The 51,060-nt window shown below is 66.2% G+C and carries 48 protein-coding genes and 1 pseudogene; 19 read left to right on the top strand and 30 right to left on the bottom strand.

Annotated elements, in window-relative coordinates; all coding sequences use genetic code 11:
- Window positions 1-40: 40 nt before the first annotated feature.
- Genes QOH60_RS18160 through QOH60_RS18140 form a run of 5 tightly spaced genes read right to left on the bottom strand, consistent with a single transcriptional unit; the run spans window position 41 to window position 5,458 of the window.
- Window positions 41-1,285 carry a cysteine desulfurase gene (locus QOH60_RS18160; protein ID WP_526422890.1) on the bottom strand — a complete coding sequence of 415 codons (1,245 nt, stop codon included), beginning with the start codon at window positions 1,283-1,285 and terminating at the stop codon, window positions 41-43.
- A gap of 2 nt (window positions 1,286-1,287) precedes the next feature.
- On the bottom strand, window positions 1,288-2,058 hold the full coding sequence (sufC, locus tag QOH60_RS18155) for a Fe-S cluster assembly ATPase SufC (protein WP_526422888.1): 771 nt from the start codon (window positions 2,056-2,058) through the stop codon (window positions 1,288-1,290).
- Window positions 2,055-3,245, bottom strand: coding sequence for a Fe-S cluster assembly protein SufD (gene sufD / locus QOH60_RS18150; RefSeq protein WP_526422886.1), 1,191 nt, complete (start codon window positions 3,243-3,245; stop codon window positions 2,055-2,057). The genes sufC and sufD overlap by 4 nt, the downstream gene beginning before the upstream one ends.
- On the bottom strand, window positions 3,246-4,697 hold the full coding sequence (gene sufB / locus QOH60_RS18145) for a Fe-S cluster assembly protein SufB (protein WP_526422884.1): 1,452 nt from the start codon (window positions 4,695-4,697) through the stop codon (window positions 3,246-3,248). It lies immediately after the preceding gene.
- Window positions 4,694-5,458 carry a helix-turn-helix transcriptional regulator gene (locus tag QOH60_RS18140; RefSeq protein ID WP_526422882.1) on the bottom strand — a complete coding sequence of 255 codons (765 nt, stop codon included), beginning with the start codon at window positions 5,456-5,458 and terminating at the stop codon, window positions 4,694-4,696. The genes sufB and QOH60_RS18140 overlap by 4 nt, the downstream gene beginning before the upstream one ends.
- A 50-nt stretch (window positions 5,459-5,508) precedes the next feature.
- Between QOH60_RS18140 and mptB the strand changes: the two genes are divergently transcribed.
- Genes mptB through QOH60_RS18125 form a run of 3 tightly spaced genes read left to right on the top strand, consistent with a single transcriptional unit; the run spans window position 5,509 to window position 8,983 of the window.
- Window positions 5,509-7,284, top strand: a complete 1,776-nt coding sequence (gene mptB, locus QOH60_RS18135; protein ID WP_526422880.1) for a polyprenol phosphomannose-dependent alpha 1,6 mannosyltransferase MptB — start codon at window positions 5,509-5,511, stop codon at window positions 7,282-7,284.
- 20 nt (window positions 7,285-7,304) lie between these two features.
- Complete coding sequence (locus tag QOH60_RS18130) at window positions 7,305-8,210, top strand: ABC transporter ATP-binding protein (RefSeq protein ID WP_526422898.1); 906 nt, start codon at window positions 7,305-7,307, stop codon at window positions 8,208-8,210.
- Window positions 8,207-8,983 carry an ABC transporter permease gene (locus QOH60_RS18125; protein ID WP_526422878.1) on the top strand — a complete coding sequence of 259 codons (777 nt, stop codon included), beginning with the start codon at window positions 8,207-8,209 and terminating at the stop codon, window positions 8,981-8,983. The genes QOH60_RS18130 and QOH60_RS18125 overlap by 4 nt, the downstream gene beginning before the upstream one ends.
- Window positions 8,984-8,992: 9 nt before the next feature.
- On the opposite strand, the gene QOH60_RS18120 is transcribed toward QOH60_RS18125, so the two are convergent.
- Together QOH60_RS18120 and QOH60_RS18115 are read right to left on the bottom strand one after the other, a co-directional pair.
- Entirely contained in the window at window positions 8,993-9,436 is a 444-nt protein-coding gene (locus tag QOH60_RS18120) for an NUDIX domain-containing protein (protein ID WP_526422876.1), read from the bottom strand.
- Window positions 9,437-9,439: 3 nt separating this feature from the next.
- Window positions 9,440-9,847: a hypothetical protein gene (locus QOH60_RS18115; RefSeq protein WP_526422874.1), complete on the bottom strand. Its 408-nt coding sequence runs from the start codon at window positions 9,845-9,847 to the stop codon at window positions 9,440-9,442.
- Window positions 9,848-9,968: 121 nt separating this feature from the next.
- Here QOH60_RS18115 and QOH60_RS18110 point away from each other — a divergent pair, with 121 nt between their 5' ends.
- Window positions 9,969-10,904 carry a COX15/CtaA family protein gene (locus tag QOH60_RS18110; protein ID WP_526422896.1) on the top strand — a complete coding sequence of 312 codons (936 nt, stop codon included), beginning with the start codon at window positions 9,969-9,971 and terminating at the stop codon, window positions 10,902-10,904.
- Here QOH60_RS18110 and QOH60_RS18105 read toward each other — a convergent pair.
- A complete protein-coding gene (locus tag QOH60_RS18105) occupies window positions 10,854-11,798 on the bottom strand; it encodes an ATP-grasp domain-containing protein (RefSeq protein ID WP_526422872.1) in 945 nt (314 codons plus the stop codon). The genes QOH60_RS18110 and QOH60_RS18105 overlap by 51 nt on opposite strands.
- Window positions 11,799-11,817: 19 nt before the next feature.
- Here QOH60_RS18105 and QOH60_RS18100 point away from each other — a divergent pair, with 19 nt between their 5' ends.
- Window positions 11,818-12,792 (top strand): quinone oxidoreductase family protein, encoded by a 975-nt coding sequence (locus tag QOH60_RS18100; RefSeq protein ID WP_526422870.1) that lies wholly within the window; start codon window positions 11,818-11,820, stop codon window positions 12,790-12,792.
- A 211-nt stretch (window positions 12,793-13,003) separates the two neighbouring features.
- On the opposite strand, the gene QOH60_RS18095 is transcribed toward QOH60_RS18100, so the two are convergent.
- Window positions 13,004-13,933, bottom strand: coding sequence for a heme o synthase (locus tag QOH60_RS18095; RefSeq protein WP_526422868.1), 930 nt, complete (start codon window positions 13,931-13,933; stop codon window positions 13,004-13,006).
- Between the two features lie 262 nt (window positions 13,934-14,195).
- Between QOH60_RS18095 and tkt the strand changes: the two genes are divergently transcribed.
- Genes tkt through QOH60_RS18060 form a run of 7 tightly spaced genes read left to right on the top strand, consistent with a single transcriptional unit; the run spans window position 14,196 to window position 22,361 of the window.
- Complete coding sequence (gene tkt, locus QOH60_RS18090) at window positions 14,196-16,286, top strand: transketolase (protein WP_526422866.1); 2,091 nt, start codon at window positions 14,196-14,198, stop codon at window positions 16,284-16,286.
- 15 nt (window positions 16,287-16,301) lie between these two features.
- Complete coding sequence (tal, locus tag QOH60_RS18085; protein WP_526422864.1) at window positions 16,302-17,420, top strand: transaldolase; 1,119 nt, start codon at window positions 16,302-16,304, stop codon at window positions 17,418-17,420.
- 5 nt (window positions 17,421-17,425) lie between these two features.
- A complete protein-coding gene (gene zwf, locus QOH60_RS18080; protein WP_526422862.1) occupies window positions 17,426-18,973 on the top strand; it encodes a glucose-6-phosphate dehydrogenase in 1,548 nt (515 codons plus the stop codon).
- 28 nt (window positions 18,974-19,001) lie between these two features.
- A complete protein-coding gene (opcA, locus tag QOH60_RS18075; RefSeq protein ID WP_526422860.1) occupies window positions 19,002-19,913 on the top strand; it encodes a glucose-6-phosphate dehydrogenase assembly protein OpcA in 912 nt (303 codons plus the stop codon).
- Complete coding sequence (gene pgl / locus QOH60_RS18070; RefSeq protein WP_526422858.1) at window positions 19,910-20,650, top strand: 6-phosphogluconolactonase; 741 nt, start codon at window positions 19,910-19,912, stop codon at window positions 20,648-20,650. Before opcA ends, pgl begins: the two co-directional genes overlap by 4 nt.
- Window positions 20,651-20,709: 59 nt before the next feature.
- Window positions 20,710-21,054: an ATPase gene (locus QOH60_RS18065; RefSeq protein WP_526422856.1), complete on the top strand. Its 345-nt coding sequence runs from the start codon at window positions 20,710-20,712 to the stop codon at window positions 21,052-21,054.
- 2 nt (window positions 21,055-21,056) lie between these two features.
- Window positions 21,057-22,361 (top strand): cytochrome P450 family protein, encoded by a 1,305-nt coding sequence (locus QOH60_RS18060; protein ID WP_526422854.1) that lies wholly within the window; start codon window positions 21,057-21,059, stop codon window positions 22,359-22,361.
- Here QOH60_RS18060 and QOH60_RS18055 read toward each other — a convergent pair.
- The 12 genes from QOH60_RS18055 to uvrC form a co-directional block, all read right to left on the bottom strand.
- Complete coding sequence (locus tag QOH60_RS18055; protein WP_526422852.1) at window positions 22,348-23,313, bottom strand: WXG100 family type VII secretion target; 966 nt, start codon at window positions 23,311-23,313, stop codon at window positions 22,348-22,350. The genes QOH60_RS18060 and QOH60_RS18055 overlap by 14 nt on opposite strands.
- On the bottom strand, window positions 23,298-23,621 hold the full coding sequence (locus tag QOH60_RS18050; protein WP_526422850.1) for a hypothetical protein: 324 nt from the start codon (window positions 23,619-23,621) through the stop codon (window positions 23,298-23,300). Before QOH60_RS18050 ends, QOH60_RS18055 begins: the two co-directional genes overlap by 16 nt.
- Before the next feature lie 37 nt (window positions 23,622-23,658).
- Window positions 23,659-26,478: a phosphoenolpyruvate carboxylase gene (gene ppc / locus QOH60_RS18045; protein WP_526422848.1), complete on the bottom strand. Its 2,820-nt coding sequence runs from the start codon at window positions 26,476-26,478 to the stop codon at window positions 23,659-23,661.
- A 645-nt stretch (window positions 26,479-27,123) separates the two neighbouring features.
- Window positions 27,124-27,357, bottom strand: coding sequence for a preprotein translocase subunit SecG (secG, locus tag QOH60_RS18040; protein WP_526422846.1), 234 nt, complete (start codon window positions 27,355-27,357; stop codon window positions 27,124-27,126).
- Window positions 27,358-27,487: 130 nt separating this feature from the next.
- Window positions 27,488-28,273 (bottom strand): triose-phosphate isomerase, encoded by a 786-nt coding sequence (gene tpiA / locus QOH60_RS18035; RefSeq protein ID WP_526422844.1) that lies wholly within the window; start codon window positions 28,271-28,273, stop codon window positions 27,488-27,490.
- A gap of 10 nt (window positions 28,274-28,283) precedes the next feature.
- The gene (locus QOH60_RS18030) at window positions 28,284-29,519 is read right to left on the bottom strand and encodes a phosphoglycerate kinase (protein WP_526422842.1); all 1,236 of its coding nucleotides are present in this window, start codon (window positions 29,517-29,519) and stop codon (window positions 28,284-28,286) included.
- Window positions 29,520-29,523: 4 nt separating this feature from the next.
- Window positions 29,524-30,546 (bottom strand): type I glyceraldehyde-3-phosphate dehydrogenase, encoded by a 1,023-nt coding sequence (gap, locus tag QOH60_RS18025; RefSeq protein WP_526422840.1) that lies wholly within the window; start codon window positions 30,544-30,546, stop codon window positions 29,524-29,526.
- Between the two features lie 124 nt (window positions 30,547-30,670).
- Window positions 30,671-31,513 carry an alpha/beta fold hydrolase gene (locus QOH60_RS18020; protein WP_526422838.1) on the bottom strand — a complete coding sequence of 281 codons (843 nt, stop codon included), beginning with the start codon at window positions 31,511-31,513 and terminating at the stop codon, window positions 30,671-30,673.
- A 1-nt stretch (window position 31,514) separates the two neighbouring features.
- Window positions 31,515-32,498, bottom strand: a complete 984-nt coding sequence (whiA, locus tag QOH60_RS18015; protein ID WP_526422836.1) for a DNA-binding protein WhiA — start codon at window positions 32,496-32,498, stop codon at window positions 31,515-31,517.
- Window positions 32,489-33,529 (bottom strand): gluconeogenesis factor YvcK family protein, encoded by a 1,041-nt coding sequence (locus tag QOH60_RS18010; protein ID WP_526422834.1) that lies wholly within the window; start codon window positions 33,527-33,529, stop codon window positions 32,489-32,491. Before QOH60_RS18010 ends, whiA begins: the two co-directional genes overlap by 10 nt.
- Window positions 33,526-34,452 carry an RNase adapter RapZ gene (gene rapZ / locus QOH60_RS18005; RefSeq protein WP_526422832.1) on the bottom strand — a complete coding sequence of 309 codons (927 nt, stop codon included), beginning with the start codon at window positions 34,450-34,452 and terminating at the stop codon, window positions 33,526-33,528. Before rapZ ends, QOH60_RS18010 begins: the two co-directional genes overlap by 4 nt.
- Window positions 34,449-36,431, bottom strand: coding sequence for an excinuclease ABC subunit UvrC (gene uvrC / locus QOH60_RS18000; RefSeq protein WP_526422830.1), 1,983 nt, complete (start codon window positions 36,429-36,431; stop codon window positions 34,449-34,451). The genes rapZ and uvrC overlap by 4 nt, the downstream gene beginning before the upstream one ends.
- Before the next feature lie 75 nt (window positions 36,432-36,506).
- Between uvrC and QOH60_RS17995 the strand changes: the two genes are divergently transcribed.
- On the top strand, window positions 36,507-38,399 hold the full coding sequence (locus tag QOH60_RS17995; protein WP_526422894.1) for a gamma-glutamyltransferase family protein: 1,893 nt from the start codon (window positions 36,507-36,509) through the stop codon (window positions 38,397-38,399).
- 15 nt (window positions 38,400-38,414) lie between these two features.
- Here QOH60_RS17995 and QOH60_RS17990 read toward each other — a convergent pair.
- The 4 genes and pseudogenes from QOH60_RS17990 to QOH60_RS17975 all read right to left on the bottom strand — a co-directional run.
- Window positions 38,415-38,870: pseudogene (locus QOH60_RS17990) on the bottom strand (PH domain-containing protein); the annotation flags it as partial.
- A gap of 12 nt (window positions 38,871-38,882) precedes the next feature.
- Window positions 38,883-39,368: a 6,7-dimethyl-8-ribityllumazine synthase gene (ribH, locus tag QOH60_RS17985; protein ID WP_526422828.1), complete on the bottom strand. Its 486-nt coding sequence runs from the start codon at window positions 39,366-39,368 to the stop codon at window positions 38,883-38,885.
- A 19-nt stretch (window positions 39,369-39,387) separates the two neighbouring features.
- Window positions 39,388-40,647, bottom strand: a complete 1,260-nt coding sequence (locus QOH60_RS17980; RefSeq protein ID WP_526422826.1) for a bifunctional 3,4-dihydroxy-2-butanone-4-phosphate synthase/GTP cyclohydrolase II — start codon at window positions 40,645-40,647, stop codon at window positions 39,388-39,390.
- 145 nt (window positions 40,648-40,792) lie between these two features.
- Window positions 40,793-41,017, bottom strand: a complete 225-nt coding sequence (locus tag QOH60_RS17975; RefSeq protein WP_526422824.1) for a hypothetical protein — start codon at window positions 41,015-41,017, stop codon at window positions 40,793-40,795.
- 232 nt (window positions 41,018-41,249) lie between these two features.
- Between QOH60_RS17975 and QOH60_RS17970 the strand changes: the two genes are divergently transcribed.
- A complete protein-coding gene (locus tag QOH60_RS17970; protein ID WP_526422822.1) occupies window positions 41,250-41,543 on the top strand; it encodes a hypothetical protein in 294 nt (97 codons plus the stop codon).
- Here the strand turns inward: QOH60_RS17970 and QOH60_RS17965 are convergent, their stop codons facing one another.
- Window positions 41,544-42,149, bottom strand: coding sequence for a riboflavin synthase (locus tag QOH60_RS17965; RefSeq protein WP_526422820.1), 606 nt, complete (start codon window positions 42,147-42,149; stop codon window positions 41,544-41,546).
- Window positions 42,150-42,205: 56 nt separating this feature from the next.
- Between QOH60_RS17965 and QOH60_RS17960 the strand changes: the two genes are divergently transcribed.
- The 5 genes from QOH60_RS17960 to QOH60_RS17940 all read left to right on the top strand — a co-directional run bounded on the left by QOH60_RS17960 (window position 42,206) and on the right by QOH60_RS17940 (window position 47,153).
- Window positions 42,206-42,925 carry an LppX_LprAFG lipoprotein gene (locus QOH60_RS17960; protein ID WP_526422818.1) on the top strand — a complete coding sequence of 240 codons (720 nt, stop codon included), beginning with the start codon at window positions 42,206-42,208 and terminating at the stop codon, window positions 42,923-42,925.
- Window positions 42,925-44,448 (top strand): MFS transporter, encoded by a 1,524-nt coding sequence (locus QOH60_RS17955; RefSeq protein ID WP_526422816.1) that lies wholly within the window; start codon window positions 42,925-42,927, stop codon window positions 44,446-44,448. The genes QOH60_RS17960 and QOH60_RS17955 overlap by 1 nt, the downstream gene beginning before the upstream one ends.
- Window positions 44,449-44,510: 62 nt before the next feature.
- Window positions 44,511-45,062, top strand: coding sequence for a type 1 glutamine amidotransferase domain-containing protein (locus tag QOH60_RS17950; protein ID WP_526422814.1), 552 nt, complete (start codon window positions 44,511-44,513; stop codon window positions 45,060-45,062).
- A 46-nt stretch (window positions 45,063-45,108) separates the two neighbouring features.
- Window positions 45,109-46,158 (top strand): ABC transporter permease, encoded by a 1,050-nt coding sequence (locus QOH60_RS17945; RefSeq protein WP_526422812.1) that lies wholly within the window; start codon window positions 45,109-45,111, stop codon window positions 46,156-46,158.
- A gap of 2 nt (window positions 46,159-46,160) precedes the next feature.
- The gene (locus QOH60_RS17940; RefSeq protein ID WP_526422810.1) at window positions 46,161-47,153 is read left to right on the top strand and encodes an ABC transporter ATP-binding protein; all 993 of its coding nucleotides are present in this window, start codon (window positions 46,161-46,163) and stop codon (window positions 47,151-47,153) included.
- An 83-nt stretch (window positions 47,154-47,236) separates the two neighbouring features.
- On the opposite strand, the gene ribD is transcribed toward QOH60_RS17940, so the two are convergent.
- The 4 genes from ribD to QOH60_RS17920 form a co-directional block, all read right to left on the bottom strand.
- Entirely contained in the window at window positions 47,237-48,220 is a 984-nt protein-coding gene (gene ribD, locus QOH60_RS17935; RefSeq protein WP_526422892.1) for a bifunctional diaminohydroxyphosphoribosylaminopyrimidine deaminase/5-amino-6-(5-phosphoribosylamino)uracil reductase RibD, read from the bottom strand.
- A gap of 17 nt (window positions 48,221-48,237) precedes the next feature.
- Complete coding sequence (gene rpe, locus QOH60_RS17930) at window positions 48,238-48,915, bottom strand: ribulose-phosphate 3-epimerase (RefSeq protein ID WP_526422808.1); 678 nt, start codon at window positions 48,913-48,915, stop codon at window positions 48,238-48,240.
- A 20-nt stretch (window positions 48,916-48,935) separates the two neighbouring features.
- The gene (locus QOH60_RS17925; protein ID WP_526422806.1) at window positions 48,936-50,300 is read right to left on the bottom strand and encodes a transcription antitermination factor NusB; all 1,365 of its coding nucleotides are present in this window, start codon (window positions 50,298-50,300) and stop codon (window positions 48,936-48,938) included.
- On the bottom strand, window positions 50,297-51,060 hold a 764-nt coding region (locus QOH60_RS17920), incomplete at its 5' end, for a methionyl-tRNA formyltransferase (protein ID WP_526422804.1). The genes QOH60_RS17920 and QOH60_RS17925, both read right to left, overlap by 4 nt.

The following is a 51,060-nucleotide window of genomic DNA, read 5'->3' as shown; positions in this document are numbered from 1 at the left end:
TAGTGATCGAGGATCACTTCCTGGTAGATCTGTTCTAGCCTCACGCAAAGAACTCCACTGCCCGGCGCACTCCGCCCACGAGCCGGTCCACCTCGTCGAACGTGTTGTACACCGCGAACGACGCCCGCGCGGTCGCGGCGATGCCGAAGCGCCGATGCAGAGGCCACGCGCAGTGATGTCCGACGCGCACGGCCACGCCGTCGTCGTCGAGCACCTGGCCCACGTCGTGCGCATGAATCCCGTCAACCACAAACGACACCGGCGAACCGCGGTCGGCCAGGCTGGTCGGACCGATGATGCGAACGCCGTCCACACCGGCAAGTCCCTCGAGCGCCGCAGCCACCAACTCGCGCTCATGCGCCTCGACTGCGCTCATCCCGATCGCCCCGAGATACCGTGCTGCCGCGGCCAAGCCGACGACCTGCGACGTCATCGGTGTGCCCGCCTCGAAGCGTTGGGGTGCTGGCGCGTAGGTGGTGGCCTCCATCGTCACCGTCTCGATCATCGATCCGCCAGTGATAAACGGCGGCATCTCGTTCAGCAACTCGTTGCGGCCGTACAGCACGCCGATCCCGTTGGGGCCCAGCATCTTATGGCCCGAGAAGGCAGCGTAGTCGACGTCGAGTGCGTGGAGGTCAACCGGCTGATGCGGCACCGACTGGCACGCGTCCAGCACGGTCAGGGCACCGACGGCACGGGCACGTGCCACGAGTTCATCCACCGGCGCCAACGCCCCGGTGACATTCGAATGGTGACTGAAGGCAACAACTTTCACGCGTTCATCGAGTTGTAGTGAGTCCAGATCGATGCGCCCGTCGTCGGTGACTCCATACCAGCGCAGCGTCGCCCCGGTGCGACGTGCCAACTCCTGCCAGGGGATCAGGTTCGCGTGGTGTTCCAGCTCGGTGGTGACGATGACGTCGTCGGGCCCGACGGCCCGGTTGAAGCGGCCGTCGCCCAACGCATACGAAACCAGGTTCAGCGACTCGGTGGCGTTCTTGGTGAAGACCAGCTCATCGGCGTCGGCGCCGACGAACGCCGCGATGTCGGCACGGCCCTGCTCGTAGGCATCGGTGGCCTCCTCCATCAGCTGATGCGCGCCCCGGTGCACGCCGCCGTTCGACGTCGTCAGGAACTCACGTTCGGCGTCGAGAACCTGCAGCGGTCGTTGCGACGTCGCGCCGGAATCCAAATACGCTAACTGGTTTCCGCCACGCATCACCCGCGTGAGGATCGGGAAGTCCGCCCTGATCGCCGTGATGTCGAGTGGAGTTACCGCCGTCATCGCTACGCCTCCGCGGGGGCCTTCTCGGCGAACCGCTCATATCCGTTCGCGTCGAGCTCGTCGGCCAGCTCTGGGCCGCCCGACTCGATGATCCGGCCGCCGACGAACACATGCACGAATTGCGCCTGGATGTAGCGCAGGATGCGGGTGTAGTGCGTGATCAGCAGGATTCCGCCGTGCGTCTCCTCGGCGTACCGGTTGACTCCCTCGCTGACCACTCGCAGCGCGTCTACGTCCAGACCGGAGTCGGTTTCGTCGAGAATCGCGATCTTCGGCTTCAGCAGATCGAGCTGCAAGATCTCGTGGCGCTTCTTCTCGCCGCCCGAGAACCCTTCGTTGACACTGCGTTCGGAGAATGCGGGGTCGATCTCGAGGTCTGCCATCGCGGACTTGACTTCCTTGACCCAGTGCCGCAGCTTCGGTGCCTCGCCGCGGACCGCGGTGGCCGCCGTGCGTAGAAAATTCGACGTCGACACGCCGGGCACCTCGACGGGGTACTGCATCGCGAGGAAAAGGCCTGCGCGGGCGCGTTCGTCGACGCTCATCGCGAGCACGTCCTGGCCGTCGAGCGTGATCGAACCAGATGTGACGTTGTACTTGGGGTGTCCCGCGATCGCGTAGGACAGCGTCGACTTGCCGGAGCCGTTGGGCCCCATCAGCGCGTGCGTTTCGCCCGAATTGATCGTCAGGTCGACGCCTTTGAGGATGGGCACCTCGGCCTCTTCGGGCGAGGTGACCGAGACATGAAGGTCTTTGACTTCCAGTGTGGTCATGGTGTGGATGTTCTCGATTCGGTGATTTCTAGTTCTCGTTCAATGGCTTCGGTGAGGCGCTCACGCACCGCACGCACCGCGATCTTCGCGATGATCTCACCGAAAAAGGCGCGCACCAGCAACCGACGGGCCTGACCCTCCGGGATGCCGCGTGCCTGCAAATAAAACAATTGTTCGTCGTCGAAACGTCCTGTCGCACTAGCGTGCCCGGCGCGAACGATCTCACCCGTCTCGATCTCGAGGTTCGGCACGGAATCGGCACGGGCGCCGTCGGTGAGGACAAGGTTGCGGTTCACCTCGAACGTGTCTGTACCGGTCGCGTCGGCGCGAATCAGCACGTCGCCGACCCACACCGTGTGCGCGTCCGGTCTGTCGGACTCTGGATCACCTTGCAGTGCACCCTTGTACAGCACGTCGGACCGGCAGTTTGGGTAGGCGTGGTCGACCAGCAGCCGCGACTCGAAGTGCTGGCCGTCATCGGCGAAGTATGTGCCGAGCAGTTTGGCGTCGCCCCCGGGACCGGTGAAACGAAGGATCGTCGAGGTCCGGACGACGTCACCGCCCAGCGTGACATTGACATGCCCAAGCACGGCATCCTTGCCCAGCCGCGCATGGTGCGCGCTGACGTGCACCGCATCGTCGGCCCAGTCCGCGACCCAGATCACGCCGAGCACGGCCGAGTCACCGACGATGATTTCGACGTTGTCGGCGTAGGTTCCGCTGCCGCGCAGGTCGACGACGATGATCGCCCTGGCAAGTTCCTCGACTCGGATCTGCAGGTGCCCGTAGGCCACCGCGCCCTCGCCGGGACCCGTGATGGCGATTAGGATCGGCGTACCAACCTCGGTGTCGCGTTCGACGGTCACCACCGTCGCCGAGTTGAACGACGAGAAGGCCTGTGCGGCAACTCGGTCGGCTGGTGCGCCGCCCTGGCCGAGCCGCGCATCACCGCGTCGGGCAGTCTCCACCGTCACTCCAGGTTGCTCATCGACCTCGATGCGCGCCGTGCCAGTGGCCGGCGCGGACCCATCGTGCAGGCCGCGCAACCGCTTCAGCGGGGTGAAGCGCCAGATCTCGTCGCGCCCGTGCGGCACCTCGAAGGCGTCGACGTCGAAGGACGTGAAAACCTCGCCCTTATTGGCGACAGCCAGGGCTGAACCCTCAACTGCCTGACTGACATTCGTCACTTAACCGACCGCGCCTTCCATCTGCAGCTCGATCAGGCGATTGAGCTCCAGCGCGTACTCCATCGGCAGTTCCTTGGCGATCGGCTCGACGAAGCCGCGCACCACCATGGCCATCGCCTCGTCCTCGGTGAGGCCGCGGCTCATCAGGTAGAACAGCTGATCGGCGCTGACCTTCGACACCGTGGCCTCGTGGCCCATCGTGACGTCGTCCTCGCGGATGTCAACATAGGGGTACGTGTCGCTGCGGCTTACCGTATCGACCAGCAGCGCATCACATTTGACGCTGGACCTGCTGCCGTGCGCGCCCTTGTTGATCTGGACCAGGCCGCGGTACGACGTACGGCCGCCGCCGCGCGCTACCGACTTGGACACGATGTTGCTCGACGTATTCGGCGCCAGGTGAAGCATTTTCGCGCCGGTGTCCTGGTGCTGGCCCTCGCCGGCGAACGCCACTGACAGCACCTCGCCCTTGGCGTGCTCGCCGGTCATCCACACGGCCGGGTACTTCATCGTGACCTTCGACCCGATGTTGCCGTCGATCCACTCCATGGTGGCACCGGCCTCGGCGCGAGCACGCTTGGTGACGAGGTTGTAGACATTGTTAGACCAGTTCTGAATGGTGGTGTAACGGCAACGGCCACCGGGCTTTACGATGATCTCGACGACAGCAGAGTGCAGTGAGTCCGACTTGTAAATCGGAGCAGTACAGCCCTCCACGTAGTGCACATAAGCGCCCTCGTCGACAATGATCAGCGTCCGCTCGAACTGGCCCATGTTCTCGGTGTTGATCCGGAAGTAGGCCTGCAGCGGGATGTCGACGTGCACGCCCGGCGGCACGTAGATGAATGAGCCGCCCGACCAGACAGCGGTGTTCAGCGCCGAGAACTTATTATCCCCAGCCGGAATGACGGTGCCGAAGTACTTCTTGAAGATCTCAGGCTGCTCTCGCAACGCGGTATCGGTATCCAGGAAGAGCACGCCCAGCTTCTCCAGATCCTCCCGGATCGAGTGGTAGACCACCTCTGACTCGTATTGGGCGGCCACACCGGACACCAGACGCTGCTTCTCCGCTTCGGGGATGCCGAGCCTGTCGTAGGTGTTCTTGATGTCGGCGGGCAGGTCATCCCAGGTCGCCGCCTGCTTCTCGCTGGAGCGCACGAAGTACTTGATGTTGTCGAAGTCGATGCCCTCGAGATTTGAACCCCAGTTCGGCATCGGCTTGCGATCAAAGATCTTCAGTGCCTTCAACCGCTGCTGCAACATCCACTCCGGCTCGTTCTTCTTGCCTGAGATGTCGCGCACGACAGCGTCGGACAGCCCGCGCTTCGCGCTGGCGCCCGCGACGTCGGAGTCGGCCCAGCCGTAGCCGTAATTACCCATGGAGGCAATGGCCTCCTCCTGGGAGAGCGGCGCGCCAATCTTGTGTGTCGATGTCTCCGGCGTGGCCGTCATATCGAGGCTCCTTCGAGTTTCGTCGTGCTGCGCCGCGGGCTGGGCGGCGCAGAGAGAGTCAGTGGTACGTGTGTGGTGCAGGCGCAGTCGCCGTTGACGATGGTCGCGAGCCGCTGCACGTGTGTGCCCAGCACCTCCGCGAACGCGTCGCGCTCGGTCTGGCAGAGTTCCGGGAACTCCTCGGCGACGTGGGACACCGGGCAGTGGTGCTGACAGATCTCGATGCCGTCAACCTGCCCCTTCACCGGCGTCGTAGTGGTCGCATAGCCCGCTTCCGTCAGCGCCGCGGCAACGCGGTCCGCAGTCGCTTCAACATCGTCGGGGCCTTCGGTTACTCCCGCGAGGATCGTGTCGATTCGGCGCCGCGCAAACGTGCGAACGGCCTCGTCACCGCCGATCTCGCGGAGTTGGCGCATTGCGGCGGCCGCCAGGTCGTCGTAGCGGTGGCCGAGCTTGGCCCGGCCAGCGGGCGTCAGGCGGTAGCGCTTGGCAGGCCGGCCGCGGCCGTGTTGTTGCCAGGACGCTGCCGGAGCGGCCAGGGCATCCCCGGCCTCGAGCAACGCGTCCAGATGCCTGCGCACCCCCGCAGCGGAGATGCCCAGACGCTCGCCAATGTCACCTGCGGTGATCGGTCCGGATTCCAGCAGCAGGCGCACGATCTCGCCGCGGGTATGGCGCTCGCCACCCCGGCGGTCGACGTCCTGGCTGATTTTCACAACACCATTGTGACGGAATTCGCCCACACGGTCCAGGAAGGGCACCCTATCCCGCCGCGAGATTGATCACCTTCATTGCCCGCTACGCTGCTCAGATGGCAGCCCGCCGGCTGCGCTCCGTGAGCGCGTCGATCGCCCGTTGGCACGGGGATGAGCGGACCGTGGGCTCGCCGCTGAACGAGGCCGAGGTAGCGCGGCTGCGGCGGACCCGGCTGTTCGGCGGCACCGGAACCACGCTGATGGCAATCGGTTCGCTCGGAGCCGGGGCGCGCCCGGTGGTTCAAGACCCGTTGCTGGGCGTGCGGTTGCTGAGCCTGCCGTCGCGACTCCCGACCGTCTCGCTGACGATGACGACCGTTGGTGCCGTGATGATGGCCCTGGCCTGGCTGATGCTCGGCCGCTTCGCTATCGGGGACCGTCGGATGTCGCGCAGCCAGCTCGACCGGACGTTATTGCTCTGGATCCTTCCCCTGCTCATCGCTCCGCCGATGTACAGCAAAGACATCTACTCCTACCTCGCGCAGAGCGAGATTTCGCGACGCGGCCTCGACCCGTATCTGGTTGGGCCGGTTCAGGGTTTGGGGCTCGACAGCATCTTCACCGCGTCGGTGCCGACGCTGTGGCGCGATACTCCCGCCCCCTACGGGCCCCTCTTCCTGTGGATCGGCCGCGGCATCGCCGAACTGACGGGCCAGAACATCGTGGCCGCCGTCCTGTGCCACCGCGTCGTGGTGCTGATCGGCGTCGCACTCATCGTCTGGGCGACACCGCGGCTCGCCCATCGTTGCGGGGTCGCCGAGGTCAGCGCCATGTGGCTGGGCGCCCTCAACCCACTGCTCATCCTTCATCTGGTTGCGGGCATCCACAACGAGGCGCTGATGCTGGGGCTGATGCTTACCGGCACCGAGTTCGCGTTGCGGGGAATCGACTCGGCACGGCCGCTGCTGCCAAGACCGCTGCATTGGCCGCGGCACCGAGGGGACTGGCGAGCCTGGTCACCGCTCGGCGCGCTGATATTCGGTGCGGTGCTCATCGCGCTGTCATCGCAGGTCAAGCTGCCGTCGTTGTTGGCGCTGGGGTTCGTGACGATGGCCCTGGCCCGACGCTGGGGCGGACGCCTGAAGGGACTCATCGCTGCGTCCGGGTTGCTGATTCCGATCGGTGCGGCCGTGATCGTGACGATCGGCTGGGCCAGCGGGCTTGGCCTGGGCTGGATCCACACACTGGGAACGGCCAACGTCGTGCGCAGCTGGATATCGCCGTCGACTCTGCTGGCGCTTGCCACCGGCCAAGTCGGCATCCTGCTGGGCCTGGGCGATCACACCACGGCGGTGCTGTCCCTGACACGTGCGATAGGCATTGCGACCATCGCGATCGTGGTGTCCTGGTTGCTCATTGCGGTCCTGCGAGGACGGTTGCACCCCGTCGGGGGTCTGGGAGTGGCGCTCGGCGCGACCGTCCTGCTGTTCCCTGTGGTGCAACCCTGGTACCTGCTCTGGGCCATCATTCCGCTGGCGGCGTGGGCCACCAGGCCCCGCTTCCGCACCGCGACGATCGTCGTGTCACTGGTCATTGGCATCTGCGGGCCGACCGCCAACGGCGACAGGTTCGCCCTGTTTCAGATCATCGACGCGACGGTGGCCAGCGTGGTCACGGTGGGGATTCTGGCCCTGATCACCTCGTCGATGCTGCCATGGCGCAGCGTTCCGCATCCCGTCGCGATTGACGAGGACGAACCTCCGGACGATGACGCGCCGCCGGGAGACGCAGAGGACCGGGAGGCCGGTCAGCAGCCGTCGCTGGAGACGAAGGAGTCGCAGCCGGGGCCGACAACGACTCCGCGGCCCGGCGCATACGCTGAGTCTCCGTGAGTTCGGCCAGACCCGCCCCCGTGCGACTGCGCGGGGTGTCGAAGATCTATGGGCCTGTCACCGCCGTCTCTGGCCTCGATCTGGAAGTTCACGACGCCGAGGTGTTCGCGCTGTTGGGACCGAACGGTGCCGGCAAGACCACCACGGTGGAAATGTGCGAAGGATTCGTCCGACCCGACCAGGGCACCATCGAAGTGCTCGGTATGAACCCGGTCACCGACAACGCGCGGCTGCGTGAGCGCATCGGCGTGATGTTGCAGGGCGGCGGCGGATACCCGGCGGCCCGGGCGGGTGAGATGCTTCACCTCGTCGCGGCGTACGCAGCGAACCCGCTCGACCCCGCGTGGCTGATGGAAACGCTGGGGCTCACCGACGTCGCGCGCACCACGTACCGACGGTTATCCGGCGGCCAGCAGCAGCGACTTGCCCTGGCATGCGCGCTCGTGGGCCGTCCCGAATTGGTGTTCCTCGACGAGCCGACGGCTGGGCTGGACGCCCATGCGCGCCTGCTGGTGTGGGAGCTCATCGATGGCCTACGGCGCGACGGGGTGACAGTCGTGTTGACGACACATCAACTCGCAGAGGCCGAAGAACTTGCCGACAGGCTGGTGATCATCGACCGCGGGGTCGCGGTTGCCGCGGGCACTCCGGCCGAGATCATGCGCAACGGTGCGGAGAACCAGCTGCGATTCTCGGCACCCCGCATGCTTGACCTCTCGCTGCTGTCGGCGGCGCTGCCCGAGGGCTACAAGACCACAGAGATACTGCCCGGGCAGTATCTCGTTGAAGGAGCGATCAATCCGCAAGTGCTGGCGACGGTGACGGCCTGGTGCGCCCGGCTTGATGTGCTCGCCACCGACATGCGCGTCGAGCAGCGAAGCCTCGAAGATGTGTTCCTTGAACTGACCGGCAGAGACGTCCGATGACCGAAACCCGTTTTGCCCCAGGCACATTCACCCCAGACCCGCGACCGAACACCGTGGCCCGGATGCTCGCCGCGCAGTACAGCCTCGAACTCAAGCTGCTGCTGCGCAACGGTGAGCAATTACTGCTGACGCTGTTCATCCCGGTCACGCTGCTGATCGGGCTGACCGTTTTGCAACTCGGCTCATTCGGCCCCCACCGCGCAGAAGTGTTCGTCCCCGCGATCATGGCGCTCGCAGTGATATCGACCGCGTTCACCGGCCAGGCGATCGCGGTGGCGTTCGACCGACGGTATGGCGCCCTCAAACGGCTAGGCGCTACCCCGCTGCCTGTGTGGGGCATCATCGCGGGCAAATCGCTTGCGGTTGTCACGGTGGTGTTCCTGCAAGCAATCATCCTGGGCGGCATCGGGTTCGGCCTCGGCTGGCGACCGTCTCTGCTCGGCTTGCTGCTGGGCGCTGTGGTGATTGCCCTAGGCACAGTAACTTTCGCCGCACTCGGCCTGCTTCTCGGCGGGACGCTCAAGGCCGAGGTCGTACTGGCGGTGGCCAACCTGATGTGGTTCGTCTTCGCCGGCTTGGGCGCCCTGACATTGGGTGGCGGGTTGGTGCCTCGGGGCACCGAGTTGGTGGCCCGAATGACGCCGTCGGGCGCGCTCACCGAGGCGCTGTCGCAGGCGATGACGCTGTCCGTCGACGGGTTCGGGCTGTGCGTGCTCGCGCTCTGGGGTGTGCTGGCGGCGCTAGCCGCGTTGCGCTGGTTCAGGTTCACCTGACGTGACGACTCACAACGTCACGAGCACGGATAGCGGGTAGACGGGTGCGCCGTCGAGAAGATCGCGCGCGAGCGTGCAGGCCTCGTCGGCCCGAAGCGGCAGTTCTGCCATCTCCTCGGCCGTGAACCATTTCGCCTCCAGCGAATGCTCATTCGGCTCCGCGCGCGGTGCAGTTGCGTCCGCAGGCCGCGCGACGAACACGACGCGCATCCGGGCGAAGTCCGGCGCGCACTGATGTTCGATGTGCAGGATCCCTTCCAGAACGACGTCGATCCCGGTTTCCTCGCGCGTCTCTCGTCGCGCGGCGTCGAAGAACGACTCCCCTAGTTCGACTCGTCCCGCCGGCAGATACCACGTCTCGCCGTGCTTGCGCTCATGCACGAGAAGGAAACGCTGGCCGAGCTGGACAACGACAAGCGCGAAATTCCAAGTGGGAGTGGGTGTTCTGGCCACCAATCAGATCGCTATGTCGCTGAGCACCATGTTGAACGCCCACTCGAAACGGTCGAACTGCGTGGACGGCGTTGTCGCCGTGGCTGTGTAGCCACGGCCGTTTTCGACGTAATAGACCTGCATCTGCGTCACCGGCACGCCGTCGGGCGGCTGCCACTCGAACACCCGCATCCACCCCTGCCGCCCGAAGGCAGGGAACGGTTCGAAGCTGTGTTCGCGGTAGGACGGGAACTCGCGCCGAAGCAGATCCCCTTGAACGTCGGCGTACTGCTGTGTGTCGATGTTGGGGTCCAATGGCTCGCTGGAAGCGATGACGTTCGCCTGACCGTCGGGGGCAAGGATCGTCAGGCTCTCCTTTGCAAACCATTCGTGCGGCACCGGCATCGAAATTCGCGCCATAAAGCGATCCACGTGTCCTCCTTCGACGCCTCGACCGTATTCGTGATGCAGGCACAAGGTGGCGGAATTGGCCTACTACAGCCTGTAGTGCATCATCCTCTACGATCGGGCGATGCCTGCCGGACACCTCGTGATGCGAGTGATCGACCGGCTTCCACTGCCCAGCATGCGCACTCAGCGGCTCATCGCGGCCGCGGTGATCCTCACCCAGGGTGGCATCGCGGTTACGGGCGCCATCGTGCGCGTCACCGCGTCCGGGCTTGGCTGCCCGACATGGCCGCAGTGCTTTCCCGGCAGTTTCACGCCGGTCGCGGTGTCGGAGGTGCCGCGCATCCACCAGGCCGTCGAATTCGGCAACCGGATGATCACGTTCCTCGTCGTGCTCACCGCGGCCTTGGTGGTGCTCGCCGTTGTGCGTGCCCGGCGCCGGGCAGAGGTTCAGATCTACGCGTGGCTGATGCCTGCATCGACGGTGGTGCAGGCGGTGCTCGGAGGCATCACCGTGCTCACGGGCCTGCTCTGGTGGACGGTTGCCTTGCACCTGCTCGCGTCGATGACGATGGTGTGGCTGGCGGTGCTGCTGTACGTCAAGATCGGCGAACCCGACAATGGTGTTCCCCACCTTGTCGCGCCGAAACCGTTGCGCTGGTTGGCGTTTCTTTGCGCAGTCGCGCTGGCCGCCGTGCTTGTCACGGGGACATTGGTCACAGCAGCCGGACCGCATGCCGGCGACACCAGCCCCACTCGCACGGTGCCGAGGCTGCAGGTCCAGATCACCACGCTGGTGCATACACACTCGACGCTGTTGATCGGGTATCTGGCTTTGGTGGTCGGCTTGGGCTTCGGGCTGCTCGCGGTGTCGGCGCCGCGGGCGGTGCTGAAACGCCTTGCCGTGCTGGTGATTCTGGTCTGTGCGCAGGGTGCGGTGGGCACGATCCAGTACTTCACCGGCGTGCCCGCTGCGCTGGTCGCCGTCCACGTCGCGGGCGCGGCTGCCGTCACGGCGGCCACCGCGGCGCTATGGGCGTCGATGCGAGAACGGACCGAGCCCGAGTCCGTCCAGCGCTGACTCCAGGGCGAGCGTGAATTGCCGCTGCTGAAGGTCGCGCGTGCGCTCGTCGAGTTGCATCCACCCCAGGGACGGTTCGATGAGCTCGAGCTCGAGCAACCGAGGATCGTCAATGCCACCGATGACGTCGACTCGGGCGTACAGGAAGTCGCGCGCAGAGACGTTCAGTTGTGCCCCGGCCGCGTCGAGGGCCGCGAATCCGACATCCCATATTTCGAAGTCGGGCTCGGCCGGTGCGAGTTTCTCTGGCGCATACGCGCCAGTCGTGTCCAACGCGACCTGTCGGCCGCCGGGTGGCAATATCGCCGCCTTCGTGAACGCGTGCGACGCCTTTCCGCCGAGAAACACCATCGCGGTCTCCCCCGTCTCGTCGACACGCGCGTCATATGGCTGCACCAGCACGCTGCGCCCTTGTCCTTGAAGCTCCGCCGCATGGTCGCGCGCGGCGGCGCGGTCTCCGAAGCGTCTCGCGCCGACGGATCCCGCACCTATCGCGGGCTTGACGACGATTTCGGTGGCCTTCGGGAGCCGCACCCGCTCGCGCGGCCCGAATACCGCGCTGTCGATCGTCGGCACTCCCCGGCGGGCGAGGTCGAGCAGGTAGCGCTTGTCCGAGTTCCACGCGACCACCTCAGGAGCGTTCAGCAGATGGGGCACTCTGGTCGTCCACTCCAGGAACTCGTCGATCCGCTCGGTGTAGTCCCACGTCGCCCGGAGAATCACCAAGTCCGCGCGCAGCGTGTCGGGGTCGTCCCAGGACATCCACCGGGCATGCAGCCCACGGTTACGCAGCGCCGCCACCAGGCCGGCGTCGTCTCCGTCGCCCGACACCATCTGTGGGCAGCCGGCGAAGACGATGCGGGGATGAAAGATGTCAGGCCGCGCGAGCTTCATTGCCGGGGATGATAGTCAGATGCACGCAATTGAAGTGGCCGAACACGGCGGTCCCGAGGTCATGCGCTATGTCGAGCAACCCGATCTTGCCCCCGGGCCCGGCGAGGTGCTCATCAAGGCCGAGGCGATCGGCGTCAACTTCATCGACACGTACTTCCGGTCAGGAACCTATCCGCGCGAGGTCCCGTTCGTTCTCGGCACCGAGGTTGCCGGCACGGTAGCCGCGGTGGGTGACGGTGTCGCGGCATTGAACGTCGGCGACCACGTGGTGACCGCTGCGGCCACGGGCGCGTATGCCGAATATTGCCTCGCGCCAGCCGATTTCGTCGCGTTTGTGCCTGATGGCGTGCAACCCGGCGTGGTTGCTTCAGCGTTGCTGAAAGGGATGACGGCCCACTACCTCCTCAAGTCCGTCTATCCGGTCCAGCAGGGCGACGCGGTGCTGGTGCACGCGGGAGCGGGCGGCGTGGGGCTGATCCTCACCCAGTGGGCCACCAGCATGGCGGTCGGTGTGATCACGACGGTGTCGACGCCCGAAAAGGCTGCCCTGTCCCGAGAGGCAGGCGCGGTCGAGGTACTCGACTACCCCGACGACCCGGAGGAGTTCGGCAACCGGATTCGGGAATTGACCGACGGCATTGGCGTCGCCGCTGTCTACGACGGTGTCGGCAAGACCACGTTCGACGCCAGTCTCGCCAGCCTGGCCGTCCGCGGCACACTCGCGCTGTTCGGAGCGGCCAGCGGTCCCGTGCCACCCGTGGACCCTCAACGGCTCAATAAGGCTGGATCGGTGTTCCTCACCCGCCCCACTTTGATGCACTACACTCGCACGCCTGACGAGTTCGCTTGGCGCGCAGGGGAATTACTGGATGCGATCGCCGCAGGAACGATTACCGTCACTGTCAGCGAGACCTACCCGCTCGCCGACGCCGCGCGTGCGCACAAAGACCTCGAGGGACGCAAGACCACCGGGTCGATCGTCTTATTGCCCTAGCAGGGTCGGCAGCCTCACCATCGCCGCGAGCGTGCGTGTCTGCTGGCGACACGCCGCGCGATTTGGCGATTTCACGCACTCTCGTCAGCGCCGGCAACAACCTCTGACTAGCGCGCCACGGCATGCTCGGTCTGGTTGCGAGCGTGCGGATTCTCCCGTCATTTATCGGCGTGTCGGCCGCAGACACGCACGCTCGCGGAAAGGCGCGAGGTTAGTGCCCTAGCAGGGTCGGCAGCGCGAGGGCGGAGTCGACGGCCAGCGCGCAGAAGACGACCGCCAGATAGTTGTTGGACTGCAGGAAAAGTCGCAGCGGCTTGACCGGCTCTCCCCGGCGCACACCCGCGTACAGCTGATGCGCCATCGTCAGGAACCACACGCCGGCCAGCACCGCCACCGCGACGTACAGCCAGCCCGCCACCAAACCCAGCACCAGCGTCGCCGCGACGGTCAACCAGGTGTAGACGAGGATCTGGCGGGTCACCTGACGTTCTGTGGCCACGGCTGGCAGCATCGGCACACCCGCGGCCTGGTAGTCCTCCTTGTAGCGCCACGCCAGTGCCCAGGTATGCGGTGGTGTCCAGAAGAAGATGATCGCGAACATCGCCAACGCGGGCCACGCGATGGTCCCCGTGACCGCCGACCAGCCGATCATCACCGGCATGCATCCGGCCGCGCCGCCCCAGACCACGTTTTGCGACGTGCGCCGTTTCAGCAGCAGGGTGTACACGAACAGGTAGAACACGATCGTGGCGACCGCGAGAAGCCCCGAGAGCAGGTTGGCTGTCCACCACAGCCAGAAGAACGACGCCACCGACAGCGCCACGCCGAATATCAGCGCGTGACGGGTCGGCACCACGTCGCGGGCCAAGGGCCGACGGGCCGTGCGCTTCATCACTTTGTCGATGTCGGCGTCGGCGACGCAGTTCAGCGTGTTGGCTCCCGCGGCGGCGAGCATGCCCCCGATCAGGGTGTTCACGATCAGCAGCGGATCCACCCGACCCCGATCGGCCAGCAGCATCGCCGGGATGGCAGTGACCAGCAAGAGCTCGATCACCCGCGGTTTGGTCAATCCGAGATAGCCCAGAAGAGCGGTACGGAAGCGGCCCGACTCAGACAGGCGGACCCGCTCGCGAATGCTCACGCGGGACTCCTCGGCGATAGCGGGCGACATCTACTACAGAGGATGGTAGACCGCACAGCCCGTAACCCAACCAGTCAGGTGCGCATTCACAGGCCCGATGAGCACTTGCGCGAAGAGCAATAGTCGGGATGCCGGTTGCCGAAGGCGATATCCGGCAATGCTTACCGATGACAAATGTTCAATCGACCATCTGCAGCGTCGCGGATTAGGGTTGACGTTGTAGTTGTGGCCGGGCTCGTATGCCGACGTGAGGAGCACGTTTGTGACCGCGGTTGAAGACATCTCCACCCTCACCCGCCCGAACCATCCCGACGACTGGACGGATCTGGATTCCGCGGCGGTCGATACGGTCAGGGTGCTCGCAGCGGATGCCGTCCAAAAGGTGGGCAACGGCCACCCAGGCACCGCCATGAGCCTGGCTCCGTTGGCGTACACGCTGTTCCAGCACGCGATGCGCCACGATCCCAGCGATATCCACTGGCTGGGTCGGGACCGCTTCGTGCTGTCGTGCGGTCACAGCAGCCTGACGCTGTACTTGCAGCTCTACCTCGGCGGCTTCGGGCTCGAGCTGTCCGACATCGAGTCGCTGAGGACGTGGGGCTCCAAGACCCCGGGCCATCCCGAGTTCCGGCACACCGACGGCGTCGAGATCACCACCGGGCCGCTCGGCCAGGGATTGGCCTCGGCGGTGGGTATGGCGATGGCCGCTCGATACGAACGCGGCCTGTTCGACCCCGACGCTGCGCCAGGCACCAGCCCGTTCGACCACTACATCTATTCGATCGCCTCCGACGGCGACATGGAAGAGGGCGTGACCAGCGAGGCGTCGTCGCTGGCGGGCACGCAGCAGCTCGGGAACCTGATCGTCTTCTACGACAACAACCACATCTCGATCGAGGACGACACCAAGATCGCGCTGTCGGAGGACACGCCCGCCCGCTATGAGGCGTACGGCTGGCACGTGCAGATCGTCGAGGGCGGCGAGAACGTCGTCGGGATCCGGGAGGCGATTGAGGCCGCGAAGGCCGTCACCGACAAGCCGTCGTTCATCGCGATCCGGACGATCATCGGCTACCCGGCTCCAGATCTGATGAACACCGGCAAGGCACACGGTTCGGCCCTGGGCGACGAAGAAGTCGCCAAGGTCAAGGAGATCCTCGGATTCGACCCGAAGAAGAACTTCGAGGTCCGCGACGACGTGATCGCCCACACGCGCAAGCTGGTGGACCGCGGCCGGGAGGCGCACGAGAAGTGGCAGCCCGAGTTCGACGCGTGGGCGCAGCGCGAGCCGGAACGCAAGGCCCTGCTGGACCGGTTGCTCGCACAGGAACTGCCCGACGGCTGGGACGCCGAGCTGCCGAGCTGGGACCCCGGAGACAAGCCGCTGGCCACCCGCGCCGCGTCCGGAGAGGTGCTCTCGGCGCTGGGACAGACGCTGCCTGAACTCTGGGGGGGTTCCGCGGATCTGGCGGGCAGCAACAACACGACGATGAAGGGCGTCAAATCCTTTGGGCCGCCCTCGATCTCGACGAAGGATTACACGGCCGACTGGTACGGCCGCACCCTGCACTTCGGGATCCGCGAGCACGCGATGGGCGCGATTCTGTCCGGAATAGTCCTGCACGGGCCGACGAGGGCATACGGCGGAACGTTCCTGCAGTTCTCCGACTACATGCGCCCGGCGGTGCGGTTGGCGGCGTTGATGGATATCGACACGATCTACGTCTGGACGCACGACTCGATCGGCCTGGGCGAGGACGGACCCACCCACCAGCCGATCGAACACCTTGCGGCACTGCGGGCCATCCCGCACCTGAACGTCGTTCGGCCCGGCGACCCGAACGAGACCACGTACGCGTGGCACACGGTCATGCGCCGCGGCGCCACCAGCGGGCCGGTCGCGATGATCCTTACACGCCAGGGGATTCCGGTCCTGGAAGGCACCAGCGCCGAGGGAGTGTCCCGCGGCGGATACGTGCTCGGCGGTCATCCGGACGAAGAGCCCGACGTGATCCTGATCGGTACCGGCTCGGAGCTCCAGCTGGCCGTCGAGGCCCAGAAGATATTGGCGGACAAAGGAGTCCAAGCCAGCGTGGTTTCCATGCCGTGCGTGGAGTGGTTCGAATCACAGCCGGTCGAGTACCGCGACTCGGTGCTGCCTCCGACGGTCTCGGCACGGGTGGCCGTGGAAGCCGGGGTCGCGCAGAGCTGGTACAAGCTCGTCGGCGACACCGGTGAGATCGTCTCGATCGAGCACTACGGCGAATCCGCCGACGCCAAGACATTGTTCCGCGAGTTCGGGTTCACCCCAGAAGCCGTCGTCGCTGCCGCGGAACGATCACTGGACAACTAGAAAGGTTTGCGAAAAATGGCTCAAAATCCCAACCTTGCCGCGCTTTCGGCCGCAGGAGTGTCCGTCTGGCTGGACGACCTGTCCCGCGAGCGGCTCCGCACGGGCAACCTGCAGGAACTGATTGACACCAAGTGCGTCGTCGGCGTGACAACCAACCCGTCGATCTTCCAGAGCGCGCTCTCCAAGGGCGACGCCTACGACGATCAGATCAAGGAGTTGGCCGAGCGCGGCGCCGACGTCGATGCAACGGTCCGCACGGTCACCACCGACGACGTGCGCGACGCGTGCGACGTACTGCGGCCGCAGTGGGAAGCCTCCGACGGTGTCGACGGGCGGGTCTCCATTGAGGTCGACCCGCGCCTGGCTCACGATGAGGAGAAGACCGTCAAGCAGGCGATCGAGCTGTGGAAGATCGTCGACAGGCCGAATCTGTTCATCAAGATCCCGGCCATGGACGAGGGCATTCCGGCGATCACCGCCGTGCTCGCCGAGGGCATCTCGGTCAACGTCACGTTGATCTTCTCGGTCGAGCGTCACCGCGCCGTCATGGATGCCTACCTCGCCGGGCTCGAAGCCGCGAAGAAGGCCGGCCACGATATCTCCAAGATTCATTCCGTCGCTTCGTTTTTCGTCTCTCGTGTCGATACCGAGATCGACAAGCGACTGGAGAAGATCGGCAGCGACGAGGCGCTCGCCCTGCGCGGGCAGGCCGGGGTGGCCAACGCCCGCCTGGCCTACGGCGCGTACGAAGAGGTGTTCGTCGACGGTGAGCGTTTCGCAGCGCTGGCAGCAGACGGCGCCCGGGTGCAGCGGCCGTTGTGGGCGTCCACGGGCGTGAAGAACCCGGACTACTCCGACACCCTTTACGTCACCGAACTCGTCGCACCCAACACCGTGAACACCATGCCGGAGAAGACGATCGATGCGGTCGCCGATCACGGCGAGATCACCGGGGACACTGTCACCGGCCGCGCAGCGGAAGCTCAGGAGGTCTTCGACAAGCTCGATGCCGTCGGAATCGATCTGCGCGACGTGTTCCTCGTGCTCGAGAAGGAGGGTGTCGAGAAGTTCGAGAAGTCGTGGCAGGAGTTGCTCGACGAGACCAAGGACCAGCTCGACGCCGCCAAGAAGTAGCGGCGATGGCAGCCAATTCCACACCGGGGACGGCTTGGCGTAACCCGTTGCGCGACAAGCGCGACAAACGTCTGCCGCACATCGCGGGCCCATGCGCACTGGTGATTTTCGGGGTCACGGGAGACCTCGCGAACAAGAAGGTGATGCCGGCTATCTACGACCTGGCAAACCGGGGCCTGCTTCCACCGAATTTCGCAATCGTCGGTTTCGCCCGGCGGGACTGGAATCACGAGGACTTCAGCCGCATCGTTCATGACTCCGTGCAGGCACATTCCCGCACGCCGTTCCGCCAAGAGGTCTGGGACCGACTGGATGAGGGAATCCGGTTCGTGCAGGGCACATTCGATGACGAGAAGGCGTTCGGGCGCCTCGCCGAGACTCTGGACAAGCTGGACGCCGAGCGCGCCACCGGCGGCAATCATGCGTTCTACCTGGCCATTCCGCCAAACGCCTTCCCCGTTGTGTGCGACCAGCTGTGTAAGTCGGGTCTGGCGCGCCATCAGGAGGGTAGCTGGAGCCGGGTGGTGATCGAGAAACCCTTCGGTCACGATCTGCAGAGCGCCCGCGACCTCAACGAGGTGGTCAACAGCGTGTTCCCTGAGGAGTCGGTGTTCCGCATCGACCACTATCTCGGTAAGGAGACCGTCCAGAACGTCCTCGCCCTTCGCTTCGCCAACGAGCTGTTCGAGCCGATCTGGAATTCCCGCTACGTCGACCACGTGCAAATCACGATGGCCGAGGACATCGGGTTAGGCGGCCGCGCAGGCTATTACGACGGCATCGGCGCGGCGCGCGACGTCATACAGAACCACCTGATGCAGCTTCTGGCGCTCACCGCGCTCGAAGAGCCGATCACCTTCGATGCGCACGAGCTCAGAGACGAGAAGGTCAAGGTGCTTTCGGCGGTTCGGTTGATCGAGCCGATATCCGAAACCACGTCACGCGGGCAGTACGCCGCGGGATGGCAAGGCGGCGAGAAGGTTGTCGGGCTCCTCGACGAGGAGGGGTTTTCCAAGGACTCCACCACAGAGACGTTCGCCGCGATCACGCTGGAGATCGACAACCGGCGCTGGGCGGGTGTGCCGTTCTATCTGAGAACGGGAAAGCGGTTGGCCCGCAGGGTCACCGAGATAGCACTGGTGTTCAAGCGTGCGCCGCATTTGCCGTTCGACAAAACGATGACCGAGGAACTGGGCGAGAATGCGCTCGTCATCAGAGTGCAGCCCGACGAGGGCATCACACTGCGCTTCGGCTCGAAGGTTCCGGGCTCCGCAATGGAAGTACGCGACGTCAACATGGACTTCTCGTACGGCTCGGCGTTTGCCGAAGAGTCACCGGAGGCCTACGAGCGACTGATCCTGGACGTGTTGCTCGGGGAGCCGTCACTGTTCCCCGTCAACCAGGAGGTCGAATTGTCCTGGCAGGTACTCGATCCCGTGCTGGAGTACTGGGCGTCCCACGGCCGTCCTGATCCGTACGAGTCCGGAACGTGGGGCCCGGAGTCCGCGGTGCAGATGATGCAGCGGACCGGCCGGGAATGGCGGCGGCCCTGATGAGCGCTTGCGCGAAGAAGAGAAGATCATGATTGTCGACCTCCCTAACACCACTACGAACGATCTGAACAAGCGCATCACCAAGATGCGCGAGGAGGGCGGCGCGATCACCCTCAGCCGCGTCCTGACCCTGGTGGTCTCGGCGGATAATGAAGAGGACGTCGACACTTCGATCGAGGCTGCGGTGGCCGCCAGCCACGAGCACCCGTGCCGAGTCATCGTGGTACTGCCCGTCGACCCCGATGCCGACGACGCGCGCCTGGACGGTCAGCTGCGGGTGGGCGGCGACGCGGGAGCCGGTGAGATTGTGGTGTTGCGTATCTCGGGTCCGCTGGCCGCGCATTCCGACAGCGTCGTCCTGCCGTTCCTGCTGCCCGACACCCCGGTGGTGATGTGGTGGCCGGGCCACGCGCCCGCGGTGCCGTCCGAAGACCGGCTGGGCAAGCTCGCCCTCCGTCGTCTCACCGACGCAACGGGCGACGAAGACCCGCTGGCGTCGATCAAGGGCAGGCTGGCCGGTTACACACCCGGCGACACAGACCTGGCGTGGAGTCGGATCACCTATTGGCGGGCGTTGTTGACCACGGCACTCGACCAGGCGCCGCACGAGCCGGTGACGTCTGCAGTGGTGTCGGGTCTGGCGACCGAACCCGCGCTCGATGTCCTCGCGGGGTGGCTCGCCAGCCGCATCGACGCACCGGTCAAACGGGCCGTGGGAGACCTGAAGGTGGAGCTGGTCCGGTCGTCCGAGACCATCACGCTGAGCAGGCCGCAGACCGGTTCCACCGCGACGCTGAGCCGGACGGCAAAGCCGGACTCGCTGCTTCCTTTGCCGCGCAGGGAAACTCGCGAGTGTCTCGCCGAAGATATGCGCAGACTTGATGCCGACGACATCTATGCGGAAGCGCTGCGCGGTATCGACAAGGTGCAATACGTATGACCACGTCGATCGAGACCTATCCCGACACCTCCGCACTGGTGGCCGCCGCCGGCGATCGACTCGCCGGGGCGATCGTGTCGGCGATCCAGGCACGCGATCGGGCCGACATCGTGCTGACCGGCGGCGGCACCGGCATCGGATTGCTCACCCATATCGGTGACCATCACGACCGGATCGACTGGTCGAAGGTGCACTTGTACTGGGGCGACGACCGGTTCGTTCCCGCCGATGACGACGAACGAAACGAGAAGCAGGCGAGGGACGCGCTGCTCGACCGGATCGACATCCCGGCAGGCAATGTGCACACGATGGCGCCCAGCGACGGCGAATTCGGCAACGACATCGCCGCGGCGGCCGCCGGGTACGCGAAGGAGCTCGCGGCCGTCGCCGAGTCTGGCGAACCCGCGCCGAATTTCGATGTCCACCTGCTCGGGATGGGCCCCGAGGGGCACATCAACTCGCTCTTCCCGCATACCGAAGCGGTGCGCGAGCGTGAGCGGCTGGTGCTGGCCGTCGAGGACTCGCCCAAACCGCCGCCCCGCCGAATCACGTTGACGCTCCCTGCAATTCAGCGGTCCCGCGAAGTGTGGCTGATCTGCTCCGGCGACGGAAAGGCCGATGCCGTGGCCGCGGCGGTCAACGGCGCTGACCCCGACGACGTGCCCGCCGCGGGTGCCGTCGGCCGGGAAGCCACCGTGTGGCTGCTCGACGAGGCCGCGGCAAGCAAGCTTCAATAGGCATTCGCCAGGCGAGCAAAGCGACGGGAAAAATCGCGCCAGGGGTCATAATGACCCGCATGGCAGACAAGGGCACACCGCGAACGGGCCGGGGCCGCATCAAAACCCTGGCTCAAGCTGCGCTCAATGCGGATCTCACGGTCGAGCAGGTGGACACGGTGCTGAACAACCTGACCACTTCGTTGTCCGCCCTCGACAAGTCGATCGCAGGTCTGGATGGTTCCTTGGCCACGTTCAACAGCAGCCTGACCCATCTCAACGACACACTCGGCCGGCTCGAGGGCATCGTCGACCGCGTCGAACGGATCGTTGAGATCGGCGAGGCCGTGGTCGCACCGCTGGCGGTGACGGAGACCGCGGTTCGCCAGGTGGTCAACACAATTCGCCGACGCACTCACCTCTAACGATGGTCGCCGACGACGCGGCTCCGAACAACGTGGTCCCCGCCGATGCGGCTCCGCTCGCCGTAGGCACAGGACTCCCGTGGGACGTCGCGGTCGGCGACGCCGTCGCAGCAATCGCCGACGCGCGCGCCCGTCATGGCGACACGTTCGTGGTGAGCAGCGGCGCTGACCACTACCTCTTCACGTTCTCCCCCGTCGGCGTCGAGTCGTTCTACGCACTGCCCGAAGAGCAGGCCAGCAAGGGAATCGCCGACTTCTTAATGCTGCGCCGCAAGCTGCCCGACGAGATCTTCGACGGCCGGCGCGTCCTGCCCGGTTCGCTTTTCCGTCGCGACGACGTCGCGAGCTACCTCACCAACCTCGACGACGCCTTGACTCAGACCGCGGCTGAACTCGGCGATCAGGGCACTGTGGATGTGTTCGACCTGTCTCGCCGGCTCGCGCACCGAATGGGCCTGGCGTCATGGGCTGGCCCCGGATCAGCGACAGGCGAGGCGTTCGACCGCCTCGTGCGCGCGTTCGACATCCTCGACGGCGCAGAGGCGTTCGTTCATCCCGACGCCATGGCTGCGGTCGCTGCGTCAGGGAAGCGCGCAGAGCGGGCCGCGCTGGAGGAGGTCGTCGACATCGTCAGCCCCGCCGCCGCAAAACCCTACGGCAGCGGCCTTTTCGACAGGATCCTGCAGGCCTGGTCCGATGAGGCGTCGGAGCCGGCGCGGCTTCGCGGCATCGGATTCGATGTGGCGCTGATCCACATCGCGTCGATGTCCAACCTCGCCGCCGCGATGGGGTGGGCGGTGGTGGACGTCTGCGAGAATCCGTCGTGCCTTCCACAGATCCTGGCCGGTGATGACGACTTCGTCCGCAGGTGCGCACTCGAGTCGACACGCATGGCGCAGCGGTCGATCATGACGCGCGCCGTATTGTCCCCGGTCTGCCTCGACGTCGGCGACGCGCAGTACGAGGTGCCGTCGGGTTGGATGGTCGCGACGCTGCTGCCGCTGCTGAATACGTCGGTGACGCCTGATCTGGCGCGCTGGGACCCCGATCGCTGGACGGGCCATCGGCCCCGCGACAGCCAGTCGTTCGGTTCGCCGTATCTGGTGACTGCATTCGGGCACGGCAAGCACTCGTGCCCCGCGCAGCCGTTCTCGCTGGCCGCGATGACGGCGGCGGTGACGTTCCTGTTCGACCGCTATCACGTGACGCCTCTGTGGTCCGGGCACCCGCGCCCGGTGCCGGCGCAGATCGGCGGAGTGGCGCGGGCAGGCGACCCGTGTCTGCTCTCCTATGTCACTCGCCGATGACCGGCGGTGCGACCAACGGCAACTCACCGATCAGTTCACTGGTGTTGCCCGCCGAGACCAGATATGACGGGATCCGGTGCTCGCTACCGCTGTCCCTACCCATATGGCCCGGGTACATGCCAGGAAAGTAGGACGCGAACGGCGGCGGCGCCAGCCCTCGCGGCGCAGTGACCGGCGGCCCGGCACTGCCCGGTACCCCCTGCGCTGGTGGACCAGGCGCGATCGCCGGCGGATCAGGACTCAGCGGCGGTCCACCCGGGATCGCTGTCGTGTGAGTTGGCGTGTGCCACACGGCGTTTGGCGTATGCCACGCGGGGTTCGCTGCGTGCCACGCGGGGTTCGCTGCGTGCACCGCGGGGTTCGGTGTGTGCGCCGCAGGGTTTGGCGCCGGGACGGCCGGCGGCGACAGCGTCGAGCCCATCGGCTGCGCCGCGGACGGCGGCTGTAGTGGCGCGACGACCGGGAGCGCACTCGTCGGGCTGCGGTCGGGCCTGGTGAACGGGTCGGGCGGGGCGGGGATGTCCTCGACCGAATTGCCTGCGGCCACGGCGGGGCCGCTGTATCGCTGCCGAACCTGGGCAAGGGCATCGTCGAGCGCATCTGCAGCGAATCCGCCACTCGCGGCACGCAAATCGCCTGCGGCGCTCGAGAGCTCCGACAACCTCTCGGCCACCGACCGGCACGCCGCGAGCCCGGCCAGCGACCCGTCCAGGTAACGCTGCAACGCTTTCGCCGAGGCGTCCGCGCCGTCCCCTCGCCATGATGTGTGCAGTTGCGCCCCCACACGCTGTTTCAGCTCGCCCAGCACTTCTTCGATGCGGTCGATCGCGCGCTGCCAGTCGTCGGCGTACCGGGTCATCCGGACCGGGTCGAGCCTTGCTTGCATGTCCATCACCGCGGCATACGACCAGTTCGCCGCTGACCAGGCGTCGGCAGTCACGGTGTCGTCCATTGTCCTCCGATCACGTTCTCATCTGTTGCGCCGTATGGCTCTGTGGTGCACCGAAACTGGCTGGCGATCTCAGCCAGATTGGCGGCATGCCTTTCCAGCAGCCAGCGCAGCGAGTTGGCGCCGACCGACTTCTCCAGAAGCAGCTGGGCCCATCCGCGGCCCTCTTCGCAATCGCCCAGCCAGCCGTCGTGCGCGCCGTCGGCCATCCTCGAGACGGCACGCGCGTGTGCGCTCAGCTCTGCGGCGGCGCGCTCGCACATCGCCGCCGCGTCGTCGCCGGCTCCAGGCGACAGGAACACATGGCTCATGTCAGTGCGACGCTGCACGCTGCCCGGCCGGTTCCCTTCAGCCGCTGTTGCGTAATGCCGAAGCCAGGCCGTTCATCGTCAGCAGGATTCCACGCTGCACCAGTTCGTCTTCGTCGCCGGAACGGTACCGGCGCAGCAACTCCACCTGCAGGTGATTGAGGGGCTCCAGATACGGAAACCGGTTGAACACCGAGCGGGCCAGCGCCGGATTGTCGGCGAGCAGGTCGTCCTGCTCGGTGATCAGGCTGTGCATCCTGATTGTTCGTTCGTGTTCGTCGGCGAGCATGTCGTACACGCGGTGACGCAGGGCCTCGTCGGGAACCAGTTCGGCGTATCTTGCGGCAAGTCCCATGTCCGACTTGGCCATTACCTGCGCCATATTCGACAGCACGGTCGAGAAGAACGGCCACCGCCGGTAGAGGTCGCGCAGCACCTCCAGACGCGTCTCGTCGTCGCCGACCCACCGCTCGAACGCCGATCCCGTGCCATACCACCCCGGCAGCATCACCCTGGACTGGCTCCAGGCGAGCACCCACGGAATCGCACGAAGGTCCGAGATCGATGTCGTCTGCTTGCGTGAGGCGGGACGGCTGCCGATGTTCAGTGCACCGATCTCGCTGACGGGCGTGGACGCCTTGAAGTATTCGACGAATCCCGATGTCTCGTGGACCAGTTCGGCGTACGCCTGCTGGGCGAGCGCCGCGAGCTCGTCGAGTACCTGGTAGGCGGGTTCGGCGTCCTCGCCGAGTCCTTCCACATCCAACAGCGTGGATTCCAGCGTCGCGGCCACCAGTGACTCCAGATTGCGGCGCGCGATCTGCGGCTCGGCGTACTTGGCGGCGATGACCTCGCCCTGCTCGGTGAGCCGCAGCGAACCAGACACCGCCCCGGGCGGCTGGGCCAGGATGGCGTCGTAACTGCGCCCGCCGCCACGGCCGACGGTACCGCCGCGACCGTGGAAGAGCCGCAACCGGATACCGGCCTTGCGTGCCGCCTCGACCAGATCGAGCTCCGCGCGGTACAGCGCCCAGTTCGCTGCAAGATAGCCTCCGTCTTTGTTCGAGTCGGAGTAGCCCAGCATCACCTCCTGGCTGTCGCCGCGGCCGCGGACCAGCGCTCTGTACACCGGAAGATCCAGCGCCGCTTCGAGAATCGACGCCCCGCGCTGGAGGTCGTCGATCGTCTCGAAGAGCGGCACGATTTCCACCGGCGAGTACGGCTCCTCGGCGGCACCGTCGAGCAGGCCGACCTCTTTCAGCAGGATCGCGACCTCGAGAAGGTCTGACACCGATTGGCACATCGAGATCACGTAGTTCGGCACGGCTTGTTCACCAAAGACATCGATGGCGCGCGCCGCGGCGGCGACGATGTCGAGTTCCTTGCGCGCCAGCTCGGAAAGCCCGGCGCTGGCGGTGGTTTCGGCCACCGTGTTGTGTCGGGTCAGCGGGCGCCGCGTGGCCAGCTCAGCGACGAGCAGCTCGACACGTTCGGGTTCGGACAACGACGCGTAGTCCGGCTCGACGCCCGCCCACGCCAGCAGCTCGCCGACCACCTGCTCGTGCACCTCGGAGTTCTGCCGCATGTCAAGCCCGCACAGGTGGAAACCGAAGACCCGCACCGACTCTCGAAATCGCGCCAGGCGATCGTCTGCCAACAGCCCGGCACCGTGACCGCGCAGCGAGGTGTCGACCACATCGAGGTCGGCGAGAAGCTCGGCGGGTGTTTCGTACGGCGGCAGCCCTGGAAGGTCGAGCTCGTTTTCCGGCTGTCTGTCCAGCTTGATGCGTGCCGTCTCGGTGAGCCGGCTGTGGATGACGCGCAATGCGCGACGGTAGGGCTCGTCAAGCCGGGCCTGCTCTTGACACCGGCCCGCCAGCTCGGCCAAGTCGCCGGTGACCGTGACCAGCCGGGCCGACATCGACAGCTCCTGCTCCAACGCGACCAATTCGCCGAAGTAGTGGTCGAATGCCGTGTACGCGGCGGTTGCGGTGGCCAGCCGGACGACGTCGGCGGTCACGTTGGGATTGCCGTCGCGGTCGCCGCCGATCCAGGAACCTGGGCGCACCAACGGCTCCTGCATCAGTCCCCCGTCAGGCCATCGCTCACGCAGCGCCTCGCGAACTTCCGCGTTCACCGCGGGGACCACTTCGAAGAACGATGCGTGGTAGTACCGCAGGCCGACTTCGATCTCGTCCTGGATCTTCAACCGCTGCAACCTGATCAATGCGGTCTGCCACAGCATGAGGATCTGCCTGCGCAGCTCGGTCTCGATGTCGGTGCCATCAGCTGTCTGCTCGAGGTGATGCAGCCGCAGCCGCATCAGCTCCGTGATCCGGTGCTGGGTGTCGAAGACGGTGCGCCGACGGGTCTCGGTGGGGTGCGCGGTGATCACAGGCGACACCAGGGCGTCGTGGAGATCCGCTGCAGCTGTCGTCGAATCAATCTGCGCCGCATCGAGTTTCAGGTACGTGGCGGCCAGGGTGCTGTCCTGTGGCTGCTCGCCTGCGTCGATGTGGACGGATCGGCGCCGCTCGCGGTGAATGTCTTCTGCCACGTTGGCGAGCAACGCGAAATGGGTGAATGCGCGGATTACCGGAATCGCCTGGGCAACGTCGATGCCGTCGAACATCTGCGCCAGTTCAGCACGGTCGATTTCGGACCTCCTGACCCGAAACGATTCCTTTCGGGCGCGTTCGACGAGTTCGAAGATCTCTTCACCGTTCTGCTCTCGGACGGTGTCGCCGAGGATCGTGCCGAGCAGCCGGATGTCCTGCCGCATGGGCTCCGTGGCCTCACGCCCGATCCGGGTGCGGTGGACGGCGCCGATGGGCGCCAGCGCAGCGGCGTCTTCAACCATGCGTCAAGTATCGACGTGCCCGACGTGCGGCGCATGACGGCGGCGAATCGGTCAGCCAAGCCAACCGCGACGATGAGGAACAAAGCAAAAGAATAAATAGTAATTCCGCTGATTTGGCCCGCAATGAAGCCGTAACAGTGTGCTTTCAGAAATTTCAGCATTTAGAAATTCACAGGTAATTCGCAGGAATGGGGTTGCGATGCGCAAACTACTTATCGTGCTTTTGACATCAGCGTGGCCGTGCGCGTTCGTCCTTTCGAGCCCTGTTGCCGTCGCAGACAAGGGGACCGACCTGCACGCCGGCTCCTTCGATGCGACTTGGTGCAATTACAAGGCCACGATTGACATCGAATCCAAGGAATCGGGCAAGTGGGTTTTCCATGGGCACATCCGCATTAAGCAAACTGATCAATACGACGTGCTGTGGGTCGAGCAGTACCAAGACAACAGCTTACGGATGATCCGATACCCGAGGGCACTGAAAGCGGCCAGACGCAAGTCGTCCAGACGAACCCGCCGCAGCAAAAAGTCAATAAGAACGGAGCTCACTAAGCTCTGTTCACCTCGCAACGCGGCTACGGTAATGGCTGCGACGGAACGAGTTCCGTGATCAATGTGACCTAGCGAGCGCCCCCGCTTTGTGAGTCAGGTGTACTTGACCAGCAGACCGACGCCGACGATCGAAATCACCCATATTGCGGTCACGAAGAGCGTCACGCGGTCGAGGTTCTTCTCCACGACGGTGGAGCCCGCCAGGCTGGACTGCACGCCGCCCCCGAACAGTGTCGACAGGCCGCCACCCTTGGCGCGGTGCAGCAGCACCAGCAGGATCACCAAGATGCTGGTGATCACCAGCAGGATGTCGAGGGTCATCTTCATGGCCGCCACCATACCGGCTGAGCGGCCGGGCGACGCACACGGCCCAGCTCAACGCCGTCGCGAGACTGAACCTGCTGCGACGACACGCCGAAGGGCATCGCAGAGGATTCAGATTCGCGGGGCCTAGCCGCTAGGGCAGGGGCCCGCCCGCTGCGATGGCTGCCATCGTCGCGAACTGCTCCCCGTCCAGCGACGCGCCACCGACGAGCGCGCCGTCGACGTCGTCCTGGGCGACGATCTCGCCGATGTTCTTGGCGTTGGCAGACCCGCCGTAGAGCACGCGGACGCCGTCGGCAATCTGCGGCGTGGCCAGGCTGCCCAGCTCGTCGCGGATGGCTTTGCACACCTCCTGGGCATCGGCCGCGCTGGCCACCCGCCCGGTGCCGATAGCCCACACCGGTTCGTACGCGATCACCACGTTGCCGATCTGCTCGTTGGTCAGCCCGGCAAGCGAGCCGCGCAGCTGCTCGACATTGTGGGTGACGTGGTCGCCGGTCTCCCTGACGTCGAGGTGCTCGCCGATGCACACGATCGGAATCAATTCGTGCCGAAACGCGGCCGCGGCCTTGGCGGCGACCAGCTCATCGCTCTCGTCGTGGTACGTACGCCGCTCGGAGTGTCCGACGGTGACGAACGTGCAGCCGAGCTTCTGCAGGAACGCGCCGCTGATGTCGCCGGTGTACGCGCCGTTCTCGTGCGGCGAGAGGTCCTGAGCGCCATACGTGAGCAGCAACTTGTCGCCGTCGACGAGCGTCTGCACCGACCGGAGATCGGTGAACGGTGGCAGCACGGTGACGTCGACTTTGGCGAAGTACTTCTCCGGCAACGAAAACGCGATCTTCTGCACGAGCGCGATCGCCTCGAAGTGGTTGAGGTTCATCTTCCAGTTGCCGGCGATCAGCGGCTTGCGGCTCACGTGTCTCCTCTCACGAGGGGTTAGGACTGCTCAAGACTTCCAACCCCGGCAACGTCTTACCCTCAAGGTATTCCAGCGAGGCGCCCCCGCCGGTCGAAATGTGCGAGAAACCGTCCTCGGGCAGGCCCAGCGTCCGGACGGCCGCCGCCGAGTCTCCCCCACCCACCACGCTGAACGCCCCCTTTTTGGTGGCACCGATGATCGCCTCGGCCACACCCTTGGTGCCTGCGGCAAAGGCCGGGAACTCGAACACGCCCATTGGGCCGTTCCAGAAGATCGTCCTGGCGTTCGCCAACAGCGCGGCGAAACGCTTGACCGACTCGGGACCGATGTCCAGACCCTTCTTGCCGTCCGGAATCTGGCGCGCGTCAACCGTTTCCGACGGCGAATCGGCGTCGAATTCGTCGGCGACCACGATGTCGAGCGGCAGGTGGATAACGTCGCCGAAGGTGTCGAGTAGCTCTTTGCAGGTATCGACCATCTCTTCCTGAAGCAACGAGGTGCCGACCGGACATCCCTGAGCCGCAAGGAAAGTGAAGCACATGCCGCCGCCGATGATCAGGCTGTCAGCCTTGGTGGCGAGCTGCTCGATGACCGCCAGCTTGTCCGAGACCTTCGATCCGCCAAGAACCACCGCGTACGGCCGGTCGGTCGAGTCCGTGAGCTGCTGCAGAACGGCGACCTCGGCAGCGACCAGTTTTCCGGCGTAGTGCGGCAGCAGGGTCGCGACGTCGTACACCGACGCCTGCTTGCGGTGCACAACTCCGAAGCCGTCCGAAACGAATGCCCCATCATCGCCCGCCAATTCAGCCAATTGCCTTGCCAGAGCGAGCCGTTGCGCGTCGTCCTTACTGGTCTCACGCGGATCGAACCGGACGTTCTCGAGCAGCAGCACGTCACCCTCGGTCAGGCCCTCGGCCCTGGCGAGCGCATCGGGCCCGACGGCATCGCGTGCCAGCTGGACGTGACGGCCCAGCCGCTCGCCGAGGGCGGCGGCTACCGGCGCGAGTGAATACTTGGGATTGGGCGCGCCGTCCGGGCGGCCGAGGTGGGCGACCACAACCACCTTCGCACCGGCGTTCGCAAGCGCACTCAGCGTGGGCGTCGACGCGTCGATCCGTCCCGGGTCTGTGATGGATCCTTCGTCGTCGATCGGGACGTTGAGATCGGAGCGAACCAGCACGCCCCGTCCCGAAACCCCTTGTGCCAGCAGATCATCGAGTGTGGGAACCGATGGGGCGGCCATGCTTTTACAGCGACTTGCCGACCAGTGCGACGAGGTCGACCAGCCGGTTGGAGTAACCCCATTCGTTGTCGTACCACGACACCACTTTGGCCTGGTTGTCGATCACCTTCGTCAGGCCGGAGTCGAAGATCGACGAGTGCGGATCGGTGACGATGTCGCTCGACACAATCGGCGCGTCGTAGTACTTCAGGATGCCCTTCATCGGGCCTTCGGCTGCCGCCTTGAATGCGGCGTTGATCTCCTCGGCGCTGGCCGAGGACTCCAGGTCGGCGGTGAGGTCGGTGCATGACCCCGTGGGGATCGGCACCCGCAGTGCGTACCCGTCGAGCTTGCCCTTCAGCTCGGGCAGCACCAGGCCAATCGCTTTCGCGGCACCCGTGGACGTCGGGACGATGTTGAGCGCCGCGGCGCGGGCGCGACGCAGATCCTTGTGCGGGCCGTCCTGCAGGTTCTGATCCTGTGTATACGCGTGCACGGTAGTCATCAGCCCCTTGACGATGCCGAATTCGTCATTGAGGACTTTCGCAAGCGGGCCAAGGCAATTCGTGGTGCACGAGGCGTTGCTGATGATGTTCTGGCTGCCGTCGTACTTGTCGTCGTTGACGCCGAGGACGATCGTGATGTCCTCGTCGGTGGCGGGCGCCGAGATGATGACCTTCTTGGCGCCGGCGTCGAGATGGCCCTTGGCCTTGTCGGCCTTGGTGAAGATGCCCGTGGACTCGACGACGACGTCGACGCCGAGATCGTCCCATGGCAGCGCCGCCGGGCCCTCCTTGATGGCCAGCGCCTTGATCTTTGTGTCGCCGATCACAATGGTGTCTTCGCCTTCGAGGCTCACGTCCTGCGGCAACCGGCCCAGAATCGAGTCGAACTTCAGCAGGTGCGCCAGGGTGGCGTTGTCGGTCAGGTCGTTGACCGCGATGACCTCGATGTCTGTGCCGCTGCCCTGCGCCTTCTGCGCCTCCAGCGCCCGGTAGAAGTTGCGTCCGATCCGGCCGAAGCCGTTAATGCCTACACGGACCGTCACAGTTGTCTCCTTGCTGCCTGCTCTTCGCGCAAGCGGCTCATCGCCGATTGCTGATCACCTGTTACCACCCAGCGTAGTAGCGGCGGTTTGCCGTCGCGCGCGCAGTGTGACCGGGAATCCTGACCTATACCGGATGCGCCTTGAACCACTCCAGAAGGAGATCGGCCGCCACATCGGGCTGCTCGTCGGGAATCCAGTGAGATCCGTGCAGCACCTCGAATCGGTAGTCGCCGCTGACGTATTTGGCTGTGTTGCGCGCAGGCTTTTCGTGCAGCGCGATATCACCGTCGCTCCAGACGTACATCGTCGGGACCGTGATCTTGCGCGACGTTTGTCGCGGGTCTGTCAGCGGTAGCGCGCGGTACCAGTTCAGAGCAGCGGTCAGGACGCCCGGTTCACTCATCGCTTGGACGTCGCGGGCGGCGGCCTCGGGCGACTGTCCACCCGACACCAGCGCCTTGACCGCCCGCTCACCGGTGGCATTCCGGCCCAACAGGGCCCTTTCCGGCAGCTTCGGCAGCTGGAAGAAGTACATGTACCACGACATCAGACCCTGCCGGCTCGTAACGAGCGCCCTGAGGAACGCGCCGGGATGCGGTACCGAGAATGACGTCACCGTCGCGAGGCGGTCGGGGATGTCTGCCGCGGCCGCCCACGCCACCAAGGCGCCCCAGTCGTGACCCACCAGATGCACGCGCTCGGCGCCGATCTCGTCGAGCAGGGCATGGACGTCTTCGACGAGTTCAGGCGCCACGTAGTCTCTGCGCCGCCGCGGGCGGGCGCCGGGCGAGTACCCGCGCTGATTCGGCGCCACACAGCGGTAGCCCTCGGCGGTCAGTCGCTCGATCACGGCATTCCAGCTCGTGTTGAACTGGGGGAAGCCGTGAAGCAGGACCACCACCGGGCCGTCGGCAGGCCCTTCGTCGATGTAGTCGAACGTCAGTCCGCCGCGGCTGTACTGCTTCATGTCACGCCTCTTCCAGTAGATCTGGTGTCACCGCTGACTCGGTGTCAGGGATCCCGTCCTGTTTGGCCTTGCGGTCGGCCATCGACAACAACCGCCGAATGCGGCCCGCCACAGCGTCTTTCGTCATCGGAGGATCCGCCAGCCGGCCCAACTCCTCCAGCGACGCCTGCCGGTGCTCCACCCTGAGCTTGCCGGCCGCGGCGAGATGGTCGGGCACCGTGTCGCCGAGGATCTCCAGTGCCCGCTCGACGCGCGCAGCGGCGGCCACCGCTGCTCGGGCCGAGCGCCGAAGATTCGCGTCGTCGAAGTTCGCCAGCCGGTTGGCCGTCGCGCGTACCTCGCGGCGCATCCGCCGTTCCTCCCACGTCAACCGGGTGTCCTGGGCCCCCATCCGGGTCAGCAGTGCGCCGATGGCGTCACCGTCGCGGACCACCACGCGGTCGCTGCCACGCACCTCGCGGGCTTTGGCGCTCACTCCCAGCCGGCGGGCCGCACCCACGAGTGCCAGCGCAGCCTCCGGTCCTGGGCAGCTGACCTCCAGTGCCGACGAGCGGCCCGGCTCGGTGAGCGACCCGTGCGCCAAGAACGCACCGCGCCAAGCGGCCTCTGCATCGCCCACGCTGCCACCGACCACGTGCGCAGGCAGCCCACGCACCGGCCGCCCGCGCAGATCCAGCAGCCCGGTCTGGCGGGCCAGCGCTTCACCGTCTTTGGCCACCCGCACCACGTACCGGGTGCTCTTGCGAATACCGCTGGCCGACAGCACGTGGACGACCGCGTTGTAGCCGTAGAGGTCGAAGATGTCCTTGCGGAGCCGGCGCGCGATGATGCCCAGATCGACCTCGGCTTCGACGACGACCCGGCCGGCAACAATGTGCAGTCCGCCCGCGAAGCGCAACAACGCGGCGACCTCGGCCTTCCGTGCGCTCACTGAGCTGACGGTCAACCTGCTCAGCTCGTCCTTGACCTCAGCGGTCATCGCCACGGGTCGTCACCTCCCGGTCCATTCAGGCCCGGCCCATCCGGCGAACCGGCCGCAGGGGTCGGGACCGTCGGCGCCATCGGCACAGCCGAACCGCGGGCTCGCACGCTGTCCAGGACTGCCGCCAACTTCGCCGGGTCATGTAGAGATGTACCAGGCCGCGCGACGTCAGCAAACCTCACGTCCGCTTTGAGCAGTGCCGCGGAGCGCCGCACCTCCTGGCGTTCGCGATCGCTGGGCACCCGTTCGACGTCGACCACGATCTCGTCCACGTAGAAATCCGGCGCGTGCTGGGACAGCACGTGCAGGTGGCGCTCGGCGGAGAATCCGGCGGTCTCGCCGGGCTCAGCGGCGAGGTTGAGCACTACTGCGCGCCGTGCCGTCGTCGCCTTCAGTGCCGATGCCAGACCCGGAACCAGTACATGGGGAATCACGCTCGTGAACCACGAACCAGGGCCCAGCACAACAAGATCCGCGTCCATGATCGCGTCGACGGCCTGGCGGGTGGCGGGCGGGTCGCCGGGAAGGAGCCGTACCCGACGCACCTTTCCAGGCGTTGTCGCCACGGCCACCTGACCGCGGATCACCCGGAACATCCGGGGATCGGATTCGAGGCCGGCCACGTCGGCCTCGATCTGCAACGCGATCGGGCACATCGGCAACACCCGGCCTTTCACGCCGAGGATCTTGCCGATTTCGTCCAATGCCGCGACCGGATCGGCGAACACCTCGTTGAGTCCGGCCAGCAGCAGATTGCCGATCGGGTGCCCTGCTAGACCGCCGCTGCCGCCGAGGCGATGCTGCAGGATGGTCGCCCAAAGACGGCCGTGTTGACTGTCAGATGCCAAGGCCGCCAAGGCCATTCGAAGATCACCAGGCGGAACGACATCGAGCTCGCTGCGCAGCCGCCCAGACGACCCGCCGTCGTCGGCGACCGTGACCACCGCTGTGACGTGCGGGGTGAGCCGCCGTGCGGCCGACAATGTGGCGTACAGCCCATGTCCGCCGCCCAGAGCGACGATGCGGTAGCTCATTCGCGGCCCAGATCCCGGTGCAGCACCCGCACCGACAGTTCGCCGTTGGGTTCCAAACGTTCGGCCAACGCCTCGGCCATCGCGACGCTGCGATGCTTGCCACCGGTGCATCCGATGGCGACCGTCATGTAACGCTTCCCTTCGCGACGATATCCCTTGACGACAAGCGACAGCAGTCGATCGTAGGTGTCGAGGAAATCCTCGGCACCCTCTTGAGACAACACATAGTCACGCACAGCGGGTGATTGCCCGGTCTGGGGCCTCAGCTCGTCGACCCAGTGCGGATTCGGGAGGAACCGGACGTCCATCACCATGTCGGCGTCCATCGGCAACCCGTATTTGAAGCCGAAAGACTCCACGGTGACGCTCGTGGTCGCGACGGCCTCACTGCCGAACGCGCGCTCGATGCTCTCCCGCAACGCACGCACCGAGAGCGTCGAGGTGTCGATGATCAAGTCCGCTCCCTCCCGCAGCGGCGCCAGCATTCTGCGCTCGGCGGCGATCCCCTCGGCCAGTGTCTGGCCGCCCTGCAGCGGGTGGCTGCGTCGATTGTTCTCGTAGCGCCGCACCAGGATGTCGTCGGACGCCTCCATGAACAGCACTCGAGGAAAGATCCCTCTCTCCGCCAAATCCTTACGCACCCAGTCCAGGTCGCCGGTGAACCCGCGGGAGCGCACGTCCAGGACGACGGCCAGTTGCGTGATCCTCGATCCGGCAGCCAGACCGAGATCGACCATCTGCGCGATCAGCTCGGGCGGCAGGTTGTCCGCGACATACCAGCCGAGGTCCTCGAGCACCTTGGCGGCAGTGCCACGACCGGCTCCGGAAAGGCCCGTCACCAGGACGACGTCGATGCCGGACTCCCGCTCGTCATGTGCGCGGGAACCACCCCGCAGGTCCTTACCAGTGCCCTGATCTGTCATCCCGATGCCCTGCTTTGATCATCGCTCATCACCGGGCTCTCCGCGCCGCTTCCCGCCGAATCGGGGCCGCCGAGCGCCTCCAGCACCGCACGGGCGGTCATGGTGCCGATGCCAGGGACCGCGGTGAGCTCCTCGACGCTGGCCTGCTTCAGCTTCGCCACCGATCCGAAGTGCGCGACCAGCGCCTTGCGCCGTGCTTCGCCAAGCCCCTTGACCGCGTCCAGCGCCGAGGCCGTCATCCGCTTGCTGCGCTTGCTGCGGTGATACGCGATCGCGAACCTGTGCGCCTCATCGCGCACGCGCTGCAACAGATAGAGGCCCTCGCTGTTGCGGGGCATGATCAGGGGGTCCGGCTCCGCAGGCACCCAGACCTCTTCGAGACGCTTGGCCAACCCGATCACCGCCACATCGGTGATACCGAGCTCGTCAAGCACCGACTGTGCGGCGTTCACTTGGGGTGCGCCGCCGTCGACCACGAAAAGGTTTGGCGGATAAGCGAATCGGCGAATCTTGCCGTTCTCGGCCGGGGGACTCTGCGGCTCGCAGAGGTGACGCCAGAACCGACGCCGGGTCACCTCGGCGATTGACGCGACGTCGTCGGACCGGCCAGCGCCTGCGGCATCTCTGATCGCGAAATGCCGATAGTCGGACTTGCGCGGCAGCCCGTCCTCGAACACCACAAGAGAGGCCACCACATCGGTGCCCTGCACGTGGCTGACGTCCACGCACTCAATCCTCAGCGGTGCCGAAGCCAGTCCGAGCGCGTCTTGAATGCTTTGCAGCGCTTCAGATCTCGCGTTGAAGTCACCAGCGCGTTTGAGCTTGTGCTGTGCGAGCGCCTCTTGCGCATTGCGCTGCACGGTTTCGGCAAGAGCCCGCTTGTCGCCGCGCTGCGGGACGCGCAGCATGACACGCGACCCACGCAGCTGCGAAAGCCACTCCGAGATTTCGTCGGAGTTCGCAGGCAGACAGGGAACCAGCACCTGGCGTGGCACGGGATTGGTGTACTCGTCGGCGGCACCGTCCAATTCAGCCTGGTCGCCGTAGAACTGCGTCAGAAACTGCTCGACGAGCACTTGCTGTCCAGACTCCCCCGGGTCACCGGACTTCTCGACGATCCAGCCGCGCTGTCCCCTGACCCGTCCGCCGCGGACGTGGAAGACCTGCACAGCGGCTTCGAGATCGTCGTCCGCGAACGCGACGACGTCGGCGTCGGTGCCGTCGCCGAAGACCACCGTTTGCTTCTCGAGCGCGCGCTTCAGGGCCGAGATGTTGTCCCGAAGCCGCGCGGCACGCTCGAAATCCAACTCGGCGGCGGCCTCGTTCATCTGTTGTTCCATGTCGCGGGCCAACCGATCGGTCTTGCCCGAGAGAAAGTCACAGAAGTCCAGCACGATCTTGCGGTGTTCGTCGGCGCTGACCCGGCCGATGCAGGGCGCCGAGCACTTGTCGATGTAACCGAGCAGACACGGCCGGTCAATTTGGCTGTGGCGCTTGAACACTCCCGCGGAGCAGGTGCGCGCCGGGAACACCCTGGTGAGCAGGTCCAGCGTTTCGCGGATCGCCCACGCATGGGAGTACGGGCCGAAGTACCGCACCCCTTTGCGGCGCGGGCCGCGGTAGACCATCAACCTCGGGTATTCCTCGTTGAGAGTGACTGCGAGGACCGGGTACGACTTGTCGTCGCGATAGCGGATATTGAACCGGGGGTCGAACTCCTTGATCCAGTTGTATTCCAGCTGCAGCGCCTCGACCTCGGTGGACACCACCGTCCACTCGACACTGGCCGCGGCGGTCACCATCTGCCGCGTGCGCGGCATCAGGCTGCTGATGTCGGCAAAGTATGAGTTCAGCCTGCTGCGCAGGCTCTTGGCTTTGCCGACATAAATCACCCGACCGTGAGGATCGCGGAACCGGTAGACGCCCGGTTCGACGGGAATCGACCCGGGGGCGGGCCGGTAGGTCGCGGGGTCGGGCACCGTTCCAGGTTAGTCCCGGTGGTCGGGCGCCTCGATGACTACAGTCGGGCCGTGCGCAGTTGCACCGCCGGCAGGATGACGATGGTCGCCGTCACCGTTGCCGCCCTTGCTGTCGCGATCGGTGACCAAGCCGCCGCGGCACCCGGGGACGGGTGTGCGATCGTGCCGAACGGCGTGCCCACGCAGAAGGCGGCCTCCGCCCAGGCCGGCGGGCCTGAGGCGGCCACTGCCTACCGCAGCGGCATGGCCGTCGTGAGAACCGCGCACTATGCGGTCGCGACGGCTAACCCGCTTGCGACGCAAGCAGGTTGCCGGGTCCTTCGTAGCGGTGGCACCGCCGCCGATGCCCTAGTCGCGGTGCAGGCGGTGCTCGGCTTGGTCGAACCGCAGTCGTCGGGCATCGGTGGTGGCGGATTCGTCCTTTACTACGACGCGCGCTCTGGCGCGGTCCAGGCCTACGACGGGCGCGAGGTCGCACCCGCTGCCGCCACGGAGAACTATCTGCGCTGGATCGATGACAGCAACCACACTGTGCCGCAACCAAATCCGCGCGCATCCGGTCGGTCGATCGGCGTGCCGGGAATTCTGCGGGCACTCGAGCTGGTCCACGACGACCACGGCCGCACGCCGTGGCGTGAGTTGTTCGGCACCGCAGTCTCGATGGCGGACGACGGCTTCGCCATTAGCCCCCGGCTCGCCAGCGCAATCGCGGGCGACGCCGCGCGCTTGCGCGCAGACACGGCCGCAGCCTCCTACCTGCTCAATGCGGACGGCAGTCCCAAGCGGGCTGGAACATGGCTGACCAACCCCGCATACGGGAAGACGCTGTCGGCCATCGCCTCCAGCGGCGCGGACGCCTTCTACACGGGAGCGGTTGCCCGCGACATCGTCGCCGCCGCGGCCGCCACGTCAGGAGGCCGCACCCCGAGCCTGATGACCACCGACGATCTCGCCGGCTACTCCGCACAGCGACGTGAGCCGCTGTGCATCGGCTACCGCCAGCATGAAGTCTGCGGTATGCCACCGCCGGCGGGCGGAATCGTCGTCGCCGAAACGCTCGGTGTTCTGGAGCATTTCCCGCTCGGCGCGGTCGGTCCCACCGATGTCGACGCCAACGGCGGCCGCCCGTCGGTGACGGCCGTCCATGTGGTGTCCGAGGCAGAGCGGCTGGCGTATGCCGATCGCGACTTTTACGTCGCCGACCCGGATTTCGTGCCCCTGCCAGGCGGTACCCCGGACACGTTGACCGGGCTCGGCTATCTGGCCGGGCGGGCCGCGATGATCTCCGAGGCCACCACGATGGGCAGCGCGCCGCCCGGCCCGTTCGGGCCGCCCCCGTCGTGGTCCCCACTGGCCGTCGAACACGGCACCAGCCAGGTCAGCATCGTCGACGCCGACGGCAACGCCGCTTCGATGACCACCAGCGTCGAGTCCAGCTTCGGTTCGTTTCACATCGTGGACGGGTTCGTCGTGAACAACCAGCTGACCGATTTCGCGGCCGACCCGATCGGTGCGGACGGGGTGGCCGTCGCCAACCGAGTTCAGCCCGGCAAGCGCCCGCGTAGTTCGATGTCGCCGACGCTGGTGTTCGGGCCAAGCGGTGAAGGCCGCGGACCGCTGTTTGCGGTGACCGGTTCGCCCGGCGGGGCAGTGATCATTCAGTTCGTCGTGAAAACGCTTGTATATCTGATTGATTGGGGTCTCGACCCGCAGCAGGCGGTGTCCGCGGTCAATTTCGGCGCGGCGAACTCGCCCGTCACCAACGTCGGGGGCGAGCACCCGGCGTTTGACAGTGCAGACAACGGCGACCACGATCCGCTGGTGCAGGGTCTGCGGGCGTTAGGGCATCAGGTCAGCGTGGCGGACCAGTCAAGCGGAGCCTCAGCAATCGTCAGGATGCCGTCCGGCGGGCTGCTCGGCGGGGCCGACCCCCGGCGCGAGGGCGTCGTCATGGGCGACGCCTCCTGACTCCCCGCCCGAGCCCGGCCGGTAACGCTCGACCAGCTTGCGCAGCGAATCCATGGCGACCACCGCCCGGTCTTTGTCGACGGCCTGGATCGCCATCAGCGGGATGTACTCGTCGTCGGGCAGATCGACACGCGCCCAGCGCGCGCCGGCGGGAAACGACACGCCGACGATGTCGGGCCACTCAATCAACCTCTCCCCCAGCAGATTCCGGATCGCCAGCCCGGATGCGCCCGCGCGCAGACGCGGCCGGGTCAGCAGCAGCACCGCGGCTGCGAGCACCACACCGAGGCCGATGAGCGCGACCTGATCGGCAGTCTGGAAGTACACGCCAGTGGATCTGATCTTGAGCAACGCGCCGACAGTGACGTGAATCGCCACGATCACGATCGCCGCACCGTAGGCGAAAATCGGCGTGGCGTGCGGACGCACCTGCAGCTCCCACGTCCCTTTGCTCCTCGCGCGAGCGCTCATCGCCGCTGGGCTTCAGTGCTCATGGCCACGCAACTGCTGCAGGGTCAGTGCCGTGGATAGCGCCGCGGCGGTGGCCTGCGCGCCCTTGTCCTCGGCAGACCACGGCAATCCTGCGCGGTCGAGCGCCTGCGCCTCGTCATTCGTGGTGAGCACGCCGTTGGCGACCGGAGTGGAGGCGTCGAGCGAGACCCGCGTCAGACCCTGGGTGACGGCGTCGCAGACGTAGTCGAAATGCGGCGTCTGGCCGCGGATGACGACACCGAGCGCAACGACCGCGTCGTGTGTGCGCGCCAATTCCTGTGCAACGACCGGGATTTCGATGGCACCGAGAACCCTGATGACGGTCGCCTTCCTGACACCAGCCCTCTCGGCCGTGTGCTGTGCGCTGGCAAGCAAGGCATTACAGATGGTTTCGTGCCATGTGCTCGCGACGATAGCCAGTCTCACACCCGACGCGTCGAGCTCGGGCAGCTCCGGTACCCCGTGGACTGGGCTCACCCGCGACTCGCTGCCGGGCTCAAAGAGCTCCGCCGAATTCGCCCGGCAGGTGGGCGTCGAAGTCATCGAGACCCGACAGGTCGTGGCCCATCCGGTCGCGCTTGGTGATCAGGTACCGGATGTTCTCCGCGTTGGCCCGCACCGGCAGCGGAACCCGCTCAAGGACGTGCAGGCCGTAGCCGTCGAGCCCGACACGCTTGGCCGGGTTGTTGGTCAGCAGCCGCATCGACCGCACCCCAAGGTCATAGAGGATCTGCGCGCCGAGACCGTAGTCGCGGGCGTCGGCCGGCAGGCCGAGTTCCAGATTGGCGTCGACGGTGTCGGCCCCCGCGTCCTGCAACTGATACGCCTGAAGCTTGTGCATCAGGCCGATACCCCGGCCTTCGTGACCGCGCATGTAGAGCACGACGCCACGCCCTTCGCGGGCGACCATCGCCATCGCGGCATCCAGCTGCGGGCCGCAATCACAACGCCGCGAGCCGAAAACGTCGCCGGTCAGACACTCCGAGTGCACCCGCACCAGAACGTCTTCGCCATCACCGACGTCGCCGCGCACCAAGGCGACGTGCTCGACCTCGTCGTAGATGCTGTCGTAGCCGACCGCCCGGAACTCACCGTGGCGGGTGGGGATCCGCGCCTCGGCGATGCGTTCCACGTGCTTCTCGTGCCTGCGGCGCCACTCGATGAGGTCGGCGATGGAGATCAGCGCCAGGCCGTGCTCGTCGGCGAAGACACGCAGCTCGTCGGTCTGCGCCATCGCGCCTTCGTCCTTCTGGCTGACGATCTCGCAGATCGCGCCCGCGGGCTGGAGTCCGGCGAGTCTCGCGAGGTCCACGGCGGCCTCGGTGTGCCCGGGCCTGCGCAGCACTCCGCCGTCCTTTGCGCGCAACGGCACAACGTGGCCCGGCCGGGTGAATTCATCTGCAGCGCTCGTCGGATCGGCAAGCAGGCGCATCGTCGTCGCGCGGTCGGAGGCCGAGATGCCGGTTCCTACACCGCGTTTGGCGTCGACCGTCACGGTGTACGCAGTGCCGTGCTTGTCTTGATTGACCGCATACATGGGCAGCAGGCCAAGCCTGTCGCAGATCTCGCCGGCAAGGGGCACGCACAGATACCCCGAGGTGTAACGCACCATGAACGCGACGAGCTCGGGGGTGGCCATCTCGGCGGCGAAGATCAGATCGCCTTCGTTCTCCCGATCTTCGTCGTCGATGACGATCACTGCCTTGCCGGCCGCGATGTCGGCGACAGCGCGCTCGACGCTGTCCAACCTTGTCATGGCCGGTACTCCTTCGGGCGGCGACGCAACGCCCACAACAGCGCTGCCTCTGGTCAGTCTAATGACCAGTAACCACGCGCGGTGCGTTGCGCTTCCCGATGCAAGCCATCAGGCCGTGCAACGCCCGCTGCAGGTGATCAGCCGACTAGCAGGGAGCCCCGGGAGGGGTGTAGTACGGCACACCTTCAGGTGTGTAACACGGGACCTCACCCGGCACGTACGGCCAGGCCTGCGAGATAGCCACACCCGTGGCCACGTCGCCGGCGATGTTCGTGCAACCGCCGACGCCGACATGACGGCCGTGGGCACCTGCACAAATGTCGGCCTGCACGACCGGGGCCATCGCTACCGGCGCCGCTGCCATCGCCATGCCCACAGCTATAGCTGCTGCCAGCTTCTTCATTTCGATGTCTTCCCCTCGCTAGCCCGGCCCATGGTCATTATTACCGTCGATGGTGAGCCGCGCCACAAATTGACGCTTCCGGCAGCATGCTCTCGTGACGGAGGCCTTAAGACTTACACCTGCCCCTACGCACAAAGGTGGATTTGCTGAAGGGGATGCGGGTACCCCTTCTACCGGCTTACCATTCAATCTCACTGGAGTGGTAATCCTCGCCGCTGAGGAGGACAAGAACATGATGCAATGCGGCTACGAGGCCCAGGTCAAGCGGTTTGTGGCGGTGACGGTGTTCGTCGCGGCGACTGCCGTTCCCGTTCTGGTCGGTTCCGCGCCCGCGAATGCCGAGCCGGCGCCCCCATGTGGTAGCCCGGAAGTCCCATGCGCCCCGATGTTGACACCGGAGCAGCAGTGCGCACTGATCGCCTGGCGAACCTGGACCCCCTGCAACTGGCTCGGGGTGCAAGTGCCCTCCGGAACACCCGGCAGCGTCGGATAGCTACCGCGTCTGCATCAGCCGGTCAACATATTTCGCGATCACATCCACCTCGAGGTTGACGTCGCCGCCCAAAGGCAGCCCCGCCAACGTCGTCTCCGACAGCGTCGTTGGGATCAGTGACACCTCAAACCAGTCGTGGCCCGCGTCGATCCCGAGTCCGGACACGGTGAGGCTGACACCGTCGACTGCGATCGACCCCTTCTCGACGACGTAACGCGCCAGCCCGGCCGGCAGGCCGATCCGCACCACCTCCCAGTGTTCGGATGCCGTGCGGGAAATCACAGTTCCCGTCCCGTCGACGTGGCCCTGGACGATATGCCCGCCGAGTCGCTTGTCGGCGGTCACCGCCCGCTCGAGGTTCACCTGCGGGCGTTCGTCGACGTGTCGCAGCGTCGACCGGTTCAGTGTTTCGGCCATCACATCGGTGGTGAACTCCCCGCCGGCAAGCACTTCCACCACGGTCAGGCACACCCCGTTCACGGAGATTGAGTCACCCGGCTTCGCGTCGCTGGTGACCACGGGACCCCGGATTTTCAGCCGCACCGCGTCGGGCAGATCCGTCTTTTCGACGATGCGGCCGACCTCTTCGACGATCCCGGTGAACACGGGATCAGGCTAGTGCGCGGACCGGGCCCGTCGTCTCGACCCTCTACCATGCAGGCATGCCACTGCGAAGAACTGCCGTAGCGCTTGCTGTCGTCGCACTGTCCGCCGGATTGATCGCGGGCTGCTCAAAGAATGACTCTTCGAACAGTTCAGGCCAGTCGTCCTCCGGCGCACCGCTTCCCAGCGCCGCCGACTTGCTCATGCAGTCCGCCGAGACCACGCGAGGTCAGCAGAGCGTCCATTTGGAGCTCAAGGTCGACAAGGGCCTGCAGGAGAAGCTTCCGATCGAATCCCTCAGCGGCGACCTGACCAATGTTCCTGCGGTGGCGGCGCAGGGCACGGCGAAGGTCATCCTCGGCAACCAGGCCGTCGAACGCGACTTCATCGTATTCAACGGCGACCTGTGGGTGCCGCTGACAAAGGGCGGGAAGATGCAGAACTTCGGGCCCGCCAAGGACATCTACGACGTCGGGTTGATTCTGAACCCCGATCAGGGATTGGCGAACGTGCTCAGCAACTTCGTCGATCCCAAGGCCGACAGCCGGGAGAACAAGAACGGCGTCAACACCGTCAAGATCGTCGGCAAGGTCAGCAAGGACGCCGTCAACGCAATAGCGCCACAGCTCGAGGTCACTGACGCGGTGCCCGCCACGGCATGGATCCGCGAAGACGGGGACCACGCGCTCGTCGAGGCGCAGCTGGAGGCGACCCAGGGAAACTCGGTCACGATGACCACATCGGACTGGGGTAAGCCGGTCACGGTCAACCAACCCTGATGAGGGCCAACCGCACAGTCGCGATCTCGGCCGGCAGCCTCGCGGTCCTGCTCGGCGCCTTGGACACCTATGTGGTGGTCACGCTGTTCAGGGACATCATGCAAGGCGTCGGGATCGGGGGTTTCGACGACGTCCAGCGCATCACCCCGATGGTCACCGGCTACCTTCTGGGTTACGTCGCGGCCATGCCGCTGCTCGGCCGTGCGTCGGACCGCTTCGGGCGAAAGCTGCTCATCCAGGCCAGCCTGGTCGGGTTCGCGGTCGGGTCGGTGATCACCGCCATGGCGCACGACGTGCCGACGATCGTGAGCGGCCGCGTCATCCAGGGCGTCGCTAGCGGTGCGCTTCTTCCGGTCACCCTCGCACTAGCCGGTGATCTGTGGGCGGCGCGCAGGCGTGCCGCCGTGCTCGGCGGCATCGGCGCGGCCCAGGAACTTGGCAGTGTGCTCGGGCCGATGTACGGCATTTTCATCGTGTGGTTGCTGCGGGATTGGCGCGATGTGTTTTGGATCAACGTCCCACTGGCTCTCATCGCCATGGTGATGATCCATTTCAGCCTTCCGTCGCGGCAACCTACCGAGGGACCGCGTGAGCGGGTCGACGTGGTCGGCGGCCTGTTGCTGGCGATCGCATTGGGTCTGGCGGTCGTCGGCCTGTACAACCCCCAACCGAACGCCCAAAAGGTGCTGCCCAGCTGGGGTTGGCCAGTGCTCGCTGGCGCACTCATTGCCACGATCGCGTTCGCGGTGTGGGAACGCTTCGCGCGCACACGTCTGATCGAGCCCGCAGGGGTCCACTTCCGGCCGTTCCTGTGCGCCTTGGGCGCATCCGTTGCGGCGGGCGCAGCGCTGATGGTCACCCTCGTGGATGTCGAGCTGTTCACGCAGGGTCTGCTCGACAAGGACAACAACGAGGCGGCGTTTCTGTTGCTTCGGTTCCTCATCGCGCTTCCCGTCGGCGCGCTGGTTGGCGGCTGGATCGCCACCAAGATCGGCGATCGCATCGTCGCCTTCGTCGGTCTCCTGATCGCCGCAGGTGCGTACGTGCTCATCGCGCAATGGAATGCCGACGTGCTGACAGCGGAGCACCACCTGCTGTTCTTCTCGCTGCCCACTCTCGACACCGACCTCGCGCTGGCCGGAATAGGGCTGGGCTTGGTGATCGCGCCGCTGACATCGGCAACACTGCGCGCGGTTCCGGCGTCCCAGCACGGCATCGCATCGTCGGCGGTGGTGGTCGCCCGAATGATCGGCATGCTGGTCGGATTCGCCGCGCTGACCGCCTGGGGACTGTACAGGTTCAACCAGTTGCTCGAGACCTTGCCGATCGACCCCAAACATCTGGCAAAGAGCATTCAGGACAACGCCCAAACGGCCTATATGACCCAATACAACGACATCTTCACCGCGACCGCGATCGTGTGTGCCGTCGGTGCCGTGCTGGGCTTGTTCATCAGCGCCCGCAGCGAACACGCCGACGACACCGAGAGTGATCCGCGCGACGCCGTTCCCGCGCGCCAGTAGGTGGTTGCCGGCCCGCCTGGCGGGTATCCGTGTGGCTAAGCACAACTCACACGGAGGTATTAATGACGGCCCAACTTGACGGCAAGAAGATCGCATTCCTGGTGGCGACGGAAGGCGTCGAGCAGGTCGAGCTGACCGAGCCGTGGAAAGCCGTTCAAGATGCTGGCGGCACACCGGAGTTGGTCTCCACGGAGGTCGGCAAGGTGCAAGCCTTCAATCACTTGGACAAGGCAGACACGTTCGACGCCGACAAGGCGGCGGGCGACGCCGACGCCGCGGACTACGCGGGTCTGGTGTTGCCCGGCGGCGTGGCCAATCCCGACTTCCTGCGCACGAATTCCGACGCGGTGGGCTTCGTCAAGAGCTTCTTCGACGCCGGCAAGCCGGTGGCGGCAATCTGCCACGCGCCGTGGACGCTTGTGGACGCCGACGTGCTGCGGGGCCGGACGATCACGTCGTGGCCGAGCCTGCAGACCGACATCCGCAACGCGGGAGGCAACTGGGTGGACGAGGAAGTCGTGGTCGACGAGCGTCGCGGTAACACCCTGATTACCAGCCGCCGGCCCGATGACCTGCCCGCGTTCTGCTCGAAATTGGTGGAAGCCCTCTCCTAACAGCCGCGGGGCTCGGTAACGTCCCCTTCATGTTGGGGACACCCAGGTGTTGATCGCCGCGCTGCGCGACCTGCAATGGCGCAGGCGGCGATTCGCGATCGCGATCATCGGGACCGGCTTGGTGTTTGCTTGCACGCTCGTTCTCACGGGACTGGCCAACGGTTTTGACGTCGAGGCCACGCGAACGGTCGACTCGTTGGGCTTCGACCGGTATCTGATCAAGTCGGGCGCACCCGGGCCGTTTCTGGGCTCGGCGCCGTTCGCGGAGAGCGAGGTCGACGCTGCGAAGCGACTGCCTGGCGTTTCCGATGCCCGTGCGCTGGTCTACGGCAGCACCACAGTCCCGGACCGCGGATCCCCGCGGAACGTCAACGTGTTCGGCGTCCCCGCAACAGCGCCAGGCATGCCGCCGCTGTCCGCCGGACGGGCGCCGTCGGCCCAGACCGAGGTCGCGGTGTCCACGACGATGGGCCGCAACTTGGAACAGGACCTCGAAATCGGTTCGCGGACACTGCGAATCGTTGGCCTCGTCGACGATTCGACCGCTCTTGCCCGTCAGCCGAATGTCTTTCTCACGGTGGCGGGCGCCCAAGATCTTCTGTTTTCCGGGCAGCGGTTGATCTCGTCGATCGGTATTAGCGGAACACCTGCGTCGGTCCCCGCGAGGTTCCGCACGGTCGACCGTGCCGGCGCGATCCAGGATCTTGTGCGCGCGCTGAACGGGGCCAAGCAGGCGATCTCACTGATGGCGTGGCTGCTGTGGGTGGTCGCCGCCTTGGTGGTCGGGTCGATGATCTATGTGTCGGCGCTCGAGCGCACTCGCGACTTCGCGGTCTTCAAAGCCGTTGGCGTCGCCACGCGGTCGATCCTGATCGGGCTGACGGCACAGGCGATCGTGGTTGCCGTGTTCGCAGCACTGATCGGATCGGTGCTGTCCATTCTTCTGGGCCCGTTGTTCCCGATGCGCTGCGACATCCCGACGCTGGCGTTCGCGCTGTTGCCGGCCGTCGCCGTCGTCATCGGGTTGTTCGCGAGCATCGCTGGACTCCGGCGCGCGGTCCGCGTCGACCCCGCACTTGCCTTCGGGGGGTCCTAGCTGTGGCCGATCTGCGCATCAAAGATCTCGTCGTCGAATACTCCAGCGGCGGGTATGCCGTCCGCCCGATCGACGGGCTGAACCTCGACGTCAACGCGGGCTCGCTGACGATTCTGCTGGGACCGAGCGGCTGCGGGAAGACCACGCTGCTGTCCTGCCTCGGAGGCATTCTCAAGCCGACGGAAGGCCGGATCGAATTCGGCGACATCGACATCACCGCGCTCAACAGGCACACACTTCCGGAGTACCGCCGCAACACCGTCGGCATCGTGTTCCAGGCGTTCAACCTCGTGCCGAGCATGTCCGCCATAGAGAACGTGATGGTGCCGCTGCGGGCGGCCCGGATGCCGCTGAGTCGGGCCCGCGAGCGTGCCGAGGAGTTGCTCACCCGCGTCGGGCTGGAAGACCGCATGGGTCACCGGCCTCCCGACATGTCCGGTGGGCAACAGCAGCGGGTCGCGGTGGCGCGTGCAATCGCCCTGGATCCCCCGCTGCTGCTCGCCGACGAGCCGACGGCGCATCTCGACTTCATCCAGGTCGAGGAGGTGCTGCGGCTCATTCGCGAGCTGGCCTGCGGTGAGCGCATCGTCGTGGTCGCCACGCACGACAGTCGCATCCTTCCGATCGCCGATCAGGTGGTCGAACTGGTGCCGCACATGGCGACCACCGAGCACGAGCCTGAGACCGTGCAGTTGAAGAAGGGCGAGGTGCTGTTCGAGCAGGGCATGATGGGCGACTGCATCTACGTGGTGGCTGAAGGCGAGATGGAGCTCACCCGCGAATTAGCCGATGGCGGTGAGGAAGTGGTCAAGATCGCTCCGGCCCGCCACTACTTCGGGGAGATGGGCCCGTTGTTCGGCCTGCCACGGTCGGCCACCGCGCGCGCACTCACCGACGCGACGGTGATCGGGTACACCGTGCAGCAGTTCCGGGAGCGCCTCGGCGGCGTCGGGGTGCGAGACATCATCGAGCACAAGGAATTAGACGACGCCTAGGCCGGGGTCGCCGAGATCTGCATCAGGGTTGTGATTTCTCGACCGGAACGACCCTGGTGCAGAATTCGGCGAGTCGACGAGGCCTAGGCCGGCACGAGGGACAGAAGCAGATCCGGTCCGATCCGGTCGACGCCGTCGAATGACCATCGCAGCGCCTTGCTGATCGTCGTCACACCGACGTCGTCGATGACGGTCGTCGGGCCGCCGAGCATGATCGGCCCCACGTAGGCCAGAATCCGGTTGATCACGCCGGCCCGCAGGAACGCCCCGGCCAGCGTGTGGCCGCCTTCGATCAGCACGTCGGTGCGATCAGACAATGACCTGATGACCTCGTGCGGGTCGTGGGTGCGGATCAGCATGGTACGCGAATCGTCGTTGAGAACCTTTGCCTCCGAGGAGATTTCACGCTCACCTACGACAACGCGCATGGGCTGATGCTCAGCGAGACTGCCGTCCGGCAGTCGGGCGGTGAGCAACGGATCGTCGGCAAACACGGTGCCGGTGCCCACGATGATCGCGTCGGCCATCGCGCGTCGGCGGTGCACATCCGCGCGCGCGGCCTCGCTGGTGATCCACTGGCTCGTCCCATCGGCCGCCGCACTCCGACCGTCGATGCTGCCGGCGAATTTCCATGTGACGTGCGGCAGCCCGGTGCGCTGCTTGTGCAGCCATTCCCGCAGCGGGCCTCGCGCGACATCGTCGGCCAGGACCCCGTCGACGACCTCGATCCCCGCCGCACGCAGCCGGGCCGCTCCCCCGGCTGCTTCTGGGTTCGGATCGCGCACCGCATACACGACTCGCGAAACACCAGCTGCCACAAGCGCATCCACGCACGGCGGCGTTCGCCCGTGATGATTGCACGGCTCGAGTGTGACCGCCGCGGTGCCGCCCTTTGCGAGCTCGCCGGCTCGCCGCAGTGCCACCACCTCGGCGTGCGGCCCGCCCGGCGGTTCGGTGCTGCCGACGCCGACGACCTCGCCACCGGCATCGAGGATCACCGCGCCTACGGGCGGGTTCGGATACGTCCCACCCTTTACCCGGGTGGCATGTTCGATGGCCAGCCGCATCGCATCCGCGTACCCGCTCACAGCTGCAGATGGTGCGACGCGGCGGCGGCCTGAGCGCGCAACGCCCGCACCGCGGCGGCGGGATCGTCGGCGCCGTACACGGCTGAGCCCGCGACGAAACAGTCCACTCCGGCCGCCGCGGCCTCTTCGATGGTGTCATCGTTGATCCCGCCGTCGATCTCGACCAGGATCGTCAACTCCCCCGCGTCGATAAGGCGCCGGGCAGTGCCGACCTTCACGAGGACCTCGGGGATGAACGCCTGGCCACCGAACCCCGGTTCGACGGACATGATCAACAACGTGTCGAACTCGGGCAGGATCTCCAGGTAGGGCTCCAGAGGAGTGCCGGGTTTCACCGATAGACCTGCCTTGGCGCCGGCCGCGCGGATATCACGTGCGACCCCGACGGGGTTGTCGGTGGCCTCGGCGTGAATGGTGACGTTGTAGGCGCCCGCTTCCGCATACGGCGGTGCCCAGCGATCAGGATTGTCGATCATCAGATGGCAGTCCATCGGGATGTCGGTGACCGCGAGCAGACTTTCGACGACGGGCAAGCCCAGCGTCAGGTTCGGCACGAAGTGGTTGTCCATCACGTCGACGTGCACCCAGTCGGCACCTTTCACGGCCGCGACCTCGTCGGCCAGTCGGGCGAAGTCAGCGGCCAGGAGCGACGGCGCAATCAGCGGAGGCGGCATGGCTTCACCCTAATTCGCCTTCACTCCGATTTGCTGAGCGCGGCCGCGAACATCGCATCCGTCCCGTGCCGGTGAGGCCACAACTGCACGTACGGACCGTCCCCGGTCTGGTCGGCGGGAGCAAACAGCGGCCGAGCGTCCAGGGCGGTGACCGGTTCACGGCGCAGCGTATTCGCCACGACGCCAACGGTTTCGGCCAGGTGCGGAGAGCACGTCGCGTAGAGCACGACGCCGCCCGGCCGGACCAGGCGGATCGCCGACGCCAAGAGCTCGCGCTGCAATTTGACCAGAGGGGGCACGTCGCCGGGTGTGCGCCGCCACCGGGCCTCGGGGCGGCGCCGCAGCGCGCCGAGCCCGGTGCACGGCACGTCGACAAGAACGCGGTCGAAGCCGGGGTCTAAACCTGTATCGCGCCCGTCGACCCGGAGGATCTCCACATCGAGGCCGCGGGTGTTCTGCTCGACCAGCTGCGCGCGCCGTGCTGCCGGTTCGACCGCGGTGACCCTGGCGCCGACGGTGTCGCCGAGCGCGGCCAGCAGTGCCGTCTTGCCGCCCGGACCCGCGCACAGGTCAAGCCAGCGGCCCGCATCGGGACCCTCGATCGGTGCCTCGACGAGCGCGCGAGCCACGAGCTGGCTGCCCTCGTCCTGCACCAGCGCCATGCCCTCGCGCACCGGGCGCAGCCTGCCGGGATCGCCGCCCGAGAGGTATACCGCGTACGGCGAGTACCGCCCGACGGTGCCCTGCACCTCGGCGGCGAGTTCCTCGGCGGTGATGACCCCGGGGCGCGCTGCCAAATGCACTGAGGGACGGGCGTTGTCGCTGTCGAGCAGTGCGTCGAGCTCGGCGGCGTCGCGGCCCAGCGCGTCGGTGAACGCCTGAGCGATCCAGCGCGGGTGGGCGTTCACGAACGCGGAATGCCCTACCGGATCGGCCGACGGATCCGGCGCCAACTCCGCTACCCACGATTGCTCGTCACGCGCCGCGATCTTGCGGAGCACAGCGTTGACGAAACCCGCTCGCGCCGAATCGAATTCGACACCGGCCTGCTCGACGGTAGTGGAGACGGCGGCGTGCGCGTCGACGCGGGTGCGCAGCAACTGATAGGCACCGAGCCGAAGCAGGTCGAGCAACACGGGGTCGACCTGGTCGACGGGACGGGCCGCGGCCGCAGCGATGACGGCGTCGAGCAGTCCACGTACGCGCAAGGTGCCGTAGGCGAGCTCGGTGGCGAACGCCGCGTCGCGGCCAGTGATCCCGCGCTCCGAAAGCAGTGCGGGCAGAGCGAGGTTGGCGTACGCGTCACGTTCAGACACCGCGCGCAACACGTCGAAGGCGGCGCGCCGGGCGGGATCGAGCGGCTTGCGACGGGATCGTTCCGTCACGATGCCCGCGCGGATTCGTCGAGCCGTGCTCCGCGCGCCCATGCGGCCGCCGGCATCGGCTTCTTGCCGGGCGGCTGAACCTCACCCAGCAGCACCGGTTGCGATCCCGTGCCCACCTGCACCCCGTGCTTGCTCACCCTGAACTGCCCGGGCTCCAGATCAGCGGCTGCGGTCTGAGGTTCTACGGTCACCGGGCCGATCTTCATGCGGACCTCGTTGATCACCGTCCATGCGCCGGGGTTGGGCGTGACCGCGCGGATCGTGCGGTCGACGACATGCGCGGGCAGTTCCCACCGCACCCGAGCCCCGTCGACCGTGATCTTCGGGGCGATGCTGACGCCGTCCGCGGGCTGCGGTACGGCCACCAGCGAGCCGTCGGCGATACCGTCGAGCGTGGTCTCGAGCAGTGTCGCGCCAGACTCCGAAAGGCGTTGCAGCAGTGTGCCTGCCGTGTCATTCGGTCGTATGATTTCTGTGACGACGCCGTAGACCGGACCGCTGTCCAGGCCGGCTTCGATGCGGAAGGTCGTCGCCCCCGTCACGGTGTCACCCGCCGCGATCGCCGCCTGCACCGGCGCGGCCCCACGCCACGCCGGAAGCAGCGAGAAGTGCAGGTTCACCCAGCCGTGCCGCGGGACGGCGATCAGGCCATCCTTCAGCAGTGCGCCATAGGCAACCACCGGGCAGCAGTCCGGCGACAGTGCGGCAAGCTCGGCGACGAATTCCTCCGAATTCGGCCGCTGCGGCATGAGCACCGGAA

This window comes from Mycobacterium sp. (assembly GCF_032159765.1).
Classification (GTDB): Bacteria; Actinomycetota; Actinomycetes; order Mycobacteriales; family Mycobacteriaceae; genus Mycobacterium.
The sequence above is the reverse complement of the archived record's forward strand: the minus strand, read 5'-3'. Positions and strand labels throughout refer to the sequence as shown.

Excerpts from the sequence above, each read along its gene's own strand:
- QOH60_RS18160 (WP_526422890.1), bottom strand. The coding sequence starts at position 1,285 with ATGACGGCGGTAACTCCACTCGACATCACGGCGATCAGGGCGGACTTC.
- QOH60_RS17980 (WP_526422826.1), bottom strand. The coding sequence starts at position 40,647 with ATGACAAGGTTGGACAGCGTCGAGCGCGCTGTCGCCGACATCGCGGCC.
- sufC (WP_526422888.1), bottom strand. The coding sequence starts at position 2,058 with ATGACCACACTGGAAGTCAAAGACCTTCATGTCTCGGTCACCTCGCCC.
- QOH60_RS18050 (WP_526422850.1), bottom strand. The coding sequence starts at position 23,621 with ATGAGCCATGTGTTCCTGTCGCCTGGAGCCGGCGACGACGCGGCGGCG.
- QOH60_RS18010 (WP_526422834.1), bottom strand. The coding sequence starts at position 33,529 with ATGAGCTACCGCATCGTCGCTCTGGGCGGCGGACATGGGCTGTACGCC.
- QOH60_RS18100 (WP_526422870.1), top strand. The coding sequence starts at position 11,818 with ATGCACGCAATTGAAGTGGCCGAACACGGCGGTCCCGAGGTCATGCGC.
- opcA (WP_526422860.1), top strand. The coding sequence starts at position 19,002 with ATGATTGTCGACCTCCCTAACACCACTACGAACGATCTGAACAAGCGC.
- ribD (WP_526422892.1), bottom strand. The coding sequence starts at position 48,220 with ATGCGGCTGGCCATCGAACATGCCACCCGGGTAAAGGGTGGGACGTAT.
- QOH60_RS18125 (WP_526422878.1), top strand. The coding sequence starts at position 8,207 with ATGACCGAAACCCGTTTTGCCCCAGGCACATTCACCCCAGACCCGCGA.
- QOH60_RS17960 (WP_526422818.1), top strand. The coding sequence starts at position 42,206 with ATGCCACTGCGAAGAACTGCCGTAGCGCTTGCTGTCGTCGCACTGTCC.
- QOH60_RS18060 (WP_526422854.1), top strand. The coding sequence starts at position 21,057 with ATGGTCGCCGACGACGCGGCTCCGAACAACGTGGTCCCCGCCGATGCG.
- mptB (WP_526422880.1), top strand. The coding sequence starts at position 5,509 with ATGGCAGCCCGCCGGCTGCGCTCCGTGAGCGCGTCGATCGCCCGTTGG.
- QOH60_RS17995 (WP_526422894.1), top strand. The coding sequence starts at position 36,507 with ATGACGATGGTCGCCGTCACCGTTGCCGCCCTTGCTGTCGCGATCGGT.
- QOH60_RS18110 (WP_526422896.1), top strand. The coding sequence starts at position 9,969 with ATGCGAGTGATCGACCGGCTTCCACTGCCCAGCATGCGCACTCAGCGG.
- secG (WP_526422846.1), bottom strand. The coding sequence starts at position 27,357 with ATGAAGATGACCCTCGACATCCTGCTGGTGATCACCAGCATCTTGGTG.
- QOH60_RS18055 (WP_526422852.1), bottom strand. The coding sequence starts at position 23,313 with ATGGACGACACCGTGACTGCCGACGCCTGGTCAGCGGCGAACTGGTCG.
- QOH60_RS17975 (WP_526422824.1), bottom strand. The coding sequence starts at position 41,017 with ATGGCGATGGCAGCGGCGCCGGTAGCGATGGCCCCGGTCGTGCAGGCC.
- rapZ (WP_526422832.1), bottom strand. The coding sequence starts at position 34,452 with ATGACAGATCAGGGCACTGGTAAGGACCTGCGGGGTGGTTCCCGCGCA.
- rpe (WP_526422808.1), bottom strand. The coding sequence starts at position 48,915 with ATGCCGCCTCCGCTGATTGCGCCGTCGCTCCTGGCCGCTGACTTCGCC.
- zwf (WP_526422862.1), top strand. The coding sequence starts at position 17,426 with ATGGCAGCCAATTCCACACCGGGGACGGCTTGGCGTAACCCGTTGCGC.
- sufB (WP_526422884.1), bottom strand. The coding sequence starts at position 4,697 with ATGACGGCCACGCCGGAGACATCGACACACAAGATTGGCGCGCCGCTC.
- QOH60_RS18065 (WP_526422856.1), top strand. The coding sequence starts at position 20,710 with ATGGCAGACAAGGGCACACCGCGAACGGGCCGGGGCCGCATCAAAACC.
- QOH60_RS18020 (WP_526422838.1), bottom strand. The coding sequence starts at position 31,513 with ATGAAGCAGTACAGCCGCGGCGGACTGACGTTCGACTACATCGACGAA.
- ppc (WP_526422848.1), bottom strand. The coding sequence starts at position 26,478 with ATGGTTGAAGACGCCGCTGCGCTGGCGCCCATCGGCGCCGTCCACCGC.
- QOH60_RS18105 (WP_526422872.1), bottom strand. The coding sequence starts at position 11,798 with ATGAAGCTCGCGCGGCCTGACATCTTTCATCCCCGCATCGTCTTCGCC.
- tal (WP_526422864.1), top strand. The coding sequence starts at position 16,302 with ATGGCTCAAAATCCCAACCTTGCCGCGCTTTCGGCCGCAGGAGTGTCC.
- QOH60_RS17950 (WP_526422814.1), top strand. The coding sequence starts at position 44,511 with ATGACGGCCCAACTTGACGGCAAGAAGATCGCATTCCTGGTGGCGACG.
- QOH60_RS17955 (WP_526422816.1), top strand. The coding sequence starts at position 42,925 with ATGAGGGCCAACCGCACAGTCGCGATCTCGGCCGGCAGCCTCGCGGTC.
- pgl (WP_526422858.1), top strand. The coding sequence starts at position 19,910 with ATGACCACGTCGATCGAGACCTATCCCGACACCTCCGCACTGGTGGCC.
- QOH60_RS18030 (WP_526422842.1), bottom strand. The coding sequence starts at position 29,519 with ATGGCCGCCCCATCGGTTCCCACACTCGATGATCTGCTGGCACAAGGG.